Origin of the sequence: Rhizobium acaciae, assembly GCF_025941625.1 — a bacterium.
GTDB lineage: Bacteria > Pseudomonadota > Alphaproteobacteria > Rhizobiales > Rhizobiaceae > Rhizobium > Rhizobium acaciae.
Window position 1 is genome coordinate 1 of sequence record NZ_JAPCZO010000013.1, and the last position, 57671, is coordinate 57671.

A 57671-nucleotide genomic window follows, 5' to 3' on the forward strand; every position below is an offset into this window, starting at 1 on the left:
CGGCGCTCGTTGCAGGATGTGGCTGATGCTATCGGAGCATCGAAAACCCACGTCTATGACCTGGAGACCGGTCGCAGCACCAACCCGTCTATCGAACTTCTCACCAAGCTCGCCACGCATTTTCGGGTGTCGATCGCTGATCTTGTCGGGGATCGAACGCGCGACCGGCCAGCTGCTGGACCAGGCGGTGCGCAATCTCGTCACCCAGCCGCTCGGTCTTCTCCATACCGGGTTCACACCTATGGGCATTCGTGGTCTGTCAACCGGACCAACAGGCTTACGGTCGTCGCCTTCACCAACGCGGGCCTAGAGGGGCAGTCGCCCGGCGGACGGTTTCCGGCAGAACTCACCGAAGCAATCTATGCAGCGCTGTGAGGAGCCGAACCCGCGCGACCGTCGGGCGCTCTCGTTCCGATCGAGGTAGACCTGTCAGTCGAGCGGTTACGGCGGCAAGAACATGCGGCTCGCCAACTTTTACCCCGCGCTGCCGAGATAGCCCGACAAGACTGCCGCGACTGGCTGTCACGCACGCGATGCATTCGTCGATGCCGGCCGCTTCCTGCCATCGTAAACGTGGCCGCTCGTGGAGAGTTGGATGAGTGTACACAAATCAAGCATAGTCGGAAATAGCTGAGGACTTGCACCATCTCCAGGTCTTGAGCGGACTTGAATTCTCGACACCATATTTGTCTTCGCCACTTCGAATCAAATCAACTGCTTGGCTTTCGAAACGGAAGACGGCCTACTCTCCAAACGGAAGTTCAATTTCCTCTCGGTTTTTCTTTGCCCCCTCGATCAGGACCGTGTTGAGCCGCTCGGCATCTTGTGCCGGCAGCATTCCCGCCCCGGTTCGAATACCTTCTTGCCACGCAGGCCCGCGCTCCCATGCTTCGTTGTAGACGAGCGCCAAGTCGGCAGATCGCCTTGTCTGCTGCAGGGCTTCAAAGAGCAGCGCAGCTTGACGAACGTCCTTCTCGCGCTTCGCCGGCCCCTGCCCGTCAGTGTGTCGGCGGCTGGCGACTATGAGCTTGTGGACCGCATACCGGGACGGATCAGGGACGACGACTGGGACACCGCTTCGGTGGAGCAGCATTGTCCTGACGGGTTCCCTTATGAGGAAGTCGAGAAAGCGTAGTGGATCTGCGCTGGCGCCACCAAGGGCGGGCATCTTCGCCGGCTGGTCGATATAGTCATCCGAACCACGGTTCGACGTGAGGAATTCAACCCTGTACCCGTCGGCATTCTGAAACGCCGACGAGGCCGCGGATCCCGATCGATGTGGAACTGGCCGGAAGCTGGCGTCGACGCCCTGCAGCAACTCTACGATCGGAGGCAGACTGTCTTCAACCTCCCGACTGATGGCATAGTCCTGGGCGATGTCCGCATCGCCGGTCAGGATCGCAGCCATGGGAAGGCGGACGCCCAGCAGTCCTGAATAACATTGAAAGGCCACCGTGCCGATGAGAACACCCCGGAGCCGAAAGAGACCGCCATCGGCAAGAGCCTCGACGATGTCGCCGGACATGGCGTCAGGGGCGATCATCCCGCCTTCGCGGGTCAGAGTATTTACCAAGCGCCTGCGAGCGCGTAGATCGTCCTTGTCCCGCTTATGATCAGCTACGCGCTGCGCGATATCCGGATCATCAGCAGAACCGACGTAACGACGTTTGGTACCACCATGTCCATCTGGGATGTCGAAGTACCAGTACTTGCGCCCTTTGATGTTCGCCGGGGTGAACCGACCCTCCCGAGGGAAATCGGCCCTCCAAGCGGCGTCGAGCGAGCGCTGACCCAGTTCGGCGAGCATCGTCTGATACATGAGGTCGATGGACTTCATAAGCTCGACTCCGGTGTTATACTGTTTTTCAAAAACAGTATAACGGTCGAGAAGATAGGTCGCAAGATAGGATGCTGGCTCTATCGCCTTGAACCAACTCGAACCGATGACCCCCTTGGAAAATCTGCGATTATGCAGCAAAATTGGGATGTTAGTGTCCATGCCCGGCAACCCTCGTGAACAGGGGCGTTGACGAGGTTGAAACGTTGATGTGAAGCTCCAACCGAACCGGTCACAAGTTGAGTCAGCGCCGTAACCCTGGCCCGGAATGGTCGAACGCGACACATAAGTCTCCCAGTTCGTTTGGGGACTAGGGCGGACAAGTGAGATTACGGGCCTAGTATCTCGCTTAGGGCCCGCGTTCCGCTCTTAATGACCAGTAACTCTAGGTCGGCATAAAATGGTGCTTTGAAATTGACGTTGGGTCGCGCGTTCCCATTTATAAATTCGACGAAAACTCCATTCCGCTTCCGAGAGGAACGCTCAAACAGTTCGCGGTACCTCCGCGGAGTAACGCCGTGAAAGTGTTTAAAGCGCACTGCATCGTATTCGTCGAAAATTCCTCGATTGGCGCCCTCTATCTGAATAGAATCGGAGTGCAGATCAAACGCCAAACTCTTGGGGTAAGGCTCAAGAAAGATCACTTCCGAGATCCCGGTCGCGACAATGTGCTTCGCACACATATGGCACGGAAATGTTGTGCAATATAGTACTGCGCCCTTCAACTGAATCCCAAGCCGAGCCGCATCAGTAATGGCTGACATCTCTGCATGGACGATCCGGCCATATTCTAATGCGTCCATAAATTGACTGTCGCGGATCGGCTTCGACTCAAAATATGCTTCGAAATCGCCGCTAGGGTTGCTAATCTCGAATAACTCCCGGAGCAACTCTTTCTTCCGTCGATCATTGGAATCTTCTCCGTAGGTATACTCTCGAGCATCGAAGGGAGGTTCATCACACCAATATGTCCCTCCTGTCGCTTTTGGAACTTCATTCGAACCCATGCTTAGTATTTCGCCTGTAGGCCGAAATATGGCGGCTCCAACTTGCCTTGAAAGATCCAAAGTTCTAAGCGCCGCAGCTTTCGCCGCGAACATCGAGTATTCCATCTTTGTTGGAGAAATATAATTCGCCGAAAATAGGAGAAAGCAAAATCTTTCTATTTGCTTTTTTACGGAGTCCTTTCCCAGTTCATCCTGATTTATGATAAAATCGGCGTCATGGAAGATTTTTCCAACGCGTTGACCATGTGAATTACTGGTCTCATTTTGATCTCTTACCACCAGATTGTTGGCTGTTGACCTGAATGAATCTACATCGGGGCTGTTTTGCTCGTGAGCAAGTTTGCGGGAGAGATACTCGATCCGAGAAAGCTTCTTCGAGTAAACCGAAATTTGAAAAAAACCGCGTCCATAAACCGACCTCATCAGATCGACTTCTTCTTTGCGCTTGAATTGATGAATAATGAAAACTCGACGTGAATAACTAATTTTGTCTTCGCGTTTAAACGATCTTTGCCTCAATCTTGTTATCCGAAATATCGTATATGCCGCCAAAATTGCGTTGTCATTAAATAATGATCTTACGTGATTCCCAAAATTAATGTAGTCATCAATTCTAATATCTGTAGGTCCACTGGATAGTGGCTTATCTATATTTAGTGATCTTTTTATATTTGAAAAATAGTCTGTAACTTTAACCGGAATGACTTGATAACTCTGAGAAACGAAGAAATCTGATAGCGATCGAATTGTAGAAGAGATATCGACGCCCACTGGAGCAACGATTCCAATAAACAATTCGGGGAACTCAATGCTGGACAGCGGGTTTTCCAAGTTAACTCAACCTTAAAATTTTGATAGCATGATCAAGCCAACGGGAGAACAAACCATGCACAAGCCACGTTCATCTGATATTAAAGCGGGTAAGCTCGGGCACTATGTCGATGATTTGGTTTCCGAAAACAGCTCGTATTACCAGCGATGGTTGATCGCTGAGGGCGATGTTTCTAACGCTAATCTGATTCGTAGCAAAGATACCGATGCACAAATTTCAGCGAGGAATTCCGAAACTGCTGCATAAATAACCTGTTTCGGCGGCTCGAATTCCGCCGCCACACTTTTATGGGAACCAACTCTACAGGTGTCCTATCAAAAATGTTGAGACGAACGCGCATTCGTCTCAACCGATCTGCTTATCGGTAACTCTGATCAAACTGATATCTCACGAATGTGAGTGCTCCTCCTTTCGGTTATCCCGACCTCACTGTTGATTATGGGTTGGCTCTTTTCCTTCAATGACGGATCATCATTCTTCATGTTCTCTGAAGGGCGTGCCATTTCAAAATCACAGGTCGAGCCATGCCAATGCCGAAAGCGAAACGTACTGAATCATGAAGCGGAATTCACGATGGCTTCGCTTCGTATCCAGTCGCGCTGATCAGCAATCCTGCTGCCGCTCTAAATTGAAATCCGTCAGCGGATTATAAAGAAGCGTGGAATAGATCGGGTGGGGGTGAGCTCCGCCCTAAGGATCAAGTCCAAAAAACTCGGCCTCGCCTGAACCAGAAATGGACCCCGCAGTCTTTCTTCCGCCAAACTGACGGATGCAGTGATGCGGTTCCGTCATCATGGCAAATAATTGTCCAGCAGGGTCGCTCGTCCGGTAGAAGGTTCATGTGGAGAATGTGATCACGGCAGCGCGGGCAGAGCATGGCTGCCTGTTCTTCGAAGCCGTCCTCTTCCACTATGTATATGGCCTTATTTTTCAGCTTTTCCGGCAAAAGGGCTTGGACCACGATGGTTTTGTAGGGGGGGTCAATCCAGCCGGCAAACAGCAGGCGCAGCCACGTCAAGAATTGAACAATCCAGTTCATCAGCTACGCTTTCCGAGTTCCGGCATCCCGAGAAGCGGCCTGGTATCCCCCAAGCCTGTTTTGGGCAAAAGTATTGGGCAGATTCCTGCTTCACTTTCGTAGATGAGCTCCATGCTCGCGAGGCTAAAGGTAACGCTCGCGTAATTCTGATTCGGCAATTCCCGAAACGGATGAAGCCGGGCAAGAAACTCATCAACCGCAAGCGCTGCTGCGAGCATGTTGACGCTGATCACCGCTGGCCGTCGGTTGACAGCGCCACGAATGTATCCCTCTTCTAATTGCCGCCTGTGGGCATCTGGATCGGTACGGCGAAGACCTGCCGCCGCGACATCCTCCATCGAAAAAAGATCTCGGCTCATCAGCGATGATCGGCCGGGCTGCAGATAATGAATGGTGCCGCAGACCTCGCGAATCTGGCCGTGATTATATCCGTCGCGGATCGCGTCGAGACGGATCCCGATATCGAAGTACGGTATGAGATATTGACTGGCGATACAGTTGAGAAGATAGCGGCCGTCGACCGTATCCATGCACCCGAAAAGCACATCACATTGGGCGATGGTGCGAACGACGTCGGGGTCCCAGAGATTGCGGGGCATTCGAACAACCCTGGTGCCCAGGCCCATCCGGTCGATTGCATCCCCGAGGACATCGACTTTCTTCCGGCCGGCCCTTGCGTCGTCCATGGTCGAGTTGATGATCCGGTTCACGTTGCGGTCTTCGATCGGATCATCGTCAACGATGATGATTTCGCCCACACCAAGACGTACCAGTTGCTCGACCACAGGGCTACCGGTGCCGGAGCATCCTACAATACCGACAGAAAGCTTGCGGAGTCGTTCGATCGTGCCCTCATCAAAGGCTTGCGCATGCGAGGCGACAAAGCTCGGCATCTCGACATCTCCCGTGTTCGGATACCAGAACAACAGATCGTCGCCCGCAACACTGATGCTTCCGATGGATCGCATTTCATTCTCATCGACCAACACGCGGCCGAACATCTCCCCGGTAGGCAGCATGACGACACTGCCATGCGGAATATCGGCTTCCACCCAACCCCGAATCATGGGCAACAGTTTGTGATCGCCGGCATCATCGACATCTGAAAACTGCGCATAGCCGCCTGGGTGGCTGTGGATCTTGATAACCGACAGTCCAGTCTCAGCAGCTCGATCCAGAATGCCGGCAATGTAGTCAGGGCTCCAAACGACGCCGACAGAGGACCGCTCGAGGCATTCGTCATAGGGGATGTCGTGTATCTCTCGGACCGTCAGCCGATGGTTGCGATCGCCATCTCGGCGACCGCAGAGAAGGATAGCCACAGCCTCGTAACCGTCACCAGGAAACAGGAAGCTTTTCAGATGAGCATGCTGATCACCCGACAGTGCGAGCGTTACTTTGCTGGGCATTTCTCGAACTCCCGTTCCAGCCATTCTTCGATCAGGAAAACATGGGTTCCGAGGTTATCGAAACCGATCTTCCACGGATTGGCAGCGGTGCGGTGCCGCGACCAGCGCTGGTAAGTCTGGCCATCCAGCGGCTGCTGCGCGTCGGTGCAACCGATCGGCTGTCCATCGACACGGCTGAGCGGAGGATAGAAATAGACCATGTCAAGCTGAGCATTCGGATAGCCTGCCTCGATCCGGATCGCTGCCGTAACCTTTTCGTGGTTGTAGCCCTTAGGTACCGCAAAATCGTGGATAAGGACCCAAGGCGAGCCATCGATGATGGCTTCCCAGGGGCGTTCATAGGTAGCGAGGAACTCCTCATCCTCCGCGCCGAGATCAAAAGCACGCCGCATTTCCATTGCTTTAGCCCTCCGTCTGATCGCGCGGCAGCGCCTTGAACTTCTCGATCCCTTTGCGGCGCAGATCGACCTCCTTGTCGAGGGCGATCTTCTCCGGACGTTCGCCAACCATCTTCAGCCGGAGGGTATAATCCTTTGCAGGCAAAAGACCTGCAAGCGTCAGGATTTCCGAGCCGGTCGGATTCGGCTTCTGAATGACGAACGGTTTTCCGTTGACCTGAAGACGATAGCCCTTGGCGAGCGGAGGCTGCTTGCCGAGTTTGGCATATTCTTCAAGATCAATGATGTCGTCGAGGATCTGTTCCTCGCCCGGGTCGTTACCCTTTTCAACTGTGCTCATATCTTCGTCCTTTGTGTAATGCAGCCGACGGTATCGGCCGATGAATGCATCGTGGCACAAGCCTGCTTGATGTGTCAAGCAATACTTAGCACGCTTGACAGAATGAGCAGACGAGAGTATTATTTCCGATAAATCAATATCTTATCAGATGGTCATGAATCAGGACACCGAACAAAGGCCGGCGCCCCTTCCGAATCTCGGGCATTATCTCGCCTCGATCCGCGAGGATCGGGGGATGAAGCTGAGAGAGGTGGAGGCAGCAACAAAGCGCGAAGTTTCAAACGCTTATCTCAGTCAAATCGAGAACGGAAAGATTAAGAAGCCCTCCCCGAACGTCCTCCATTCGCTCGCAATCGTCTACAGAATCAATTACGAGCAACTGATGGTAATGGCGGGCTATGCCGTCACGTCGAAGGCGCAAAAACCCCATCCTCCAGTGCACAACAGCTTCACCGAGCTTAACCTGACGCCCGAGGAAGACGCAAAACTTCTCGAATATCTTCGTTTCCTGCGAAGTACCAAGTAAGGATCAGGTTCGCACCGGGATATCGATGACAGGCCGGATCGGTTCAAGCACTGTGGCGTACTTGCGAACGATCTGGTCGTAAAGATCGGCCACTTTCCTTGCGCGAACGGTGATGACCAACGCATAAGCCAGTTGCTCGTCAGGCGAGAAGTTTCGCCCTTCCAGCCGGGCATTGTAGTGAATGTCAAAGCAAGGGCGGCTCAGGCTCTTGCCCTGGAATCGCCTGGAAGCGTGTAGGCAGTTTTCCCATTTCCACGCGTCCCGCCGCAATTCGTCCTCGCCTGCATCCAGACCAGGGTCGCCAAAGAACGATCTCGAGTTTGCATGGACCTGTTCGTCAGCCTTGAACTTCCCGTCGTGCGGACGGAAAGTGGCGGTCAGGCCTGCGCGTGTGTAGTTGCCGGGATGATGAGGGTCTGTCTGGCATTTATAGCAAAGTGTTGCCGTGATCTCGATCATGCCGGCGAGTTCTGTGTCGGGCATGGGTACAGCGGCGCGAATATATTTGGCTGGCGATATCGCACCCTGATAAATCACCCGGATCGTGTTGTCGTCGCACAGAACCATCTCGTCGATCGTGCGCGCCACCCTTCCCCAACCGACTTCTGCATGCGGAAGGTCACTCGGTTCGGCCGAATGAATCAAAAGTGAGCGCACGGCAAGGAGATTTACTGCATCGCCAAAATGGGCTCGCAAACCAGCCCCGAGGCGCAGGGAACTGGGGGCGGCGAAAGACGTCCCGCCGGTCGGCTCTAGCTTGCCGACCGGGCCTTCGGCAACAACGAGAAACGGCCTCGGAAGGGACCCTCCGAACTCGACGATGTCGGGTTTAATGAGGCCGGGGCTTCGCCCAGGCCCGACAGCACTATAAGGTGCCCTCTGCCAAGTCGCGCCGGGAGAATCTGCTGCGCCAACCGCCAACGCGTTGATGCAGTCGGCTGGAACCTGGATACGATTGAAGCCCATGATGGCGTCACCTTCACCATTGTTACCCACGGCGATGGTGGCCAGAGTGTCGTTAAGCGCGAAGCGCTCATCGAGAACCGCAGTCCAGGCGTGCACGTCGTCATCCTCTATGGAGAGACTCGGACCGATGCTAATATTGACGAAATCGTATGGCTGATTATTCAAGACGTAGTCAATGCGCTCTAGCGCCTCATAGAGCTCGCGTGGATCCTGCCCCGGCTCGGCGTCAAGCACCCGGTAGTGATCAACATTGCAATACGGAGCATCGATCGGCCCGGTTGGATCGAGCGATCCGAATAGAAATGCAGACGTGACCTGCAGGCCATGGCTTACCAGCACAGGATGAGATCCACCGACATGTCGGCCTGCAATCGAAGTCGCCCATGGGTCAAGGACATGGTCTTCGGGAAGGCCACCGTCGAATATTGCAGCTCTGATCGAGGGATCCACCGCGGGTTCGCTGGGCAACCGGATCGATTGTGATGGCAGTCCCGACGTTCGAAAGGCCGGTCTCAAGATCCGAAGCCGCGGCATCTGCCTAATTGCGCGAACAATCGTGAACGTTGCAATTTCATCGGCAAGATCGACGGGCGCCTCGATTTCAACGAAGCATAGCCCACCTGCGTAAAAACGCTTGGAAAGATCCTGCTCGATGCCGAGGGTTGCGAGATAGACGTCAAAAGCCGGCAAAATCTGGGTTTCGCCGAGGAGTGGATCTGTGTGCAGAACGACTTCGAAGACAGCCTCCCTACCCCTGGGCAGCGGCCCCTTGATCTTGTCGCGAACGGTTGGGGCCGCGATCTCCTCGATCGTGATCATGTCGTCGGCAAGGCTGGAGCCGTCGTTCCATCGTGGCAAGGCGCCCTGCCACTGACGGAAAGCGGATCGAGGACCGAGCAAGAAGAGCTCGGTCGTCAGCGTTTCGGTAGGTTCGCGCCCGATCGACTTTTTGGTCGGTGTGATCCGGCGCGGCCGGCTTCCGACAGCAAGCAAGCCCGTCTGCTTCAACAATGCACCTGGATAGAAGGACTTGGCAATATATTCCGGGTTCAGCGTGACAGACGCAACTGCATGATCTTGCGGACATGCCACCGCAGGCAACTGATCGAGCGTCTCGACAGTGGTTGAAAGCATTGGCGACAGGCGCGCACGCGCTTCGGAAAAGCTATAGGGCGCCACTTTGTTGGGTGGGCCGCTTCGCACGATTACGTTGCTGGTGAGCCGCTCACCTTTGCCCAGAAGAAAGTTGCGCTTCGCCATCCTGTTTCCGCTTTCGTCCCGGCTTCGCCTTGGGTTTGGAAGGTTCGCCTCTAATCGTCTCGCGTGCAACACCGGTGAATTCGTGCGCCGCACGTTGCGACATCAGCCTCTCCCCAGCCAGCGTCCGCGCCAGCGCAATTCGTTCCGGTTTCGCCAACTGGTCCGGACGGATGAGATCCTTCAAATAGCTGGCCAGATCGCCACCGCGAATAGCGGCAAGCCGGCGCGCAGACTTGAGGTCCCGATCAATATCGCTGAAGGACTTACCGGCCATCGTTCCAGCCATGATTCCTGCCCATTCGTCCGACTTTTCCATATAGGGGCTGAGAGCGGCCTTCACGAAGGCCCTGATCGCATGCGGATCCGGCATCGGAAACTCGATCGCGTGATCGAAGCGTCGCCAGATAGCTGGATCGAGAAGCTCTGCGTGATTGGTCGCCGCCAACAGCAGTCCGGTTGCCGGCCAGTCATCAATTTCTTGAATGAGGACAGTGACAAGCCGCTTCAATTCCCCGATCTCGCCGCGATCATCTCGCCGCTTTGCGATAGCGTCCAGTTCATCGAGCAGCAAGACGCACCGCATCGACTTTGCATAATCTAGCACATGCCGAAGATTGGTCCCGGTCCGACCGAGATAGCTACTCATGACGGCTGCCAGGTCAAGGATCAGCAGTGGTCGATTGAGCGATCGCGCAACCCAGCGCGCCGCCATGGTTTTACCAACACCAGGGGGTCCAGTAAAGATTGCCGAACGCGTCGGCTCCAATCCCACCTTTAGAAGAGCGTCCAGATGTGTCCGCTCGTCGACAATCCGATCCAAAGACCGGCCGACCTCCACGGAAAAAACCGGCTCGTGATCGAGAGTGGGCGGCTCTTCAATCCGCAGCAGCGAGAAGCGGGTGTCTGCGTCGGTTGGGAGAACAGCTTCCGTTTGACGGCGCAGCGGAGATGCCTGGGTCGGAGCTTCCCGCATGAGCTCCACCAGCCCCGTCGCAAGCTCCGGCGCATTCTCGCGATGTGCCTTCGCCATGCGATGTACCATCTGCAAGACATCCTGCGGCCTGCCCGAGAGCGCTATGCGAGCCAGGTTTAAAATGTCTTTCTCAAGTTTTGATGCCACAGCTGCCACAAGCGCTTCCGATCTCATTTGCCAGTGAGTTATAACTCGATGCGGAAGATTTTCTACGCCTCTCGGTTAATTTTTCTTCCGCCTAAAGACATCTTATTGTTTTAGATCACATTTTTTTGGAAGACATGCATAGCTGGCTCGAAAGAGTCCCGCAGCTTTGGAGAGATTCGTCGTCCACCACTCCATCCGTATCGGTCGCAGCAGTCGCGTTAACGTCGTGGCTTCTGGCCCTGAACGCCTTGCTGAAGAAGGCGGCGGCGCCGAGCTGATCGCCGTCACCTAGATCGGCGGGGTGAGTGAGTAGAATACGTCATCCGCCATTCAGTGCATCAAGGTAGAACGCCGCTTGGCTTCTCCGGTTAGCCAGAAATCTGGTTGTCGGATGTTCCAACCAGTGCCTGCAAAGCAATCTCGATCAATGACTCATCGCTGAGGACGATCGTTTCGGGATTACCCAACTGCGTGTAGCGGATTGTGTCTGACTTAGCGACTGCAGCCAAGACCGATGGGCGGATCGCGCTTGGCGCGAGGCCACGCACACTGGCCAGACGATCAATAAGCTTGTCAAACCAATGAGAATCAAGGCCGTTTATTTCGATATTGGCATGCCCCTGCAAATCGTCGAAAATGGCGGAACCTGGCGGCCCGGCAAGTTCGCTGATTATCTCGGTCGCCAACGACATGCGCAACATGCCGCTTACAATCTCCGTCCAGGTGATCGCACGCCCATATGCCCGCACGGCAACAGGCGTGAACTCGGCCAGTCGATGCATCAGCCGTCCTATGAGCATCGCAGATCTCCGGCAATCAACAGGAAGGAATGTGGCTAGGACGGTCCGTGCCCCAAGAGCAATGAAGCCGTTGGCGACAGTCGCATGGCTCGATGCGTCTATACCATGCGTGTCGCAGGCACTCAGGATTATAATTGGCGGGCAGCGTACCTTTCCGCGAAGGCTCCAGACATCGAGCGACTGGCTTCCGATCTCCAGCTTGCCCACGGGCTTTTTATCATTTGGGAAACCGTGACCATCGAAGATCAGGATTGCACCACCAAATTGGTTCAACGCCGCCTCCAGCTCCTGGATGCTCGATACTTTGACGTGAACGAGCTCGAGCTCTGGCCAGGCATCGCGAATGATATTGATCGAGCCTGAAAGGAGATCTCGGAGCGGGTCAGTTGGCGCAAAAGACGACACGACCAACACCTTGCGGAAATCTGAGGGTGCCACAAAGATTGGCTCGAATGACAGGAGCTGTCCCATCAACACGTTACCCGGCGTGACTGGTATCCGCGAGCAGTCCCTGCGGAACGACAGGGGAAGGTCATCGATCGGCAGCCACTCCAAGGGGGCGTCCGATATAATCTTCAGCGGCCCGCTGGTGCGTTTAATAAAATCCACTCTTTCTTGACCTACTGCGACACTCAACTGTCGCTGAATCTCGGCGAAGAGCCGCGGCGCCTTACGTCGAGCCTCTGGGCGTTCGGCCCTTACATTACGAGCATAGTCGGAGAGCGCTGTGAACACGTGGTTCACGCCGGGAGTTAGCCTGACTACAGGTGTCGTCGTCTGTGCTGCCAGCAGTCCAACAGCAAGTGTTTGGGTGCGTAACTCGTCGGCACGGATTCCCGAGATAACTCTGGCCATTTTCGACGTTACGAAAAACTTTTTGTCATCTTCTCCATGCGTGGGGCTTAGTCCCCTTTGCTTCTGAAAATATCTAAGAGCGCGGCGAAATGCCTTGCCCTCCGCGCCCGGCACATGGACCCTGTCGTAAAGGCCACGGAAGAAGGCGGGCTCGAAAAGGATCGCTCCGCTTGTTGCAGCGTTCAATGCGAAGATATCGTGATTTCCGACAGCTCGCCGAAACTTGAGGACTGCCCCAGCGCTTTCTATGATCGCGTCAGTATAATCCTTCTCATCTTCAGAAGCGAAATGAACAGATGGCTGAAGTGTATAACCCACCCTGGCCATCGCCATATGGTTCGGGATTGCGATATTGTGACCTTTGACGTCGTAACTTTCCAACGTGGTTTCGGGCCAATCCCAAGAAACATCGGACCGAGTAACGACCTGCGACTGCTTCCCAGTGAGATTCTTTGCTGCAACTCGCAGCTTCCTGATGCAATAATCGCGCAAGAGCCCGAGTTGGAAATTCCAGCCTGAGATGCCAATCCCTTCGTACTGGCTGATGTGCAACGCTGCAAAGTTGACCTTCGCCCGCCAAGCCTCAATTCGCCGAGCGACAGCTTCATCACCCGCTCCAGAAAATAGGACACAGCAAATGGGCAGCTGATCAACAGTCAATTCTTCTAGTGCCGCGATATCGAGTGGATACCACGAGAGGCGCCGACCTCCTGCGATCCGTTGAACCGCAATATCTGCGGCATCATGTGTTCGCTCGTCGATGTCTGCGGGCATGCTCGTTAGCGCACGCATGGCCCAATGCAGACTAACCCAATTTCGACCGAAGCCTTGAAAGGGCGACATGTGAGCTGGCAACTCGTCGTCGCCAAGGATCAAAAAATAATAGATGCGAAGCGGGTCAGGCCACTTAATCACAGCCACTCGTCCAGCGTTTTCCCGTAATTCCATCGCTAGTAATCCTCAAAGTGTAGATATCTCAGAAAAAGGAAAAGAAGCCGCCCGAAATCAGCTTCAACAAGCCCTCACTCAACCAAGTTGACGAGTTGGTCGCGGTTACCACGAAGATGGATACCCTATCCGAGATCACGAAGATCAAAGCGCCCGCGCCGGCCACAAGCGCGTTTGCTGAGAGACACCTATCGTGTCTCTATAGATCGGAGAAGATGTGCGCTTTGGTGAATTCGCCGCGTTGCGGAGATCCAATTCCTTCTCCCCGACCAGAAGCGCCGTAACCTTATTGATATCGCTCAGGCGAGCAGGCGTCTCGTTGGCGATCGATGTTACGAAGTCACCATAAGAGACCGGTGCGTCACCATGCGTATCGCGGATCCGGCGCATGAAGTCGTCGGCGAGCCGATCCTTCATGACTTCCTCGTCCTTGAGTCCAAACCAAAAATCCGGAGCATTGCCGGTATCGAGATTCGGATTGAAGCCAAGCATCTCCAACCCACCGTGCCCCTGGTGCAAGGATTGGTTATTGATCAGCCAATGGCTGTCGACCATCACGTTCCTGGCCTTCAGGTGGTTCGAGAGATGCACCAGCCATAGATCCTTCCGAGCCTCTTTTGATCTAAGGAAAAATGGGCTTTGGAATTTCGCGCCTGTCATGCCTGAGATATGCCGCAACAGGAGGCGTTGGATGACATAACGTCCACCATGCTCGCCCTTGTAGCGAAGGAATTCGCGGAGCTGATCTTCCGATATTTCAATCGGGGCAAGGCGGTTGACGGTTTGAGGTTTGTCTGTGAGGTAATCGATAAGCCAGCCGACGGCGAAGGTGAGAATGCACTCGCCCGCTGAGAACTGCAGTATCTTTCGAACAGTTTCAAAGGCACGCCAAAGATCTGCCCGGTGTCGACTACGCCGCCATCGATGCGCTCTCGCCCGGTCCGAGGCGGCGATCGAGAACGCAACCCGGCCCGGCCGCGGCAGCGTTCATGACAAAGATCCGATGATTTACGATCTCGACTGGGACGAGGATGCTCGGCTCGACGAATGGCGCGGCGTGCTGCGTCATCGAGAGCAACTATCGACTGCAGCACCGCCGGCAAGTCTTGAGCCTGGCGTCGTCATCACCATCATCATCCCCCTCTCCTTCCGGATCCTTTGGGACTACGCGTCGGATGGTGCCGGCCATCGACGCATCGTCAGGGACGACCGATGTGATTTCCGACGTCTGCCGGAGCGTCCGCAAACCGTCGGGCGATAGTGCCCATTCGGGCGACTGACCAACAATGCGCCGGCGGGTGCGAAGAACGTCGCGGGCGATGGTGAGTTCGTGGGTAGGTGTGCGGGTATCGCGAAAGGCGTCGTGGAGGACGAGGTCTTCGAGATGGACGAGTTCGCCGTCGATCCACAGCGAGGCGCAGGCGTCGGTGAACTGAGCGCGCTCGAGGAAGCCGGCTCCGACCGGCGAGCGGGCGATGCGCTCGTCGAGACGGGTGAGAGCGATACCGGCGCGAAACGCCGGTTCCAAAAAGCTCGAAATTGCCAATCTGTCGAAATCGTAAGCCATTGGTTTTATGGTAAACGATCTCTTATACGAACTCTATAAAAAAGTTTGGGTTCCTCACATGGTATGGTGCCGAGTTGGGGTTATAACCATCGATAAGTAATGCTTATCGGAAGCCATCGCATCATGACGATGCGCACGCGAACATCGCTTGCGCCGAGGCGCCATAGACCCGGCAGGGTTCTCTTTTCGCCGCGCTTGAGCCCTTGCGCATAGCGCTCAAGCGGCCATGTGGCGTAGCCGTCGCGGCCGACATATTGGTTTTCGCGTAGGCGCAGCGTGAAGGGGATTTTCTCGCGCGCCAGATGGGCCATCCACGCGTTGCCGATGAATTCGCGATCTCCCGTCAGTTGGGCGATCTTCATGTCCGGGAAGAGGCGCTTCAGACGGCCGAGCAGATCGATGCGCTCTGCGGTCGATGAATTGCCTGCCTTCGACAACAGCGCCCAGATGAGTGGAATACCCACGCCGCGCCATTCCACCGACACCATCAGAATATTGATCGTCGTCTTGCCGAAGTCCCAGTTGGTGCGGTCGATCGCCAGCACCCAAGGCTTGCCACGAAACCCGAGTAGAGAGACGACCATGCGCGCCGCACAGCCCGCATCGAGCCGGACTGGAAGAAGCGGTAGAAGGGCCGCCGGACCGAATCCACTTGCGCGTCCGTCGCCGCCGCCAGCCGCCACAGCGAGATCGTGCTGAAGCGCAGCATCAACAGCACCAGCCAGCACAGCGTTTCCTGTCTTGTGCGCGAAAGCGATAAGTGCTTGGCTGCCATCTCGGATAGGGCGTTGGAGAAAACCGATTGCATCAGGCGATCCTTTCTTGCCGGAAAGATTCGCCTTTTTGAATCAATTCAATGCCCTATCCAACCCCTTCCCCAATGCGTCCAGTACTGTGCTGTTTCACAGACATGAATAGAATGCTCAGCCACAGAATAGAACTTCTTACATTGACCGGCGTAGCGGCAAATATTCGAAAGTCCTTGTGCGATATCGAAAATTGTGAACGCGCTGCCCCAGGGATCCAACAGATCGAACCAATTACCACTCGCGAGCATGAAGCTGGGGCCGGATTTTAGTTTGATAGCGATGCGGATCCGGCGCGTGGTATAGTCCTTCAAGGTGTGGCAATCCGGGTCGGCGATGAGGGAATAGTTCTCTTCTTCGTGATTCACGACCGCGCTCTGCGGCACCGCCATGACGTTCTTGCCCTACCCCGGATCGCAATCGACCATTCTACCGCCACCGTCGCCTATTGAACATTGGTCACGGACCATTTCGGGTTTGATATTCCGTGCTCATCCCACGATGAATTACCGGTCTCACAGAAGAAACAATGGCCTCAGCGAAAGTGCCCGACAACGAACTGCGACCGGAGTCATCCGCAGATGTCAAGACGCTGAATCCACAGCTCAGCGGATGCGCGAATGGGGCGGGGAAACGCATCACTGCCTCATCGACAACCATGACCCACCAGATTCGTGGCTGTCGGCACAAGCATCAATGAACAGCATCCCTTTAAGCCCATCTTCAACTCCGGAAAGCTCGACACTGCCTTCCGGGAGAGCGTATCCCCCGCGGCGTGCGGCGATCGCGAGACCAGCCTCGGCATAGAGATTTGCCCATGCATCCACTAGAGTTTCGCCGTGCCCCCGTGGGAGATGTGCTAGGCGTTCCGCCTCGGGTAAGATTCCATTGCCATGACCTCGCACGAAGATCTGCTCCTGCTCCCCCAGGGGTACATAACGCAGCACCTCCGGTTTTTCCTGATCCCAGTCGAGCCCACCCTTGTCGCCCCACACGCGAATGCGGAGACCACAATATTGGCCCGGGGCAGCTTGCGTCACCCAAAGAATCCCAGGGGCACCATTCTTGAGACGGAAATTAATATAGGCCGTGTCTTCCATCGGTTTCGGAGCTCCACAGTTGTGAAACTCAGCCCTGAGGCTGGCAATATCCTGTCCGGTAATTGTATGGAGGAGATGGTACGCATGCGTCCCTATATCACCGGTCGCTGATGTGCGGCCAACCTTCTCGGGATCCTGCCGCCAAATGGCGCCCTTGTCACGATCGGAAAATGGACTTGTCGCCCACTCCTGAGCAAACTCCACGTATGCTTGTCGCACGGTCCCGATGACGCCATTTCTGATCATGTGCTTGGCCTGACGAACCATCGCGTGATGTGCGTATGGGTAAGTCATCACGACCAAACGACCCGTAGCACTTTGTAGCTCCACGAGGTCTTGGGCATCGGAAACCGTCGTCGTCATGGGCTTGTCCATTACTACGTCGATACCGGCCTTGAGAAAGGCGGTCGCGATACGATGGTGTGTCCAGTTTGGCGTGACGATTGCGACTGCTTCTATACCATCGTCGCGCGCAGCTTCTGATTCTGCCATGGCGTTCCAGTCACCATACGAGCGATCGGGCGCAATCATCCATTCTGCGGCCGATGCGCGTGCGTTATCCGGATCTGAGGATAGCGCACCCGCAACGACCTCCCAGTGGTTCGACAATCTCGCCCCGGCGAAGTGCCATTGTCCAACAAGGCCACCCTTTCCGCCACCGACGAATCCCAGTCGCAACCGGCGACCGAGGAGCGGGCTTCGCAAGTTGCCTTTTCCGTCATAGGTCATTGAGACCTCCCTTGTGAACGATTCTTCCGCGACGTCAGCGGTGGAAAGCTCTTCGTGTGGTGCCGCCCGACTTCTGCTCAAGTCCGAATGCGTTTCTGGATTGCAAAGGCACGTACCGTGCCAATGGAGAAGGTCATTTCCAAACAAAACGCTAGCACTAGTACGGCTATGTCGCATCAACTGTCGGAGATCGGACAACGCACAATCAGTTGGAGCGAAGAAGACGGGCCACCTCCTCGACACTCAGCACCAGCGGCAAGCGTGCGCGGCTGATGGATGAGGGCCAGGTGGCGAGAGAGATCGGGCCGGTCGATCGTCACAGTGAAGAAGAAACGTAGCCGTCGCCATTATCGGGGGATCGGCCGATGAAGGCGGCAAGCGCCTTCACGCAACGGATCTAGTCACGGCGCGTGGCCTCGGTGAAGCCGCGCATGGACATGTCTTCGATCATGCGTCCACGAAGCGCTCTGCCGGATGGATTCGAAGGGACGGCGGTCATCGGATGCTCCTCTCAAGCTGAAGTTGACCCCTTCGGCCCATCGAACGAACCCGCTCGCGCGGGAGGGCGCGGGCTTTGAGGCGTGTGCCTCGTTGACGGCATCGGAGAGGCTTTGATCGATCAGAGGTGACGGGCGGGCGGAGAGATCCGAGCATGAAACAGCTGCTTATATGGCGCTCCTGTCCATCATCAACGTGGATCCATGACAACTTATTTTCGTTGTGAGCATGAAGCCCTGGGAGGCCGGGTGGCCTTGGTTGAGTAGGTCTACGGCAGTGTAAATCGTTTTCGCATTGCGACATCGAGATATTGAGCATCACCCGCGAAGCGGTGATGATGTGATGTGAAAAACATCGAGCAATATCGCCGTCGCGACTCCACCCGCGGCCAATAGGAGCCCCGTCATGAAAATACGGTTGGCGCGTTCAAATATACGTCGCTGCAGACATTTGGGGTCAAGGAGGTCGGAAATAGCCTTAATCTGCAGGCCGATGCCAAGAAGAAGCGGGATCACCGCAACGAGGTCGGGCAGCCGCCAAGGTACCGGATTCGCCGCCCACTGGGTGACAAAGCCCAGCGAAAAGGCGAGAACAATACTGACAGCCGTGACCGTACCGTTGCGAAAAGCGGTTTCGATCTGGTCGGGGTCTGTCTGTTCGGGCTCTTTCATAATTTTCTATGCATAGCCGACGAGATACGGCTTTTCAAATGCGATCTGCATCCCGGCCCCAGTACAGGATGCTGAAACGATGCTGGCAACGCTTTCCAACATTCTGACAGTCGAAGACATGATCGTGGCGTTCGAGGATGAGCAGCATTGCCGATGGCTTAGGATGTTGCTGTCTTTTGTTGATAAAGGCCGCGTACAATTTCGAGCAGTTCTTGTTCCGGCCCCATAATTCGTAGCCCTTCCAGCAATCCAGCTCGGGAAAGGTCGCGGTCGTAAATTACCGGCCAGTTGTCCGGTATTTTCTCAGCTTCCGCTTCGGCGATGGTGAGATCTCGCACAATTGCGTGCCGTCGACGTGACCGATTTCGTGCAAAAGTGGGTTTCGCGTCTCAACATGCGCCGCGCCAAAATCATGACCACCGCACTGCGGTCGTTTCTCTCCTATGCGCGTTATCGCGGTGACATCACCTCAGCTTTGATCGTAGCAGTCCCGATCGTGGCCAACTCGTCGCTCTCGTCTATTCTTCGTGCGATCGGTCGCGACGAGGTAACTCGTTTACTCGCCAGCATTGATCGCGATACACCAGTCGGATGCCGTGACTATGCGATGATCCTCGCGTTGGCGCGATTGGGATTACGATCGAGTGAGGTGGTTTCGCTCGAACTCGACGATATCGATTAGGTAGCCGGACAGATCCATGTGCGAGGCAGGCCGGTCAACGCAACGACATTTCGTTGCCCGCGGATGTTGGCGAGGCGATTGCCGACTACCTGCGAAAGTCGCGCCCAGGCAATGCCAGTCGTCTCGTCTTTTTGCACGACAAGGCCCCGATCCGAGGTTTCAAGGGGCCGAGTGGACTCGAGCCGGTCATCCGACGCTCACTCAAGAGGGCCGGCATCGATTCTCCCACAAAGGGAACGCACCATTTCCGACATGGGCTTGCCTCAGCGATGCTACGTGGCGGCGCGTCGCTTGGTGAGATCGGCGAAGTTCTGGGACACCGTCATGTGCAGACAACGGCGGTTTACGCCAAGGTCGACCTCGACGCGTTGCGAACATTGGCTTTGCCATGGCCGGGAGAAGCCCAATGAGCACACTCCAACAGGCTGTTCAGACTAGATCGAGATGCGGCGAGGGCTGGGGTTCAAGCTGCGAGAGACTGAACGGGGATTGATCAATTTCGCCGCGTTCCTGGAGGCCAACGACACGCCGCACATCACGACGGAACTGGCCCTTGCCTGAGCTCAGCGACCGTCGCGCGCAGCCTTCGCATTGGGCAAGACGGCTGGCGAAATCGGCGGTGCGATGGAAGGGGGATGTCGTTTTGCATTTAACCGTAAGACTCCGCCCACAACAATTTCAACAAGATAGCCTGGCACTTAATTTGAGACTTGGCACTTAATTTGAGATTTGGTGTTGGACTTTGGCACTTAATGTGAGATTCAATCGTCGACGAAATCGACGGTGTTTCTGCTGTGAACGATCGTTTTCCCAACGAGGTTGACGAAGCGCTTTGGGATGAGGCGTGCCTACGAGGCTTTACATGCTGCGTGGGCATATGATGGGTGAAACCAAAGCCCGATTCGGCAACGCTATAGAAGAGATAATGGACTGCGCCTGTCAGTCGCGGACGTCTTCACAGTTGCACTTAATCAATTCTCGGCCCACGGAATCTCAAATAAACTGCCAATCTAGAGAGAAACGGCCGCATTCTCACGTTTAAGTGCCAAACGACATGAACCCCATTGACTCGGGCTTATCGCTCGGTTCGGTAAGCCGGCAGGCAACAGAGGGCAACAAGAATCAAGAAAAGCCAGATTGGCTGTTGCTGAAATTGGACAGGTCCGGATGAATTAATCGTCTTCGCGACTGCCGCGACTGTGGTTGACATTTTCTCGACCACCTGCGCCAGACCGACGAAATCCGAGGCCCCGACCCCGAGAAGACCGCCAATCACTGTGATCAGAAGCTTTGCTGGCAGAAAGAGCAGAAGCGCGCCCCCGACAGTGAGACCCCAAAGCCCGGCAAGAATGTATTGCACAATGGCGCCCGGGACCCATACCAAGAGTGCGATCGAACCAAGAACGACGAGCACCAATATAATCAAGAAGAAAATATCTCCCTGCTTGGCAAGTTTATTCCCACTCGCAAGCCCCGTGTCGCCGGAGCCGCCCCTGATATTCTGAAACAATCTTCCTAGTCTTGCCCTAAACGGTGCCATACCTACCTCCCGCCTGCATTCAAAGATGGGTCAATGTCAGCTGATGATTGTGGCTCGCCCAATTTGTTATCGAGTCTGCAAAACACGCCACTCCGGTTGCGCCCCTTGTCGCAATCAACATGCCGAAGAGCGCCAGATCTCCCGAGGACAATGAATCACAAACAAAAGCGCCGGAATCACCACTCAGTGGCCGAGCAGCAATCACTTGGCTGACCCTTCCGCCTTTGAGGGATCGTGGGGCGGCAAAATCAAACAAGTGCGAAAAACAATAAGAATTGCCGGTCCCCTTGTCCTTCAATCGACTGGTGACGCCGTATCCGCCGATGATGTAGTCGTTCCTGCCTGACACTGTGCCGCGCATGCTGATCTGGGAACCAGAGCCCAGGACCGTACGATCGTACATGTCGACGACCGTCCCGTGTTTGGCAATTTGCGCGGTACCAACATGCGCCGGGTCCAGCTTCAACAGAGCCAAGTCTACCTCTGGATGGGCGGGCGCCGTGTACTGATTGCAGACACTGCCCTTCGGACTAAGTTGGAAGGTTGAGAAGTTGCTGTGAAGAACTGAGCCGGCATTCGAAATACTCACACCTGAAACGTCAGGAAGTGCGAAGGCCGCCCCAGCGGCAGTTGCGACATGCCCGCAAGTAACTCCGTAAATGTCGCCGTGCTGATCCTGGAGAAAACCGCCAAGCGTGCCTGTGTTCGGAGCATTCACCTCCAGCCCGCCGTCGACTGAGGCTGCGAGCCATCCAACTTCCTCCTCTTCAACATTTGCGAAAAACGGCTGTTGCGCTGCATAATTCTGGATTTGTCTGCGCAAACCGATTGTCCTATTGGTCGTTGGCTCGATGTAGATACGCACAAGGAACGGATCTTTTTTCTTACCGACGTCCATGCAGTAATGTTCCCAGAGCGAGAACTTCTGCGACATGTCGAACAGACCCTCCCAGTCGTCGCTGTTCCACCACCACCACCCAAAGACTAATTGAGGGTCGGGGATACCAGCTTGGGCAGCGTGCCCGGCTAAACGAACCCAAAAAGGATGCGGGTAAATATAGATGCCATGGATAAGCTCTTGAGCGGACTCAAGTCCGGGAAGGCCGGCCATAAAGTCGGCAAACTCCGGCGTGTTGGAAAAGTCTATCTGCGCCCGCATGAATGCCCTCACAACGTGTTGCGCTCAACCGCTCTAGTGTCTCCGAAGGAAAGCTCGATGATAGGGAGTATTACCAGCCGCTAATACTTACCATGAGTCTACACAGATCGCAAAGCTATTCCCGTTCTGCGAGTATCTAAATGAAAGCCGCTTGGCGGCAGAAGTGGCTGGAAATATCACGCGAGAGCGCGATCCAGGTTGAGTGCCGTCGGGGGCCGAACTTGCCGCACAGTTTCCAAGGGCTCAGCAAGCAAGTGCCCCTTTCTTGAGCCTTTTACTTGTTTGGGCGTGCTTCCCGCTGCCTGTTACGTGGATCGCCGGTCTACCCGTCCGTTTGCAAGCCTCCGCGCGAGATTGGCTTCTCGCCGGCGATCGCGCGGTGGTCGAAGTCAGCGAGAATTGTAAGCGTTCATGGCCCGAATGCTCAACGTCGCGGATGCTGAATATCCGCCACGGTTCGCAACGTTCGACCAGTTGACGGCCCAGAATACACATCAGCATTTCGCACGACGTCGGCAAACACGATACCTGTATCTTCGATGATCTTGGCCACAGGCACCTGGAAATTCTGACCAGGCTTCGTGCTGTTTGGACCGACGGGAAGGCGTTCGAACGGAATGTTGAGCGCATAGTCCTGCTGGCTGACCATGTAGGCGCTGGTATAGAGTTTGTTGTTCTTGTCGGTGACGGCAATGACTTTCCAGAAAAACTGAGGAATCAGAATCCCCCGGTGCTCTTCATCGTCCGAGCGGAAAAACGGACCGGAGAAGACGGACGCCTGAACGTCCTCCTCGTCCGTGTTGTAGAGCAAGAAATTCTCGAGGCCCTGCCATAGATCAGCACCTTGATTGAAACCCCAGTATTGCGGCGAGCAATTGGTCCATTGAAAGGTGTCGTCATTTGCCCGCTTAGCGACACGGATGTCGCCCCAAACGGGATCGAGACGCCGAACGAGGTGGCCACGGTCGAAATAGTTCTTCGAGGGAACGGGTTCGTCGCCATAGAGCTCGTCGCCGTTCTGCAGCTCCTCGGGCACACGCGGATCGTAATACCACACATCATTTCCCCGCTCGAGATTGGTCCAGCGCGCACCGTCAATATTTACGGCAGTGTAAAACGCCAACTTGCGTTTGGGGTTGGCGTTCAAGACCACCGAAAAATGCTGATAGCGCAGAACGTCATCAGTCGCGCCGGTGACCTTCGCCGGCGAACCATGCCGCAGGGCGTCCGCTCCAAGTGTCGGCAGCGGAATTTCGACCGACAGGAATTTTGGCAGATATCCATCACGTCCATCGAAATATGTGGCCGGATGCGTGTGTCGCGTCGGGCGGCGTCGGGCTTCTGTGGCCACAAGCCGCAGCGCCGGCGCGGCAACGAGCGGCGGACCAATGATGCTCTCTCCCGGCGTCGTTCCGGCAAAAGGTTTCACGCCGGTAGCGTCAGCGACGAGATCGTCGACAAGAGCTGAGCGCGCGAAGCCTGGGGCTGCAATGCGCTGTTCGACATCGGCGACAAGCTTGGAAATCCGCACGCCCTCATTGGCGAGCCAATGCACCTTTTCGGGGGGTAGATTGATGGCAATACGGGCCGGCACGGTTGTCTTGTCGGTCAGCGCCCAATGTTCCTCGCCGCCGATAATCTGGCGGTCAGGAACGCCGGCGTGATGCAGGCACACGACCTGCCAGGCATCCGTGAACACCGCCGCGCCGGAAGAACCGTTTGCGGTATCGGATGAATACCAAAGAAAATTGTCCCGCTCCGGATCCGCATCATCCCCGTATTTGACGAACTTGTTCTCGCGGAGCGAAATCCGTTTGGTCTTCGCATCCGGGTGTTGAATGATCGTTGCGTATTGACCGACCTCCGTCTTGCCGGTCCGGGCGTCAAGACGGAGAAATCCAAAGTCCGAGATCGGCGTGACACCGTCTTCGCTGCTTTCGGCAATCGCGACGATTGTGTAGTCGAGCGCTTCCTTGGGACTGGTCACAAACCCGTCTTGCGGGGACAGCCGAAAGCGCGTAGTGCGCTTGAGGCGTCCTTCGGCATCAAGCTCATAGCCGAACTCTACTGTCGCCTTGAGCGCATCCTCGGCGGAGCCGATGACATGATTGTTGGTCAGCAGCAGCCGCGGCCCGATCAGAAACCCTGAGCCCCAGTCGCTGCCCTCACCGACCGGCGCCGGAACGTTGATCCTGCAGACTACTCTGGCAGCCAACAGACCGCGTTCGAGATAGTTGATTTCGACGAGGTCGTTTTCGCCGATGAGGGATTCGAACACATCGAAATCCACCCCTGCCCCGGCCCTCGCTCGGTGGACGACCTGTTCGATCAGCCGCATGGGATCGACCTGTGGCGTGGCCTCACGGCCCGCTGCGATCTGGTCGACAAGTTGCTCGTCTGCGAATTTAGAGATTTCCATTGGCAGTCCCTCCCCCAACTATGGCGAGAGATTATGCGCGAAAAACAACAATAGCGTGACAGGCGAAGTAGCAACGATTTCATCCCGTCATCTGCGTTGAACTGGCTGGGTGCAAACGAAATGCCTCCCGCAGGAGCGATATGGCGAGCACCTCGAATGCCCCCTTCGCGCGGGTTTCGGCAGCGTCAAACCTTGTGGTTGCTGCGCCAATTTCGCCGTGCCATAGAAGACGCCTCTCATTCCCTCCGCATGTGGTCTCCATGCCTCGCCTTCAAATCTACGCGCTGTTCGTCGGAACCGTTTGTGGCGCAATGATCGTGCCGTTCATGGGCTTTTTCATCGTCGATGGTCTGGGGCAGGCGCCATGGACGATCAGCATCTACGCCGTGGCGCTCTCGTGCCTCGCGATCCTTGTCAATCGTCGGTTTGCCCGACTTATTGATCGTGGAGAAAGCGCCTTTCCGCTGATCGGCATTGTTTTGGGTGGCTATCTGTTGGCTAGCTAAGCTAGTTTCGCGTTGTCGATCTTTCCGGCTTTCTGGACGCGCTCTTCGCCGCTGCTGTCCTATTGTTCAGTCCGCGCCAGTTCAAAGTGTCTACACAGTCCCCGCCATAAAAGCGGTTCCCTCTCTATTCAAGCCCAACGCGCAGTGTCGGCAGTCAAATTGAAGGGAGCGAAATGAAAATACTGGAGCTATCGGCAAGGGCCGTGTCGGAAGACACCATTTCACAGGGAATGTGTTTTGCGTGCGGTGGTCCGCCCAGCAGCGGAGCTGGAGAACACGTGATCCCAAAACACCGTTCCATGCTGTGAAACCTGCAACAATGGTTTTCTCTCCCAGATCGAAGGCGCTGTTCAACCTGTCTTCGAGAGGGGCACGGTAAGCACTCGGGATGAGCAATTACTCTTGGCAGCGGATGACAAAGGCTAAGCAGCATAACGAGGGGGCCAAGACGAAGGTGACGGGTGCGCTGCGCGACGCTCGATAAAAACAGATTCGGCGATGGGCCTCTCCCGTGCGGCGAACAATGGTGCTCTGCTAGGTGATAAGCATAAAAACCGAGCCGATCATAGGCTTCCGCCAGTTCGAGGCTGTCTGCGTATTGTCTTCCAATGGGGCTACCGTCGTCGTCCAAATGATCGAAAATGCCGGAAGCTAGCTTAGAAGGTAAGGCTTTTCTCATTCAATCATCTCCAGCTTTGATCCGGTATCCGGGTGTTACCGCAGCAAACTACGAGTTGAATATGCGGCTGCCGTTCCAATGGTCGCGCTCCAGCCCATAGACATCACCCTCGAGCGGCCTTGTTTCCGCCAGCACCCCGGCGATGAGGTCACGGTCTTGAGTGGTCAGGGCGAGCCCGGAGATGGCGACGTTCGAGATCAGATGCGAGCGGTTGCGCGCACCAATGATGACGGCTGCCACACCCGGCCATTCGAGTATCGCAGCGCTGGCTACAGTGGCGATGTCGGTCCCCTGCCGATCAGCGATCTGGCGCAGCATCGTCAAAAGGGCCTGAAACAGGTCCCAGCCGCCGATATCGTCGATGACCCGCTTGTATTTGATCAGCGAACGGTTCTCCAGCGGCTCCGTCGGCTCCGGCGCTCCGAGCCATCTATCGCCGAGGAAGCCGCCTGCCATGGTGCCATAGCACAGGAGGGAGACGCCATTCTTGACCGCCGCTCCAGCCATCCGCCTGGCGGGACGTCTATCGAGCAGCGAATACTGTACCTGCATGGAGGTGAGCGGCACGCCCGCGTTGGCGATCTCGAGCATATGGTCGGTGTCGAAATTGGTGCCGCCGATCTTGTCAATCTTGCCGGCGCGACGAAGCTCGTCGAGCCACAAGGCCGCGTCCAGCCAGCGAGGCACGCGGTATTCCCACCAGTGTAGTTGGACGAGATCGAGCCGCTCCTGGTTGAGGCGCTTCAGAGACTGGTCGATCATGGCCTCCACGTAAGGCTTGCTGATTCGCGGCAGCATGTCGTGTTCAGGCACAAACTTGGTGTGTACCTTGATCCGGTCCAGGGCCTGTTCGCCGCGCAGATCGCGATAGCGCTTTCTGAAGTTGCCGATCAGTTCTTCGACGCCAGTATAAATGTCGGCACAATCGAAGCTGGTGATGCCCGCATCGGCGGAGGCCACCATGTCGGCGATCGGGTCGTCACTTCGGGCCGTGCCGTGACCGCTCGCTAACTGCCAGCTGCCACGAATCACACGCGAAATCTCGTAGTTTGGGGCAAGCTGGAGTCTCTGCATTTTTTGCCTCATCTCAGTTGTCACTACGGCCCACTGTGCGTGTGGTGCGGCTGAACATTTCGAATAGTCGCCGACGGGTGATCATGACGATGTTGTAGCCTCTTCATCCGAATGACATACGAGGCCTGCAGCCGCTGTCTGATCCGCATCCATGGCCGCCCGTCCGATCTCAGCGTTCGGACACCACCCGTTCCAGCAGCAACCGGCCCGCTTCCACATAGTGCCGCTGTTGGACCATCGCGTGTTGCGCCGCTGCATGCAGATCGCGCAGTCGCCGTTGCAGAGGCGAGGTTTCATACACTGCGGCACCGCCCGCCAAGGTAAAGCAGGCATGTGCTGCGCGGGCACAGATTGTCGCAGTCCAGATTCCCGTCTGTATGCCCTCAGCGTACAGAGCTTGGCCGTTCAGCGTGTGGGCCAAGGCGTGCCGCCAGTGGCTGTCGGCCTGAACCTGCATGGCCGACCGCGCTGCCCGTACATCTGCCTCGATTCGACCCAACTCGCACTGAACCATCTCCGACTCGCCCATCGGTGCCGGGGCTCGAAGCTGCCGTCGGCCGGTACAGGCGAGTTCGGCAAGATCCCATAGCGCCCCCTCGGCGATGCCCACGCAGACAGCTCCAAGAAGTACCGACTGAAGATGCCGCCAGGATTGATACAACGGTCCCGGTTCGCACGTTGGGCCATCTGGAAAATCGAAGAAATTGGCCTCCGGCGCCATTACGTTCCCAAGGACTATGTGGTGACTGCCGGTACCCCTTAGGCCGGAGGCATGCCAAGTGTCTTCGATCAGCCAAGCCGACGCCGGCAATGCGACACACCGGACTAAGGGTGGCCCGGCATCCCCTGAGAGCCCACGAAGTGGCTTGCCGCCTTCCGACATGACACAAAGACCCACCATCCAGTCGGCGTTTTGGCAACCGCTGGCGAACGGCCAGCTGCCGTTGACGCGCCACCCGCCCGGCACTCTCTCGGCTGTGCCCGCCGGCGAGTAGACGCCAGCTATGATGACGTCCGATTTGTCACGGTACAGCAGATCGTAAGTCTGTCTCGGCAACCGAGGGCTCACAATGGCCGAGGCGCTGCCGATCATCGCGGTCCACCCGACTGAGCCGTCGAGCCGAGCCAAAGCGCTGATCACTTCCATTCCCGAGGGTAAATCTAGTTCAAAGCCGCCACGGCTGCGCGGCGCGAACATGCGGAACACTCCGATCGATCGTAACTTCTCGATAACGTCTGATGGCATCCGGCGTTTGGCTTCGATATCGGCCGCACGCGCCATTATGGCAGGAGCCAGATCGCGAATTGCATCGAGCATTCGGCCGGCCGTCACATGCGATGTCCCCGGTTCCGTTTCGCCAGAGCAACATTGGCCGCTTCGATCTCCGCTCTGGGACGCACTATCGCCGGCGGAAGCATCAACATGATCCGTCAGTTTCTGCATTGGCACTGCAATTTTTGGGATTCGGTGCGGCTTGCTTGTAAAGGTACAGTGCGGCGGTGGTTGGTTGCCACCTTTCGGCGCGTTGAAGCCTCGGTCCACGTGCTTCGCATGCAACTCATGCCCTTAGCAATCCTTGCATAGGCTGCGGTCGATACGCTGATGGGCCTGTACCGAGCAATGTGAATGTTCACTTTTGTCCTAACCCCTTCTGCCGTTGCCTGCGATCACGTCCGATGTGTGTGAGCGGACCTCCGACGCAAGCTTGGCGAATGCAAGTCCGCCCGCCGCTTCTACAGAATTGAAGAAGAGTTCAATTGCGCACGTTCGGTGAGCTGATCATGGAAATTCTCCTCGTCTTGCGCCGCAGTTGGTCGGCAATGCTGAGCAAGTGCCATGCCAACCGAAGAAATCATTGCGGATCAATATGATCACTCTGCAACGCATTGTTTCATGCCCTACATTGTCAAACAGCTGACAACGTTCAAACACCCAAGCGGTCACGGTGACACCATCACCTCATCCATTCAGCGTCCAACGCCACAGAACCCATGCTGATCCGAAATGATATTCAAATCTGAGCCGAATCAATGATAGGCTGCTTGCTTGGCGCATGATCGGCGGGAGATTGTCATTGAGTTCCTCAAGCCGTTTTGCTGAGTACGCTCTGGGACATTCAGAGCCCGAGATGCACAGGTTGATCCTACAGGCAGCGGCACTGCGGCCGATGACCGAGCGGTTGCTTCGCGCAGCCGGGTTGGCTCCAGGCATGCGGGTGCTCGATCTCGGCTGCGGCCCCGGCGATGTGTCCCTCCTGGCGGCGGAGTTGGTCGGTCCGTCCGGAGCGGTACTGGGCGTTGATTGCAGCGAGGAAGCGCTCGTCACTGCGCGGGCACGGGCAAAGGAAATGGGCCTGGCGCAGGTCCGCTTCCTCCATGCGGCGGCCGACGATGCCGTCGACACCGTCATGGCCGAGAATCAGTTCGACGCCCTCATCGGCCGCTTCGTCTTATGCTATCTACCGGATCCGATCGACACGATTCGCCGGGCGGCCGCGCGATTGGCGCCCCGCGGCATTGTGGCGATCCATGAGGTGGATTTCCTCGATGAGTTCCGCTCTCGTCCTTTGGTGCCGCTGTGGCAGCAGGCCGGACGATGGCAAAGGCGAGAGATTGAGGGGCTTCAGTCAACGGCCAGGATACTGTCCTAATCGCGGCGGCATTCCATATCCTTTCAAAAATTACTTGCCTTACGAGGCCATATTGAAACAGGATTGTGAAAGGATTTTCGGCTTGCTTCGCCAGTGTAGCCAGAGCGCTTGCACAAACGGTCGTTTATGAAAGGACCTCGATGCTGATCGGCTACGCCCGCGTGAGCAAGGGAGACGAGCAATCGAACAAGGCCCAGGCCCGTGCACTGTCCGAAGCCGGCTGCAAACGCATGTTTGAAGAAAAGGCGTCCGGCGGGCGCTGGGACCGGCCGGAGTTACACCGCATGCTCGATCAACTGCGCGATGGCGACACTGTCGTTGTCTGGAAGCTCGATCGCCTGTCACGTTCGCTGAAGGACGTCCTGCATCTGATGGATCGTATAACCAACGCGGGAGCAGGGTTCCGGTCTCTCACCGAGGCGATCGACACAACCACGGCGGCAGGGCGCATGATGATGCAGATGGTGGGATCCTTCGCGGAGTTCGAACGCGCCATGATCCGGGAGAGGACCACAACGGGCCTTGCTCAGGCACGTGCCGAAGGACGAATTGGGGGACGCCGTAAGAAGCTCGACCCGAAGAAACGTCGGGAAATCGCCGAGAGCGTCTTGCAAGGCCGCAAAAGCGGCGCCGAAATGGCGAGACTTTACGACATCAGCGAACCGACGGTTTCGCGCATCGTCGCTGAACATCGCCAGAATATGGAGACCTTCCATGCCAACCAGCCATGACCTCAAAGGTCTGATGAAATTCCTCGCCCGGGAAGAGTGGCGCGAATGCTTCGACGAGGTGTTTTACGACCATTTCGGGCCGGTCCTGGATGCCGGCGATATGGACTTCGACGACATTGGCGAAATCCTCGGCGAGGTTTGGGCCATGACACTCTGGGGTTGTGCCTTCGAAGATTTCCTGACCCAGGACTTCGAAGTCGAAGGCGGCAACATCGTTGACGAGTATCTCAAACGTCGCGGCTGGAAGGAAAATGCCCAGGCAAAATCCTACATGAAGGCGCTGCGCACTTCCGTCATGAGCCTCTACGAAGTCAGTGAGATCGAGCTAGGAAAGTCGCTCATCGCGCGCGACCTTCTTCGCGGTGGCGACCCGATCGCCGTCAGTGAGGGGACGGCAACCAAAACGCTTAAGCAATGGGACCGGATCGCCGCCCGCATTGTGCCTCTCATGGGGAAAAATGTGTTCGCCGGAGCCCTTTTACCGTTCACGCCGCAGGCCACCGATGCGCTGTTCGATGGCCTGCGACAGATGTTCGGCAAAAAGAACGCGAAGAAGCTGCCGGCCATCAAGGACGAGGAGCTTCAGCCTGCGGCCTCCATGTTCACACTTTCATGGCTGTTCGATGCGCTTGAGCGCGCCATGGGGCTGCCCTCGGTGCAGAACGCCGATGGTGATGAGCTCATATTCCACGACGTCAGGTTTCCGCTCGCCTCCGGAGTTACCCAGAAGGATCTTGCCGCACGGGTGAGTACCATTCCCGGCATGTCGCAGGAAAACGCAAAATTCTGGAACTGGCTTGAGCAAAAGCCAAAGCATGGCGCCCGCAAGCGTAGTCCACCGTCCTTTGACACCACGATGGAAAACGGCGCGCGCGTGCTGGGAAATATCGAATTAAAGGGAAAGTTCCTACATCTGTCGACCAACTCGGCCGAACGCGCGCAAAATGGAACAACGTTGATCCAACAGGCTCTCGGGGATCTCGTCCGCGCGCCACTCACAGAAATCCGCACGGTCGAACAGATGATGGCCGAGCGGCCGGCACGCGAAAAGGAAGAGCCCGGGTCTGAAATACCGCCCGAAATTGCCGAGCAGGTCGTTCACCAGTTCATGGACCGGCAATATCGTGAAACCCTTGATCAGCCGGTCGGCATGCTCGGCAACAAAACACCGCGCCAAGCCGCGAAATCAGCCACTGGCCGTGAGAAGGTCGCCGGATGGCTCAAATATCTCGAAAACCAGTCGTCCCGGCACCCACCCGCGGACCCCATGGCGACATACAGCTTCGAGTGGATGTGGCACGAACTTGGGGTCATTGATCTGCGCCAATAGCCGCTACCGTATATCCGTGTCCCAATAATGTACTGAGGCCTGCGTGTCTTGCCTCGCGCAATCGACTGGGCAAGTCGCCCGAGAAATTGCCGAAGCGCTTGCCGAGATGGGGGTCGCTTGAATGGATAAATCGGAACATGGCTACTCGAATGAATGGGCGGTTGAAATATGCTGCCGCGCTCTCAAAATCGCTTCGTCAAGCCGTGCACGGGAAACAGCGGCAAGGCGCTCGACACCAAGCAGCCGAGCTAGATCTCGCGCTGGATCTAATTGGTCCAGTAAGTCGGAATTGTCGAGTACCACAAAAGCGAGTTCCGCAAGCGGAATATCGGCGATCGATCTGCGTGCGTCCTCGCTGACTGGTTGCCGGTATGGAATAATTTCGGAAACGGTTCCCACCTTCCAGACGAACTCGCCGCTCGACTCCTTGGTCGTGTGGAGACCGCGGAGATGAAGGTCGATCCTCTCTCGGATTCGTCCACCGGTACGCAACCAACCGTGCGCTCGAGAAATCCGCTGGGCTAGTATGTCTGTGCGTACCGGACTTTCGGTCTCGATGACCACTTCGATCATGGCTCGCAGGGTATCTCTATAGGCGAATTCGAAGAACTGATCGGGATCGGCTCGGAAGCTGGACAGATCTGTGACACGATATCGCAGTCCATTCGATGCTTCGTCGCCGACCGAAGCGGCGGATGGCTGCATTTCCGCCGATTCAAACTTGCTTGAAGAGGGCGGTGTCTCCACAGAGACGAGTACAGTCTCGACGATTACTGGAGGCAAAATAGCAGCCTGCTCGACAGGAGGGGCGGCTTCGTCGTCATGAATTTCGTCAATCCCCTCCACCTCGTGCCCCATGTTCCAGCGGGTCGCGGTATCCTCCGTTTCCGTAGCGCGGCGCGCCCTGCTCTCCTCGAGGAGAGCTTCGAGGCTGGCATGAAGCCGCTCGGCGCAGCCTGCTGCATCGAACCACCAATCGGTCGACCAGACGCGCAATATGTTCCAGCCAAGGCCTCTCAATACCTGTTCACGCACCTTGTCGCGGTCTCTGGCGGTGGCCGATCCGTGATAGGTCGCGCCATCGCACTCCACGCCCGCCAGATAGGTACCCGCCAGATCCGGATGGCGAATCCCGAAATCGATCCGAAATCCGGAAATCCCAACCTGCGGCACGACTCGCCAGCCGCGACGCTCCAATTGTGCAGCGACCGCCTCCTCGAAGGGGGACTCGAAACCGCCGACAGAGCCAATATCCTGTGCCGGCAGAGCGACCGCGCCACGGTCGGCATAGTCGAGGAATGTCTTCAGATGTTGTACAGCGAGCGCCTTGGTGCGCGTCGGGTCGATCTGGTCAGCCGTAAAACCCGAGAAGACGATGAGTTCCTGACGCGCACGCGTCACAGCAACATTGAGGCGGCGCTCGCCGCCGTCCCGATTGAGCGCGCCGAAATCCATCGTCAGCTTGCCAGCGGCATCCTTCCAGAACGTGATCGAAAAAAGGATGACGTCTCGCTCGTCGCCCTGCACGTTCTCCAGGTTCTTGACGATCGTCGGCTCGACCCGTTCCTCGACAAAGAACCACTCGAGTTCCGGATCGTCTCGGCGCGCGGCATCGAGGAGATCGAGGATCAGCGACTGTTGCTGCGCGTTGAACGTAATCACCCCAAGCGTCGGGCGATCTTTTTCAGGCAGTTTCAGCCACGCCTTCATCCGGGAAACGGCTTCTTTCGCCACAGCCTCTGCTTCGATCCGGTTGGTTCGGCTTTTCCCACGATCGTAAATGCCGTTAGGCACCTTGCGCAGATGTACGGCGCGGTCTTCAACGGCAGGCGACGGAAACGTTACCAGACGGTTCTGGTAGTAGTGATGGTTTGAGAAAGCGATCAGAGACTCGCTTCGACTGCGGTAGTGCCATCGTAAATCGCGGACCGGAATACCAGCGGCCTTCGCCTCGTCAAGAATGCTCTCCAGATCCTTCTCGTGATCGGCGACTTCCTCCTCTTCCTCGTTGCGCCCGAAGAAGTTCGTCGGCGGCAACTGCTTCGGATCCCCGACAATAATAGTCTGGCGAGCCCGCGCGATGGCGCCAACAGCGTCCCAGGTTGTTATCTGCGACGCCTCATCGAAGATCACAACGTCAAACAACGCCTGGTTTGGCGGGAGATACTGAGCAATGGAGAGCGGCGACATGAGCATGCAGGGTGCGAGCTTTGAAAAGTTCTGCGGCATCTTGCCGATCATATCTCGTATCGACTGGCTCGGTCGCTGCAACTCCATCTGGTAGCGCAGCAGGCCGAGTTCCGAATTGCGTGGAACGCTCTGCACGGGCGGCAATCCGTGAGCGACCACACTGACGACACGCAAGGTAGCGTGTGATCGGACGAGATCGTCTATTTCACGAAATTCACGGATTGCATTTTCGTGCTGGAAACGCCGGAAATTCCGCAGAACAGGGTCGGCGTCGAGAACCCTCGGAAGCCACCACCTGGCATAGCCGAGGCGAAATGCAGCCCGCGCCTCATTGGGCCGGGTCACCCCATTCTCAATCTGTTCGACCAAAGAGGACAGGTTCGCATGCAGTGCGCGGCTTCTGACCCGGCACCAGGCTGACCAATCGCGAAGCAGATGTCGTGCGCCGATGAGAGCATCAAGTTTGTCCCTAAGCGTCGTAAGGTCGACCACGTCCTTCTCAACCGAGCCGTCCCATCCTGCAATCGTGCTGAAGCGCTGTCGCGCTTCTTTAAAGCCTTCGACTGCGGCGAGAAGCCTGTCTCCCGCCTGCCGGACGCCATCGTTTTCAACCGCGGCTTGGAGCGATGGCGCGATCATACGCAGCGCCGATCGTATCTCCTCCTGATCACGTCCCGGAAGCAGCATGGTGGCACGAAACTCTCGCGCCAATTCGAGAATTTCCGCAACGGCTCCGACATCAGTACCCAGGCCACGCACTGGCAAAGGTTTTCCGTTCAACAGACTCTGGTCGATTGCCGACAGGTAATCCTTCATGCGGCGCAACAGTGGGAGGTCCCCCTCGGGCTCGGCGGTACCTTTATCCGCATAGCGTTGCAGTAGCTTTTGAATCTTGCGCTTGCCAAGCATGGCGTTCGGCCAAAACGAAGCATTCGCCTCTCGCCATTGGCGATCCAGCACGTCCGGATCGAGGTCGCGGATGGCGGAGGCACCATAAGATGCTGCGAGTCCGCGCTCCGCTTCGCGATAGGCCCCGATAGAATTTCGAAGGTTTTCCAGCGCTTCGGCACATCGCGCGAAGTCCCGATCGAATACGATCGTGATGTCACGACCTCGGCATTTCTGCAGTGCTCGCGCAAGACCTTCCAATCCTTGGAGTTCGGCTTGCGAGGACCGTTCCCGCGGCTTCAGGCCGATGCTCGCGAGACACGCATCCATTGAGCTGGCCAACAGATCGATCGCATTCTGCAACGACTGTGCGGATGCTAACAACCCGTCCTGCCAGCCGGAACTCCATTCGCCAACCCTGACAAGGTCCAGTGCTGGCTGCCGCTGGACCGATGCGAAGACGAGGCCGAGTTCGCCCGCAAGGTCTTCAAGCTCGCGTAGCGTCTGCGCGTCATGAGCGTCCCGTTCTAACCATGACAAGGTTGGTGCCGGAGCTTCCACAGCCTTAAGAGCGATTCCCAATGCCAGATAAGGCGTCCATCCGTTGGGATAACGATTGTGCAAAGCCTCGACGTAAGCGTTGAGCTCGTCGCGGCGCAATCGAAGACGCTCGTTGATCGCGACCCACTCGGACGCATCGGTCCGACCGCCATGCTCCCAGGCTGCCTTGAGCTGTCCAAGGAAATGTCGGCGATCAGTCTTGTGCGAGTGCAATTCGATGCAGTGATCTCCGAGGCCATGCGTTCGTAACCGACGATAGACAACGTCGAGTGCAGCCGTCTTTTCAGCGACGAACAGAACCGTTTTCCCCACCGCAAGGCAGTTCGCGATCATGTTCGCGATGGTCTGGCTCTTGCCAGTACCGGGGGGACCGACAATGACGAAGTCCCTCCCTTCGGCAGCCGCGAGGCTTGCCGCTGTCTGTGAAGAATCTGAAGGAAGAAGGCAAATGATATCCGCCGGCGCATAAGCGTGATCGAGCTCACGTTCGTCGCGGAACGCCGATTGTCCTCCGCTTTCTTGGAAGGCTTCCTCCGGCGTATCGATCAGATGGCGAACCACCCGGTTCTCGCGAAGCGCCTCGGTACGTTCGACGAGATCCTTCCACATGAGGAATTTCGCAAAGGAGAAGGTCGACAACGCAGTCTCGTCCACAACCTCCATGCCGGGCACGTCACGGACCGCCTGCCGCATCATAGCGAGAAGACGTGGCACATCGACCCCATTGTCATCGAGCGGCAGATCGCCGCCGAACTGGGGAAGCGTCAGGTCGAAATCCTGTTCCAGGAATTGCAGAAGGGTCGCATTGAAGCGGGGCTCATCCTCATGAAAGCGGATCGTGAAGCGCGAACTGGCACTGCGGCGCTCAAGCTTTACCGGAACCAACAAAAGCGGCGCTCGATAGCTGCGCTCATCCTCCGGTTTCTTCTTCCACCGCAAGAAGCCGACGGCAAGAAAGAGGGTGTTCGCTCCGCCCTCAGCAAAATCATTACGGACCTGCCTGTACAGGTCGATCAACCGGGCCTCGAGCTGGTGAGTGTCCAGTGGCGACGGTAGCTCGTCCCTAAGTAGAGCTTCGGCAGCAAAATTGCGCTGAAGATCGCGGCCGTGCACGTCACGATAGAGCGCCGCGTCCCGTTCGCCGAGTGGGTTCTGTTCGGGCAATGAAATGATCCGTACTGCAGCCCCATTCGCGAGTCGGTCTTCGAGATAGGCGACGTCAGTGCAGAGAAACGGAATCGTCTTCTTCGATTCCGGGAAGTTGAGGAGCCGATTGCGAAGAGTAAGGTCCAACAGCTTCTTCTGCCATCGGTCGATGCGGCCGGCGGCGGTGGTCGGTTTGACCTCGATGGTCTCGGCCGGTAACTCGCCAAAACTGGGAGCTGAGGGAAGTGGCAGATCCGCAACGGGTATTATATCGTCATCGAGAACATTGCGCCGGACCGGCTCATGTGAGGCGAGTGGCATGACCCCGCCGCTTCGCGATCGCCTAATGTCGACCGCCGCAACGAACGCGTGAGCTTCCCCCTCCCCGAGACGGCTGTCCATGACGCGCTGTGCGCTTTCCAAGGTCATGGCGGGGCGATGCGTCACGCCAGTCGTTTCGAACACTATCAACTCGCGTGATGCCAGGGCCTTCCGGACCTCCATCTGATCCGCCTCGACCGCATGCGCGAAGGTTCTCTTGGCCAGCCATACACCCGCTGCCGCATGCCCATCGAACATCAAGACGACCGGGTGCAATCCGGCTGCTTCCAGCCCGGCGGCAAAAAGAAGGGTAGTATCGAGACAGGTCGCCAGCCGCTCCTCGGCAATTGTGCTGGGACGCCGAATCTTCTGACCGCGGCTCTCGAAACTTACCGGCGGTTCGGCGTAGTGCAATCCCATCCCGGCAACGGCTGAATAGATAGCTGCAGCCAGCATATAAGCGCGCTGGGGATCCTGTGACTGGTAACCGTCCAATCCGCCTGGATAGCCATGCGCAGCAAGCCTTTCTGCTGCCGTCCGCAGGATTTGAGCCACTCCGGGATCGTTCGGCATGACGAAGGCTGGCAGCAGTTGCACCATATCGGCAACGCCTCCCCATTCGTCCCGCGCAAGCAGTCTGACGGGAAGGCGCCGTTCGCCCAAAATCTCTCCACCCGTGGATAGGCGCAGCGTGATCTCACCGCGCTCTGCCTCATTTAGGCCCGAGAGATAGCCGGCGTCGAATTCGACCTTTCGGTCGATCAGCGGAAGCCGATCGCCCGGCATCAGACGATCAACTATCCATGATTTCGGCCTTAGAAACGAAGGCGAAGACGTCAGATCGAGGCGGCAGTTTTCAATGTGCCTATCAGTATTATTCTCAATCAGAATCGATCGGAGGACCGGGATGGCATTTTGGTAAGATGCGTAGGTGAAGCTGGCCGCAACATCGACAACAATGGCAGGATTGTCAGGTTTGTCGGCTTCTTGTTGCTCTGTACCACTTTCGAAAGTCTGCATTGCTGTCTCCCCCTAGCGGGAAGACTAGCGGCGTTTCTCAACTTTAAGAAGACCAGTCTTGGAGACAAAGTGAACTTTTAAGACATTTTCTTTGAAAGTCTGGGGGGAGTCATAGTCCGGCTCATCGACCACGAGAGTCGCCTTCAGGAGGCCTTGTCCATTTTAGGTCCGGCGCCCCGCTCGACATCAACTTAAAGATGTTGGATTCTCCAAATGTGATTCGAATCGAATTTTGACGCGGAGCCGACCAAATGAACCCGCGGACCATTCCGCCGCTCAGCAAATATACGAGAATGACCGAGGTCGAGGCCGAGCTTGCCGGACTTGAAACGCTTGGGTTCGACGAGCTTATTGCGCGTTGCGAAATTTCGGACCGCTCGAACCCCGGCTATATACGCTCAGAATCGCTGGTCCACAGGATGAGGGCGACGCGGTCAGACAATAATGACGCAAGGTTCAACCGGTTGTTTGTGCTTTTTCTCCGGCGCATCGCGCGCGCCTTGCCGCGCGCCGAACGCACGGTCGACAGCAAGGTTCTGGTCGATGCGGCCACGAAAGACATCAACGATGCGGCGCTCGACCGTATTCGTCTGCTCGTCACCCTTGATCGCAGTGGCGGCGACCGTCTCGATTTCTACGAGGTCCATTTCGACGAGGCGATCGCCAAGCTTCGGCTGAGCGCTCGCAGGCGTGTCTCCGTTCGCGCCGAACGCGAGACCCCGATCGAAGTCGATGACGACAGCGGGACCCTCGTCGTGTCGGCTCAGAGGACCGGCGCGCCTGCAAATGGTGCCGATGATGCAATTCTTTCAGATCCTATTTTCCGGCCTCGGCTACTGGCGGCGATTGACGCTTTGCCACAGGAACAAAAGGAGGTCATCACCATGACGCTTGCAAATATCCCGAGCCAGTCGAGCGATCCCGATATTGCGTCAATCAGCGGCCTCTTGCATTGCGATCCGCGCACCGTGCACAATCGCCGCAAGCGGGCTATTGCTGCATTGCGACAGGCGCTCGGCCTCGGAGATGACAAATGAGCAACGATCAGCCGACCCCTGAGACATTGCTGACGAGCTTCGCCGTCGATTTCCGCAAGGATCCCGTCGCGCTCGGCCTCTACTGTCAGCGCTATCCGCAGAATACGCACGATTTCGTCGCGCTCGCCCATGAACTGCTCTTGTTGCAGAGCGTTGAACAGGGCACTCCCATCGACGCGGCCACCGAACGATGGATTGCCAACATCACCCCTACCGGCTCGTCCCGGACCAGTCCCTTTGAGGGCCTTGATCGTTCGGCTTATGCCGCGCTCCGCGAGACTCTCGGCATTCCCGGCCCCGTCATCAACGCCTTTCGCGATCGATTGGTAACGCTCGGGAGCGTGCCGCTGTCCTTCCTGGAAAAGTTCGCCGCCGGGCTGAATGTCGGCATCCAGGAGCTTGCGGACCATCTTTCCGCTGCTCCGAGCCTGTCGCGCGGGGTCCAGTACAAGTCGGACGGCAAGCCTGGGGCGGCAAGCGACAAGCTGAGTTTCAAGGCGGTGCTGGAGGAGGCTAATGTCTCCCCAGAACGCATTGCAGAACTTCTTCTCGACGAGGAGTAGGATGGATACGGTCGAACTCGGCCGTCAGGAGGCCGCAAGGATCCACGCCCGTCTGGTTGAACAAGGCATCGATCCCTGGGATCCGCTGGCGCTGGTGGAAGCGGCCGCCGATCGCTGTGGCATCGTCGACATAACCGGTTTGAAACCGGGCAGCGCGCTTCTGGCCCAAGCACGTGCGAGCTACGATCCGCACAGCCATAGCATCCTGCATGAAGACACCGGCAATGCGTTCATGAACGCCTTCCTTATCGGCCACGAAATCGGCCATGCCACCCTCGGTGACGCGCGATTGCCCGACCAGGCGCGCGACCCAGATCCGGCCCGTTCGGTCGAGGCGGCGCCAGATGGCGAAGAGCGCGTCGCCGATTATAGCCGCAAGTCGCGTCGCGAGGTGCAGATGGACCTCTTTTCGCGCGAGCTGCTGATGCCGCGCGCTTTCCTGCGTGAGCAACACCTGGCGGGCATGAGCGCGAACGCCATAGCGGCGAAGCTGGGCGCACCCTATGGCGCGGTTGCCCAGCAATTGCTGGACGCGCTGCTCCTGCCGTCGGTCGAGCTCAGACAGGACGCCGGAGAGGGGTGCCTTTCTGCTCGAGGCGGGCCCGGGTACGGGCAAGACGAAGACGCTAGTCGGCCGCATCTGCGACCTCATCGACAAGGATGCGGTCGACCCGCGCACCATCGTCGTCCTGACCTATTCCAACAAAGCGGCCGGCGAATTGTCGGAGCGTATCGCAAAGCGTGCCCCGCAAGCGGCAGCGGCCATGTGGATCGGCACGTTCCATGCCTATGGCCTCAATCTGGTGCGCAGCTATCATAGGGAGCTCGGGTTTGCTCGCGAACCACGGCTACTCGATCGCACCGAAGCCATCGACCTTATGCTCGACAGGGTCGCCGGTCTCGATCTTGCCCACTACCGGGATCTCTCCGATCCGACCGACAAGCTGCGCGATCTCCTGTCTGCGATCTCCCGGGCGCAGGATGAGGTCGTGCTTGCACCAGATTATGCCGCTCTCGTCGATAAGTTGGCCGCTTCGGACGGCGCGTCTGGCTGACCGGGCCCGCGAAGTCGCGCGCGTGTATGAAAGCTACAACGACCTGAAGAGATCGCTCGACTGCGTCGATTTTGGCGATCTCGTCGCCCTGCCGACGCATCTGCTTGAGACGCGCCCCGAGATCGCGCGCGCCGTCGCCGCCGATATCGGCCATATCCTTGTCGACGAATATCAGGATGTGAACCGGGCAAGCGTGGGGCTCCTGCAGCAATTGAGCCCGGGTGGTCGCAACCTCTGGTGCGTCGGCGATGTCCGGCAATCGATCTATCGCTTCCGGGGCGCATCGTCCTTCAACCTTTCCCGTTTCGAGACGCAGGATTTCAAGGGCGGCAGCCGCGATCAGCTGGATGTGAACTATCGCTCGGTGGGCGAGATCGTCGACAGCTACCAGGCCTTCGCGGCCGGCATGCAGATCGAAGGGGCCACGCCCGTGGCGCTGAAATCGAACCGCGGGACCAGCGGCAATCCGGTCGAATTCCGCTCCGTCGACGGCGACACCGAAAGGGAAATTGACGCTCTCGCCGACGGCATCCTGGAAATGCGCAATGCCGGTCATGCCTTCCGCGACCAAGCGCTCTTGTGCAGCGGCAACGACCGGCTCGCCAAGATCGGCGCCGGCCTCGAGGCCAGGGGCATTCCCATCCTCTATCTTGGCAGCCTGTTTGAGCGGCCGGAGGTGAAGGATCTTTTGGCATGGATTTCGCTGTTGATCGACCGGCGCGCCATGGCGCTTGCGCGCGAGTTCGCCACACCGGGGCTGACGATACCGCTTGGCGATCTTGGTCGTTTCAATGAAGCGCTCAACAACGACACGGCCAGGCCACTCGATTGGATAAAACACCCGCCTGCCGGCCTCAGCGAGCCGGCAGCGGCGGCCGTTGCCGCCTATTCCTCCTTGCTTGCCGGCTTCGACGGTAATTCTCCGCCCTGGGATACCCTGGCGCAATTGTTGCTCGACCGCAGCCGTGTGGCGGCACAGATTGCCGGCGCTGGCAACATGCAGGCGCGCGCAAAAGGGATCGCCCTTTGGCAGTTGATAAATTTCGTGCGGGCCCAGCCCGCAGGCCGCAGCGGGGCCATTCCCGCCCTGCTCGAGAGGATCCGCCGGCTTGTGCGGCTCTCCGACGACCGGGACCTGAGACATATTCCGCAGGCGGCAGGCGCCATCGACGCGATGCGGTTGATGACCATGCATGCGAGCAAGGGCCTTGAGTTTCGCGTCGTACACATCCCCGGTATGGCGAAGGGTACCTTGCCGCGCAACGCCGCCGCGCCAGCCTGTCCGCCGCCGGACGGCATGATCGAAGGATCGGACCTTGACGGCGAAAGTTTCGCCGAACGCGAGCATATGCAGGAGCAGCAGTGCCTGTTTTATGTGGCCCTGTCGCGGGCGCGCGATCGGCTCCTCGTCTATGCGCCCGGCCGCACGAAAAAGTCCGAGCGACAGCCCTCCCCCTTCGTCGCCCGGCTCGGATTCGGCCTGTCTCGGCTCTACGTTACACCGTCCAGCTTCAATCTGCCGCCCGACAACCCGTCGATCGCGATGATCTATCGCGGACAGCCCCTCTTCCGGCAGAGCGAGCTTGCCCTCTACGAGCGCTGTGCGCGCCGTTTCTTTTATACCCATATCCTCAAACTCGGCGGCCGGCGCACCACGACTGCCTATGAGGACATGCACGAGATCGTCCGCCAGGCGGTCCGCGAGCTGATCGCCACCGGCACCATCGCCGCGGAGGCGGCCGGTCCGGATGAGATCGTCGAACGTCTCTGGTCGGCCTCGCCTCTTGCTGCATTGCCGGCCGCGCCGGCCTATCGCCGCCTTGCCGGCGAACTCGTCAGGCATTTCGTCGCCATGAACGACGGCAAGCCCATCGTCCCGGCGCACCGCCTGTCCTTTACGCTCGCCGGGGCAACGATCGAAATCGAAATCGACTATGCGCAGACGGATGCCGCCGGCGAGCTGAGGGAATTGCGGCAGGTCCAGACAGGCCACAGGCGCACGACGGCGATGGAAGGCGCTGCCGTCATGGCAACGCTCCTTGCCGTCAACGATCAGGCACCTGGCTGCGGCGCCGAAATCCTGTTTCTTTCCGACGCAGCCCGCGAGCGGCTCAGCCTGAAGGATGGGCCGCTCGACACGCGGCGGCGCAAGCTCGAGGCCAATATCGCCGCCATACTGTCCGGCCAATTTCCGACCAAGACATCGCCGCGCAGCTGTCCGAAATGCCCGGCGTTTTTTATGTGCGGAACCGTGCCAGGCGGAACATTCGAAAAAAATTTCGCCTGACCTTTCCGGTTATCGTTCCTCGCAGGGATTGATCCAGTGCACGTCACAGCAGACCGCGGTGACAATCATGAGGATCAATTCCGATGCAAGATAACGGTACCAACAAGGGCCATCCCGCCGAACTCGCCGTCGACGGTATCGTCTTCAAGCCGATCGCGCTTTCCGACCCCGTGCCACTGGGCCGCCAGATTCTGGGCGCCGGCAAGCTTGCGCCGCCCGAGGTCTATAGCCTCTATGCCATTCTTCAAACGGGTGACTTCGAAGATGTCCGTCTCGACGAAACCTTCGATCTGCGCGCCAAGGGCACGGAACGTTTCATCGCCTTTACCGGTGACCGTATCTTCCGCCTCTTTGCCAACAACCGGGAAATCAAATGGGGTCTCGAAACGATCAACGAGGCGGCGCTGCGGCTGTTCAGCGGCGCGTCAGACAATGAGGCGGTTTTTCTCGAGGTTCGCGGCGGCACCGACCGCCTGATCAAGGAAGGCGAAGCCGTCGACCTCACGCGCGATGACGTCGAGCGCTTCATCACCGCGCCGCGTCCGAAGACCTATCACTTCTTCGTCAATGGCCAGAAGTACGAAACCGACCAGCCACAGCTGACCGGTCTGCAGATCAAGGCACGCGTTTCGGGCTGGAACCCCGAACACGATCTTATGCTGGAAGGCCATGGCGACGATCCGGACCGCATCATCGCAGACGACGAGATCGTCGATCTCGATGTGACGCCTGCACGCCGCTTCTCCTCTGTCCCGAAGGCGAATTTTGGCTGATGAGCACGATCCTCGAACGTCAATTTGACGATCTCCGGGCGCGCTTTTCAGCCGCCGAAAAACGTCTTTTGCCGAGCGGAACGACGCTCGTGAGCGTACCGGTCATCCTGCTTCCCGAAGGTTGGTCGGCAGGGCAGACCACGATCCGTTTTCTGGTTCCGGTGGCCTATCCTTACGCCGCCCTGGACTGCTTCTGGGCGGACAATAATCTCAGGCTTTCCTCAGGCAACCTGCCGCAGAATGCGGCCTCAGACAATGCGATCCCGGAAACCACTGAAAGCGGGCTGTGGTTTTCATGGCATCTGACAACGCCATGGGACGCAAACCGCGACACGCTGTCGGGCTGGATGAACACCATCATCGATCGGCTACGGAGGATCCAATGAGCGGACTTCGCACGCTGCAAGGGACCTGCAGGAGCCTGGCCGACGATCTGCTGGCGGCAACCGCCGCCGAGGCCTGCGCAATTGGCTACGCCCATTTCGACCCGATTACCGAAAGCTGGGTGCTGGCCGAAGCCTCGCCGGTCGACCAGTCGGCCTATGTGAGCCGGACCTCGACCTCAGTCTGCCTTCACCCCGCCGTCCTGGTTGACATTGCGAATCGAGCGCGCGCCGAGCGCCTCAGCCCAGTCATGATCCATACACATCCGCACGCCGCCGGGAGGCCTGTCTTTTCGCCGATCGACGATGCCGGCGAAAAGGAGATGAAGGCCTTTTTCGACCGGCGTGCCCCGCAGGCAAGACCATTGGCAATGGTGATCGGACCGCAAGGGCTGAGCGCCCGCCGCCTCGGCCTGCAGACGCCCATCGACGTCTGGGAGGTCGGAACCGGGCTGACGTTGCTGAGCGACGCGGCGGGAGGCTTCCAGGACAGCGATCTGCGCCACGATCGGCAGATCCGCGCCTTTGGCCGGGACGGCCAGCAGATGATCGCAAGGCTGAAAATCCTGGTTGTCGGCGCCGGCGGCACGGGATCGGCGACGGTGCAGCAGCTCGCCTATCTCGGAGCCGAAAACGTGACGATCGTCGATCCCGACAGCGTCGAGGCGACCAACCTCAATCGGCTAATCGGGGCGACGGCAGCAGATATCGGCACGCCGAAGGTCGATGTCGCGCGCCGGGCCATACTTGCCGTCAATCCGAAGGCGGCTGTGCAGGGCATTGTCGGCGATATCGTCGACGGTCCAGTCGCAGGTCTGATCGGCGGCTTCGATTTCGTCTTCCTGTGTACGGATTCGCATGCCAGCCGCGCCGTCGTCGGTCAGGCCGCCTACCAGTATCTCGTGCCGGCCATCGATCTCGGCGTCAGTCTGACGGTTGCCGACGGTCTGGTCTCGCACATGACCGGCCGGGTACAAATGCTGGCGCCCGGTCTGCCGTGCCTCATCTGCACCGGTGCCTTGAACGGCGAACAGATCCGCCGTGAGATGCTCACCCCGGCGCAACGCGCAGCCGATCCCTATGTGCTCGGCGCACATATTCCCCAGCCCGCGGTCGTTTCCATCAATTCGACGGTCGCCTCGCTTGCGGTCACAATGTTCCTCGGAGCCGTCACGGCCATGCCCGCGCAAAGCCGCTTCCAATATTATGACGGCGTGCGCGGCACGGTGAGGCCAACGGCCGCCGCCCAGCGCTGCGGCTGCATCGTCTGTTCACCGTCCGGCGCGCTCGGCCATGGGCCAAGTTGGCCGCTGCCCGTCCCGCAGGAGCACACCATGTTTGACGAACGCCGCAACGTGCTGTGGATCGGTGAAGCGCCTGGCGCACTGATGATGCGCGAGTTTGGCAATCGCCGTTGCATCATAGAACGATGTGATCCGACATCGCTGCTCCTGAAGGCCGGCTTCGCACGTGCCGTCGTCGTCAACGTCAATGGGCGGCAGGAAGACGAACTCCTCAAGGCGATCGGACGCGACGCCCTGCAGCTTGTGGATCACGGTTTGCGCGTCGATGTGATTGCCCCCGACGATGCCGCGACGGGCCGTATCCAGGATCGTCTGGGAACGCTTGCCGGCCTGCCTTCCGTCGGCCTGCATACCGCGCCTCAAGCGCCCGCCATCGCCGAAGTGATCGCCCGCTACGATGCGGGCAAGATACCGCGCCTAGACCTGGACATCAGCACGGCTGATGACCGCGAGCCGTTGCGCGAAGCCGACAAGATCCTGTTCAAACGGGCCTTTCCTCAATGCAGCAGGATCACGCTTGTCGAGCTGGGTGGCGGGCGCTCGGCGGCGCGCGTCTTTGCCGTCCATATGATCGTCGACCGTTCCAACATCGGTGCCTGGCCGCAACCAGCATTCGCAAAGCTCGACCGACGCGATAAGATCGCGCAAGAACACGACAATTATCGGAATTTCGCGGAGCGCTTCATCCCCTTCGGACTGCGTCCCAATATCGATGAACTGATCCACGGCAGCCAGCGCAGTCTTCTCGTCGGCAGTTTCGTTGACCGCTCGGAATCGCTCTGGACGCTTGCCCGGCGCAATGTCGCAGGACCGGCCATCACCGCCCTCTTGGACGAAACCTTGGGCGGCTGGCGCGACCAAGGTTATGCAAGCGATCCGGTCAAAGTTGCCGTAGCGGTTGCCCTCAGGAATATTGGCTTATGGGACCCGGATCGGATTGATCCTTGTTACGTTGAGCGCGCCACCGAGGCCGGGGTCTTCGAGACACCGGAGATGTTATGGACCGCTCTTGCATCACTCGAGCAGACCTATCGTCAAGCCCCGATTCATGGCGATCTGCATGGCGATAATGTACGGGTGCGCGGATCGAGTGCCATCCTGATCGATCTGGCTTCGGTGACGCTTGGCCCCTTGACCGCAGATCTTGCAGCACTCGAAGCCTGGCTGGCATTCGAGGTTCCGCCCGACGTCGACCAACACCGCTATGATGATCCGGAATGGGCCACAGTGATCGAAAGGATCTATGCGCCGGCAGCCTTTCGCCATCCCCCGGGGCCTGCTCGCCCGGCAACGCGCTTTGCCTGGATTGAAGCGGTCGTCCGCCAAATACGCACGATGGGGATCGCCATTCAGACCTGCCCCGGCGAATATCAGACCGCCGTCGCCGTGCAGCTTCTGCGGCGCTGCCAATGGGCGGATGGCCCCGATGCCGACCGCGGTCGCCGCGCAAGGGGCTACCGGATCGCCGCCCATCTTGTTGCCGACCTTTGCGGAGGCACGCCATGACTTCGCCTGCGCGCAAAATCCGCTGGCGCGGAACGGGCGAATATCGTGATGATACCGAAGCCTTGCTCGAACACCCGGGCGATACCGCCGCCGTCATCCGCACCCGCCCCCGTTCGCTGTTGATAAGATGCCCAGACGGGTGCGGTGACACCCTGGTCGTCAACCTTGATCCTCGAGCGGGCAAGGCATGGTCTCTGACGGTCCGAGACGAGCGTTGCACGCTTTATCCGTCGATATGGCGCGAGGACGGCTGCCGCAGCCATTTCATCGTCTGGCGTGATCATATCGTGTGGTGCGGGCGCTTCGAATACGGCAATGAAGAACCGTCCTATGACGGTCGCCTCGAAGCCAAGGTCATCGCCGCACTGGATGAGGCGACCTATCGCAGCGGCTCGGATATCGCCATCGATATCGATGAGATCCCGTGGGATGTTCTGAGGGTCTTGCGGCGACTAGTCCGGGGCGGGACGGTCGAAGAAGGCGATAAGGGCCGGCGAGGGCATTTTCGGCTTGCGGGCGGCTGACAGCAAGGGCGTGGACTCGTTTGAAAATAACCCGGTTAAATTTAGGCCGCTGCCTTCATTCCAGCGCAGACGCTCGCTTTAGGTCGTCATGCTCGAATGCACTGGCCATACGATTGATTTCGCTATTCCGCGCGCCAACCGCCTTGGCAGTCTCACGCCAGGTCGCCGTGACGGTCGCCACCTCCTTGATGATGGTTCGTGCCTGGCCCAGCGAGAGCGCAAAATATTCCGATGCAGCCTCCAGGAGGTCGAGCGAGCAGGTGCCTTCGTCGAGATCGATATTGGTGGTCAGCACCCGAGCTTTGAGATCGGTCGGAACGGGGTTGAGATCGTAGGCCGGCGACAGCGACCAGCCGGCTCTGCCCAACCATAGAAATCCGTGGTTGCGCAGATGATCGTCGACGTTGGAGATCAGCACGTTGAAAACCACGCGCCGATAGAGAGCGTGCGCGTCGGTCTTCCCTTGCGCTCCGTGCTCCGCGAGTGCATCGACAATTTCGGGATAACTGCCGCGCTCGCCATCCCTGGCACCCATCATCGCCATCGCTGACAGAAACGGAATGCGGCTGGCGCCGTTGCGGTCGAAGCGTCTAGACAACATGACGGCTTTACCGGCCACTTCTATCAGCTCGTGTCTCGGGGTTGCGATACCGGCCTGGTCAGCAAGCCGGAGGGCGATCTCCTCCCAGGTCTCCATGCTGTATTCGTCGGTCTCTTTCGGAAACTTAGCGATGGAAAGATGGCCATGCTGATCGACGACCGAAGCTTTCGGTCGTGCGCCGCCCAATGACGAACCGGGAGCGAAAATGAGCTGCAGGTCTTCGTCTGTCTCTTCATCACGCAGAATGCGCTCGGTGATCTGCAGAAGCCGACCAAGCTCGATGACGGCCGGGACGCCAGTTTGGATGGGAGCCTGGAAGACCTCCTCCCCGACCCACCGGAATCGAAGCGCGCCGAGACGAGTTTCGTCGGCGACACCCAGCAGGTAATCGCTTTCGGCAAGTGTGCGGACAGCTCGCGCCTCGCGTTCCGCGCTGCGACGCTCCGCGCGTTGCATGAGCCGCCGCCCCCATGTGTCGGGAGCAGAGTCGCCGATCGACCCGAACGTTGCCAATCCTGCCGGCGGAGCGAATGCCCCGCGGGTCAATGCGAGCGCGGGCTCCAGCGAGAAGCGATCAGGGTCCTTCAGCCAGCCATCGTCATACTCGAACAGTATAGTCTCAGAGCCGCGGATGCGATTGCTCCGCGCCAGTCCAATTTTGCGGGTATCCCCAGCAAGGTAGATATGAACCTCGAAGTCAGCCATCGCGAGACGATCCTGACGCGAGCTTCAGGCGAACGCGCTTCGGCAGATCGGCACTGGCAAGCGCCTGGCCGACACTGTCGTTACGGATGTCAGCAACCTGGGTCAACCCGTCGAGGAGGCCTAATGCCTGGAGGACGCCCGCATAAATTCCGATGCTGACATTCGTGTCGCCCGCCTCGATCTTTTGCAGCGTCGAGCGAGAGGTAAACGCTCGCTCTGCCACGACAGCCATCGGCAGCTTACGTCGGCGACGAGCATCCTGGATATCCGCACCGAGCTTTCGCAGAGCTCGCCTGACGGCTGCCGATGGTTGATGGGGAGTAGGCATATGAAACCTTCGCGCTACAGAATTTGCCTTTATGTAGCACGAAGCTCACAACGCTTCTAGTGTTGTGACTCCAACGCCTGTCGCCCGCAGGCGACCTTTTCAAGAATGTGGGTAGCGGATTTTGTCCAAACGAAGGGCTTCGGATCGGTGTTGTGATGATCGAGTTAGTCTTGAATTGCACCTTCGAGCTCGGCGACACTCTTGAATACGCCACACTGGATGCGGTCGCTTGTGATCAAGCCGAATAAGCGTTTGACTTGATTGAGACACCAGGACGCCGAAGTGGGGGTGAAATGCATGTGGAACTGGGGATGCTTGGCCAGCCAAGCCTTGACCGTCGGGTGTTTATGGGTGGCATAGTTGTCTGCGATCAGGTGCAGGTCGAAGCCCTTGGGCGTGCTGCGGTCGATGAGCCGAAGGAATTTAAGATCCTATGAGGAGGTGAACAGCGGGCGGCGCTCTGCCAGAGTGTTCTCGCTGAAAAACCAACTCTGGAGACCGACATGCCTAATGCAGCACCATTCCGAAGCGCCATCCGCTGTTCGCGTCGACCTTAGCGCGATTTTCGTCTCGCTTGAACTCAGCCAGTCGAAGTGGCTGGTGACGTCGCTGTCGCCGGGAAATGGCGAGAAGCTTTCGAAGTTCACGGTGCCAGCAGGCGACGTTGCCGGAATGCTCGCTCGCTTTGCCGAGCTGCAACGGAAGGCTCAGGCACGGGCGGGTCAGCGCTTTCCGTTGGTCGTCATCCAGGAGGCCGGGCTGGATGGGTTTTGGATCCATCGTGTGCTCGAAGCCGAGGGGATCGAAAGCCACGTCGTCGATCCGGCCTCGATCGCGGTCTCGCGGCGCAAGCGTCGCGTCAAGACCGACAGAATCGATGGCGAGATGCTGGTGCGAACGCTGCTGGCCTACCGCCGACGACCTGCGCCGGTTCCAGATCGAGCAGCAGGAGAACGGCGTTCCCGTTCCGACCATGAACAGCATCGTGTCGGCGCTGCGCTTCTTCTTCACTCACACGCTCGACTGCCCGGACCTAGCGCGCAGGCTCGTCCGGCTGGCGCATCCGCGCAAGCTGCCCGTGGTGCTCAGCCGCGACGAGGTGGCCCGCTTGCTCAACGCCACAACCTGCCTCAAGCACCAGGCCGCATTGTCGGTCGCTTATGGCGCGGGCCTGCGCGTCGCGGAGGTAGCGATGCTGAAGGTCGCCGACGTCGACAGCGAGCGCATGCTGCTGCGTGTCGAGCGCGGCAAGGGTGGGCGCTATCGCAACGCCATGCTGTCGGAGGACCTGCTCGCACTTCTGCGGCAGTGGTGGAGGGTCGGGCGGCAGCAGGGTGTGATGCATCGCGACGGCTGGCTGTTCCCCGGACAGCACGCGATGAAGCCGATCAGCACGCGGCAGCTCCATCGCATCGTCGTCGAGGCGGCGCAGGCCGCCGACATCGCTAAGCGGGTCGGGCCGCACACGCTGCGCCACAGCTTCGCCACCCACCTTCTGGAGGACGGCACCGACATACGGATCATCCAGGTCCTGCTCGGGCACGCCAAGCTTAACAACACGGCTCTCTACGCCAAGGTCGCGACCCGCACGGTGCGGGCGGTGACGAGCCCGCTCGACAAGCTCGGGCTGTTCAAGCCGGGAGAGATCTCGCCCGACGGCTGAGCCGTGCACACCTCGGTCGAGGTCGCCGACATCCTCCGTGCAGCCGGGCCTGCCTATCGGGCCGCCCATGCCGGTCACCTGAGCCTCACCCAGCTCAAGGTCATGTCGGCCATCGAGCACTGCCGTACCGCGGCGCTTGGCGGGCATGTCGAGGCCTGCGAGGACTGCGGCCAGTGGCGCATCGCCTACAACTCCTGCCTTATGGGCAGATCCAGTAATGGGGAGCTGGCGGCCGCGGTGTCAGTATTTTCCTGTGAATCGTCGATCTCTCACTCTTCATAACATGGCGCCGGTGGTGCCCCGTCTGCTCGGCCACTGATGGCCGATCACAAGCGATGCGTGGGACGAACATGTTGGAGACCTACTTCTCTGCGTCGAAGATGCTGGGGCATCTGCGCAGCGGGCCGAGCAGGCCATATCTAGATGGCTTCGCCGCAGCGCTCGAACGGCAGGGCTATGGCTCCGAGACGGCCGTGCGCTATCTGCGGGCGGCAGCTCATGTCGGCCATGTCATGGCAGAGCGCGATGCAAGCGTGAGCGACATCGATTTGGCGGCGTTCGAACAGCATCTGCGAACGTGCCGATGTCCGCGCGCCAGGGGAGGCCGCCGCAACCATCACACCATCTACGGCGCAAGGCTCTTCCGTCGCACCTCGAAGAAATAGGCGTGTGCAAGCCCGCGGTCGCGGCGATGCGGCCTGCCGAACCGCAGTTGGTCGTCGGCTTTAAAGCATGGCTCAGCAAGCATTGCGGGGCATCCGATGCGACCATAAGACTCTACGCGCGCGATGCAGCCAGCATTATGGCAGCACTTGGAACGGACCCGACGCATTGGAGCCCCACCGATGTCCGCGGCCACTTCATGAAGCGCGCGAGCACATGCGGGCGCGGCACCATCGAGAAGATGACCACGAGCCTGCGGGCATTCTTGCGCTACCTCGCCGTTCAAGAGCACTGCCGGGCCGGTCTCGACAATGCCGTTCCGGCCTACGCCCATTGGCAGCTTGCCGAGATGCCGCGATATCTGTCGGGCGAACAGGTCAGCCGGTTGATTGCTGCCTGCGATGGTGACGCCGGCGGGCGCCGGCGGGATCGCGCCATCGTACTGCTGTTGGCTCGCCTCGGCCTGCGGGCCGGCGACGTGGCACAGCTCCGTCTCATCGATATCGAGTGGCAGGCGGGTTCGCTGCGGGTCACGGGCAAGTCGCGCTATGAGGTTCGCTTGCCGCTGCCCCAGGACGTCGGGGATGCGATCGCTGCCTATCTCGAATGTCGAGCGTCGTGCTGTCGAAGCGATCGCGTGTTCCTGAGCACGATCGCGCCCAGCCGCCCGTTCCGGAACGGCGACGGCGTCTCTTCGGTGGTCAGGCGCATTATGAAGCGGGCTGGCGTCGTGACGCCCGTCAAGGGTGCGCACGCACTGCGGCACACCGCGGCGACCGAGATGCTGCGCCACGGCGTACACGGAGTCGAACGAAGCCGAGATCCGCCAGAAGTTCTTCGAGTTGGTCGGTCATGTGCCGGCGAACGTGGTGATCATGACATGGTTTAGCTTTCTGATCACCCACGCCGTTAAGCCGTTTCAGGGCGCACTGTTCGACTTCCGGGTCGCCGGCATGGTGCTGGTCTCGGCCTAGTCGGGGATACGCTTCTATAATAGCAAGGGGATTGGAGTTCCGTGGCCAGAAGAGGTCATCGACAAGCACTATTTCGACCCGATCCGCCGAGTCTATTCCGACAAACGCCCCAAGCTTGCGGTCCGGTGCAACGAAAGGAGCGGTGGCGCCGTAATCGACCGGATCAGCCGCGTCTTCCCGAACGTCTTTGTCGACGAGGTCCAGGACCTAGACGTTATGACTCTAACGCCTGTCGCCTACGGGCGACCTTTTCAAGAATGTCGGTAGCGGATTTGGTCCAAACGAAGGGCTTTGGATCGACGTTGTGATGATCGAGATAGCTTGAATTGCACCTTCGAGCTCGGCGACACTCTTGAATACGCCACACCGGATACGATCGCCTTCGGAATTCAGGCCCTATGCAAATCTGAATTGGTGTCCCCGCCGGTACGCCGCATTCTCACCGATCATTTCCTGCACGAACGAAAAATCACCATTCGACGAGACGATATATTGCTCCGACTCCGCTATTTGCAGCGAGTTGACATACCTCATGTTGTCGATACTGAGCTGAAGAGGCACGCCGGCAGCGATCGCATCGAGATCAGCCTGAGCCCGTGCGAACTTGGCTCGAACCTGCGGCAAATTTCGTCGTGCTTCGTCAGCTTCTCTACCCAGTCCCAGAAGTGAGACGGCGGAGAGCTTTCGTATCAGATCCCGAGCTCCGTTGCGAGTTCTCCTAACCATATCAACAATGCTTGGGCACCCGAGTCCAAGGTTTCCGTAGGGGCTATGATCTCGCTTGTTTGCCCACACGACGGCGGCATCTCCAAGAACGAACTCCTGGCCCGCCGGAGCGGCGTGCAGCACAAGCGCTTTGTCGAGATAGTGTTGTGTGAACTCGGCTAGATCTCACTGCTGACATACGAGCCCTGCTTCGACCTCGACCGGGAAGAGTGGTTTGTTGATGTCGATTTGAAGCCGATCCGTGCCTCGGAACCCTTCGTGAGGTTCGGATTGGTCCGGTTCCAGAAGCTGTCAATCACCCAAGATATCATGGTGTCGGAGCCGGTAACCGTGATAATGCAGCTCTTGCCGCAACGGAACGTCGACCTGATCGACCACGGCGTTTCGGAGAATGGGGCACGCATGCTGGAGCTTGTCGTGCGTGGCATGGGTTCGCTCGATATCAAAGATCTTGACCCTGGGACACTGCCGGGCAACGAAACTAGCCAATGGGTTAAGGATTTCGACCTGCTCAGGATGCCCAAGATACGGCTTGCCGTGTTCCATGAGGTCGGCATCGGGCCTAGCCTCGTTCGGACTCCATGCGATCCAGAGGGCCTCCAGGTGGACGAACTCGGGCAGACCGTTCTCGCGGAAGCCGAAGTCGAGAACGACGAACTTGTGTGGAAGATCGATTTCACCCTTCCGTCAGGGTTGCTGCGTGACCTCGGTCCGGGACGATTTGTCAGCTATGTGGAAGAAGTGGATCGTCGCATGCCCGCAACCTACCGCCCCGAACCGATTAGCCTCAACACTATGTTCTCCCCCGACAAGTTTGAGACATCCGGGCCACGATTCAGCGCGCGCATCGCCTTTCTAGAAACAACGAAAGAGCTTCTGGAAACAGTGCCGTGACCTGGCGAAGAGAGGAGGGCTGAGGTCGGACAAAAGCCAGTGAGAAGCCAGCCCGGTCATTGCGAGATTGACTGTGCGCCGCTTGTGTCAAATGCAGTTGAAAGGATTCGAACCGTTGACGACCCACTCGTGATAGCTATGTGCTTGGCGAGCAACACGTTCTTCTGTTCGCCGGCCGGAGAAGTTCCCTTCGATACACTATGCGATCTTCGTGGCCCAAAGGGTGAACATCGCAACAACGCTTGACGGGCTCGTGGAAGCGCAATTCTGTCCGGCCCTTGAGGCGCATCCACGCCGGCCATCGGAGCAACGCCTGGAGTTCATCGAGTTCAAGTGCTTCTGGGAAGGTGGCATCCGCCGCGCAGACATTACAAACCGCTTTAACGTGTCCGTTCCGCAGGCTTCAAACGATCTTTCCCTCTATCAGGGTCTAGAACCGGAGAACATCCGATACGACACCCGGGAAAAACGATACGTTCCAACCGCCAGCTTCACACCCCGCTTTTTCAAGCCGAGTGCGGAACGCTACCTTGCGCAATTGAAGATGATCGCCGATCGTGTAATCGGTATCGATGACACGTGGATTGGCCATCCACCGCCGATCGATGCGCTGCCCATCCCTTTCAGATCAGTCCAGCCCGACGTCTTTAAATCGCTGCTTGGAGCTATCCGCGCAAAGCTGTCGATCGAGATATTTTACCAGTCGATGAGCAAGAGCCGGCCTGACGCAGTTTGGCGGCGTGTAACACCCCGTGCCTTTGGGAATGACGGCTTGCGCTGGCATGTTCGCGCATTCTGCCATCTGGACCTCGCATACAAAGATTTAATCCTATCACGCTGCGAAAACGTGCGGAATTATGAGGTAAGCGATGGTTTCGACGTTCCGGACCGCGAATGGGAAACCTTCTTCGAGGTAGTCCTACGGCCAAACCCCGATCTCTCGGCATCGCAACAGCGCACGGTTGCACTCGATTACGCAATGGACAATGGCCGCGCTCACATCTCCGTTCGGCGCGCCTTACTTTATTACTTTCAGAAACGACTGAGGCTCGATATCGACACCGATCGGCCAGCCGAGCGGCCAGTCGTCGTGGAAAACTGGGATGACTTCCGTGCAGCGATGTTGGAAGACAAGAACCGATCTAGCATTGCATCCTAGAATTGATATACCGTAAGCGGTGTTTTCAGGCCACGGCTTTGAGTTCGAGCTTTGCGGTATAGGCCCATGGCAACAGGTCATCGATTTGGCTGTTTGGATGACCGTTGACGATGCGGGTGAGGATATCTGAGAGATAGGCCAGAGGCTCGACTTGGTTGAGCTTGGCGGTCTCGATGAGCGATGCGATGGTTGCCCAATGTTCGGCCCCAGCGTCGGAGCCTGCGAAGAGTGCATTCTTGCGATTGAGCGCAATTGGCCTGATGGATCGTTCGACGGTGTTGGAGTCGATCTCGATCCGGCCATCGTCGATGAAGCGGGTTAAGCCATCCCAGCGTGACAGGGCATAGCGGATCGCTTCGGCGAGCTTCGTCTTCTGGCTGATGTAGTCGAGCTGTTCGCGTAGCCAGGGAGCGAGGCTGTCGGTGATCGGTCGGCTCTTCTCTTGGCGCGTGGCGCTACGCTCCTCGTGTGTGCGGCCACGTATCTCGTCTTCGATTCTGTAAAGTTCGGCGATGCGTCGAAGCGCCTCGCTGGCGATGGGTGCCGGACCGGCGGCGGCCAGTTCATAGAAGCGGCGTCGAACGTGAGACCAGCAGAATGCCAGCGACACGGTGTTCCTTGCCGCGAGCGGGCGATATCCACTGTAGCCGTCGACCTGCAGGATGCCGACGAAGCCCTCGAGATGGACCATCGGACGTTCACCTTTGCGGTCCGGCGCATAGACATAGGCGACGCCGGGCGGGTCATCGCCCTGCCATGGCCTGTCATCACGCGCATAGGCCCAAAGCTGCCCCGTCTTGGTCTTGCCACGTCCCGGATCGAGCACCGGGGCTGTCGTCTCGTCGGCGAAGAGCTTGGACGACGACTTCAAATGATCAAGCAGCCGCTGATGGACCGGGCGCAGATGCCAGGCGGCACGACCGACCCAGTCGGCGAGCGTCGAGCGATCGAGATCGATGCCCTGGCGCTTGTAGATTTGCGCCTGGCGGTACAGCGGCAGGTGATCGGCATATTTGGAGACCAGAACCTGGGCGACGGTTGCCTCGGTCGGAATGCCGCCCTCGATCAGGCGAGCAGGAGCGGCGGCCTGGACCACGACCTCTTCGCAAGCCCGGCAAGCATACTTTGGGCGACGCACCACCAGAACGCGGAATTGGGCGGGCACAATGTCCAGCTTCTCGCTGACATCCTCGCCGATCCGATGCAGATCATGGCGGCAGCAAGGACAGGCATGGTCATCGATATCGACTGTGATCTCGATGCGCGGCAGGTGTGCTGGTAGCGAACCCCGGTTCGTACGCCGCTTGGCGACCTGCGCCTGGCGAAGAGCATTCGACGTCTGCTCCTTCTCTTCCAGCCCGGCAGCCTCGACCTGTTCGGCCTCTTCAAGCCCCAACAGAAGCTGGTCCTCGGGAAGGGTCTCGGCCCGGCGGCCGAAGCGATGGCGCTGCAATTCCTTGATGATCTGACGCAGGCGGGCATTCTCCGCCTCGCGCGAAAGCACCATGGCTTTCAGCGCGTTCAGGTCATCGGGAAGCTCGTCTGCCGTCATCGTCATGGATCGAGAACAGCATATTTTGCCGCTCAGAACGAGAGGTTAGATAGTGCTGATTCAATTGGTCGCGGCCGCTATCCAGCCTTTATCGGCGCTCGCGTTTCGCTCGGCGCATGAACGCGTTTCCAGTCCAATCCCTCGAACAAAGCCGAGAACTGAGCGGCCGTCAGATGCATCGCACCATCTTGCATCCGAGGCCAATGGAACTCGCCATCCTCAAGCCGCTTGGCGACCAAGCACACGCCGCTACCGTCCCAGAAGATCAGCTTGATCCGGTCCGTTCGCTTGGCCCGGAACACGTAGATCGTGCCAGAGAACGGGTCGGCACCCATCTGGGCCTTCACCAGCGCTGCCAATCCTTCCGCGCCTTTGCGGAAGTCGACGGGCTTGGTGGCGATCATCACCTTTACCGCACCGGACGGACCAATCACGATTGAGCCTTCAACGCCTGGATAACGGCGACGATCGTTGCGGCATCGGTGCCAGAGGCGATACGCAGCGTGGCTCCATCAATTTGCAATTCGATAGCCGCCTCCGGACAAGCTTTTCGTGGCAAACGTGCCTGCCGCGCCTTCTTCGGCCCCGATTTCTCCGGCGACACGACGACCGCTGGCGCAAACATCGGTTCTTCCTCCGCCACAGCAAGAGCCTCAAGCGGCTTTCGGGCGAGCCGTCGCCATGTGAACAATTGCTGTGGCGTCAACCCATGCCGCCGCGCCACAGAGCACACCGTCACGCCAGGCTCGCAACTCTCTGCAATGATCTGCGTCTTCTGATCGTCGCTCCATTCGCGACGACGGCCACGGCCGGTGAATATCTCAAACCGGCGGACCGGCTCATCCTTGGAGTTAAGCGTAAGCTCTGAAATCGACATATGTCCAAGCCCTCTTTCGAGGCTGAACATCAATGATCAAGTGATGATCCGGAAGGTGGGATCAGGACAGCGCTTACGATATACCGTGCCGCCACAAGAAGAAGGGCGGGCATGGGTATGAGCGCGAGAATTGATACCGTCGTCGACATCGAGACCTTGCGTAGCCCGATACTAACTTTGCCCGAAGATATCGATGCGGCTTGGTTCCGAGACTGGGTGCCAATTTCGAACCGGCAGATCCGGCTTTTTCATGCCAAATGGGGCGAGACCATCCGGCGAATCACCGGATTTACCTGGCCGCCGGAACGCCCAGGCGTCGATGCAGTCTATGATCTCCTTCCGGAAGCTGCTCGTTACCCTTATTTCCTGCGGCTGTTCCTAGAGGAACTCGAACCCGGCCCGTTCGAGAAGCGAACCTACTTCAAACGTCTTGTATCGCGTTACGTAGACGCGCTTCGCGCCAGTGGTATCAACACTCACGCCCCAAAGGAC

The 57671-nt window shown here is 58.2% G+C and carries 50 protein-coding genes and 8 pseudogenes; 28 read left to right on the plus strand and 30 right to left on the minus strand.

Features of this window, described 5'->3' with window-relative positions; genetic code table 11:
* A partial coding sequence (locus OLZ32_RS20625) for a helix-turn-helix domain-containing protein (protein WP_264422388.1) occupies positions 1–375 on the plus strand: 375 nt, incomplete at its 5' end.
* A 367-nt stretch (positions 376–742) separates the two neighbouring features.
* Here OLZ32_RS20625 and OLZ32_RS20630 read toward each other — a convergent pair.
* Together OLZ32_RS20630 and OLZ32_RS20635 are read right to left on the minus strand one after the other, a co-directional pair.
* Entirely contained in the window at positions 743–1837 is a 1095-nt protein-coding gene (locus OLZ32_RS20630) for a nucleotidyltransferase family protein (protein WP_264396756.1), read from the minus strand.
* A gap of 329 nt (positions 1838–2166) precedes the next feature.
* The gene (locus OLZ32_RS20635) at positions 2167–3675 is read right to left on the minus strand and encodes an anti-phage dCTP deaminase (RefSeq protein ID WP_264396488.1); all 1509 of its coding nucleotides are present in this window, start codon (positions 3673–3675) and stop codon (positions 2167–2169) included.
* 55 nt (positions 3676–3730) lie between these two features.
* Between OLZ32_RS20635 and OLZ32_RS20640 the strand changes: the two genes are divergently transcribed.
* On the plus strand, positions 3731–3922 hold the full coding sequence (locus OLZ32_RS20640; protein WP_264396489.1) for a hypothetical protein: 192 nt from the start codon (positions 3731–3733) through the stop codon (positions 3920–3922).
* A 451-nt stretch (positions 3923–4373) separates the two neighbouring features.
* On the opposite strand, the gene OLZ32_RS20645 is transcribed toward OLZ32_RS20640, so the two are convergent.
* Genes OLZ32_RS20645 through OLZ32_RS20660 form a run of 4 tightly spaced genes read right to left on the minus strand, consistent with a single transcriptional unit; the run spans position 4374 to position 6862 of the window.
* A complete protein-coding gene (locus tag OLZ32_RS20645) occupies positions 4374–4715 on the minus strand; it encodes a DUF6527 family protein (protein ID WP_264396490.1) in 342 nt (113 codons plus the stop codon).
* Positions 4715–6124 carry a ThiF family adenylyltransferase gene (locus OLZ32_RS20650; protein WP_264396491.1) on the minus strand — a complete coding sequence of 470 codons (1410 nt, stop codon included), beginning with the start codon at positions 6122–6124 and terminating at the stop codon, positions 4715–4717. Before OLZ32_RS20650 ends, OLZ32_RS20645 begins: the two co-directional genes overlap by 1 nt.
* A complete protein-coding gene (locus OLZ32_RS20655) occupies positions 6109–6522 on the minus strand; it encodes an E2/UBC family protein (protein ID WP_264396492.1) in 414 nt (137 codons plus the stop codon). Before OLZ32_RS20655 ends, OLZ32_RS20650 begins: the two co-directional genes overlap by 16 nt.
* 4 nt (positions 6523–6526) lie before the next feature.
* Positions 6527–6862 carry a multiubiquitin domain-containing protein gene (locus OLZ32_RS20660; protein ID WP_264396493.1) on the minus strand — a complete coding sequence of 112 codons (336 nt, stop codon included), beginning with the start codon at positions 6860–6862 and terminating at the stop codon, positions 6527–6529.
* 154 nt (positions 6863–7016) lie between these two features.
* Here OLZ32_RS20660 and OLZ32_RS20665 point away from each other — a divergent pair, with 154 nt between their 5' ends.
* Complete coding sequence (locus OLZ32_RS20665; protein WP_264396494.1) at positions 7017–7388, plus strand: helix-turn-helix domain-containing protein; 372 nt, start codon at positions 7017–7019, stop codon at positions 7386–7388.
* Between the two features lie 3 nt (positions 7389–7391).
* Here OLZ32_RS20665 and OLZ32_RS20670 read toward each other — a convergent pair whose 3' ends face one another.
* The 4 genes and pseudogenes from OLZ32_RS20670 to tcmP form a co-directional block, all read right to left on the minus strand.
* The gene (locus tag OLZ32_RS20670) at positions 7392–9614 is read right to left on the minus strand and encodes a S8 family peptidase (RefSeq protein ID WP_264396495.1); all 2223 of its coding nucleotides are present in this window, start codon (positions 9612–9614) and stop codon (positions 7392–7394) included.
* Entirely contained in the window at positions 9580–10743 is a 1164-nt protein-coding gene (locus tag OLZ32_RS20675) for an AAA family ATPase (RefSeq protein ID WP_264396496.1), read from the minus strand. Before OLZ32_RS20675 ends, OLZ32_RS20670 begins: the two co-directional genes overlap by 35 nt.
* Before the next feature lie 359 nt (positions 10744–11102).
* On the minus strand, positions 11103–13337 hold the full coding sequence (locus tag OLZ32_RS20680) for a CHAT domain-containing protein (protein ID WP_264396497.1): 2235 nt from the start codon (positions 13335–13337) through the stop codon (positions 11103–11105).
* Between the two features lie 144 nt (positions 13338–13481).
* Positions 13482–14207, minus strand: a pseudogene (gene tcmP, locus OLZ32_RS20685) (three-Cys-motif partner protein TcmP); the annotation flags it as partial.
* Positions 14208–14227: 20 nt separating this feature from the next.
* Here tcmP and OLZ32_RS39405 point away from each other — a divergent pair.
* Positions 14228–14418: pseudogene (locus tag OLZ32_RS39405) on the plus strand (RHE_PE00001 family protein); the annotation flags it as partial.
* Positions 14419–14460: 42 nt separating this feature from the next.
* On the opposite strand, the pseudogene OLZ32_RS20695 reads toward OLZ32_RS39405, so the two are convergent.
* The 6 genes and pseudogenes from OLZ32_RS20695 to OLZ32_RS20720 form a co-directional block, all read right to left on the minus strand.
* Positions 14461–14913, minus strand: a pseudogene (locus OLZ32_RS20695) (RHE_PE00001 family protein); the annotation flags it as partial.
* 71 nt (positions 14914–14984) lie between these two features.
* Positions 14985–15449: a hypothetical protein gene (locus tag OLZ32_RS20700; RefSeq protein ID WP_264422391.1), complete on the minus strand. Its 465-nt coding sequence runs from the start codon at positions 15447–15449 to the stop codon at positions 14985–14987.
* The gene (locus OLZ32_RS20705) at positions 15392–15712 is read right to left on the minus strand and encodes a hypothetical protein (protein ID WP_264422393.1); all 321 of its coding nucleotides are present in this window, start codon (positions 15710–15712) and stop codon (positions 15392–15394) included. The genes OLZ32_RS20700 and OLZ32_RS20705 overlap by 58 nt, the downstream gene beginning before the upstream one ends.
* Positions 15713–15757: 45 nt before the next feature.
* A complete protein-coding gene (locus OLZ32_RS20710; protein WP_264396499.1) occupies positions 15758–16102 on the minus strand; it encodes a hypothetical protein in 345 nt (114 codons plus the stop codon).
* A gap of 246 nt (positions 16103–16348) precedes the next feature.
* Positions 16349–17539, minus strand: coding sequence for a Gfo/Idh/MocA family protein (locus OLZ32_RS20715; RefSeq protein WP_264396500.1), 1191 nt, complete (start codon positions 17537–17539; stop codon positions 16349–16351).
* Positions 17540–18354: 815 nt separating this feature from the next.
* Positions 18355–18708, minus strand: coding sequence for a hypothetical protein (locus OLZ32_RS20720; protein WP_264396501.1), 354 nt, complete (start codon positions 18706–18708; stop codon positions 18355–18357).
* A 79-nt stretch (positions 18709–18787) separates the two neighbouring features.
* Here OLZ32_RS20720 and OLZ32_RS20725 point away from each other — a divergent pair.
* Positions 18788–18904: pseudogene (locus tag OLZ32_RS20725) on the plus strand (IS1595 family transposase); the annotation flags it as partial.
* Here OLZ32_RS20725 and OLZ32_RS20730 read toward each other — a convergent pair.
* Positions 18867–19046 carry a hypothetical protein gene (locus OLZ32_RS20730; RefSeq protein WP_264396772.1) on the minus strand — a complete coding sequence of 60 codons (180 nt, stop codon included), beginning with the start codon at positions 19044–19046 and terminating at the stop codon, positions 18867–18869. The pseudogene OLZ32_RS20725 and the gene OLZ32_RS20730 overlap by 38 nt on opposite strands.
* A gap of 2 nt (positions 19047–19048) precedes the next feature.
* On the opposite strand from OLZ32_RS20730, the gene OLZ32_RS20735 reads away from it, so the two are divergent.
* On the plus strand, positions 19049–19390 hold the full coding sequence (locus OLZ32_RS20735) for a site-specific integrase (protein WP_264396502.1): 342 nt from the start codon (positions 19049–19051) through the stop codon (positions 19388–19390).
* 53 nt (positions 19391–19443) lie between these two features.
* Positions 19444–19800: a tyrosine-type recombinase/integrase gene (locus OLZ32_RS20740; RefSeq protein ID WP_264396503.1), complete on the plus strand. Its 357-nt coding sequence runs from the start codon at positions 19444–19446 to the stop codon at positions 19798–19800.
* 665 nt (positions 19801–20465) lie between these two features.
* On the opposite strand, the gene OLZ32_RS20745 is transcribed toward OLZ32_RS20740, so the two are convergent.
* The 3 genes from OLZ32_RS20745 to OLZ32_RS20755 all read right to left on the minus strand — a co-directional run bounded on the left by OLZ32_RS20745 (position 20466) and on the right by OLZ32_RS20755 (position 24508).
* Positions 20466–20930 (minus strand): hypothetical protein, encoded by a 465-nt coding sequence (locus tag OLZ32_RS20745; protein WP_264396504.1) that lies wholly within the window; start codon positions 20928–20930, stop codon positions 20466–20468.
* A gap of 19 nt (positions 20931–20949) precedes the next feature.
* Positions 20950–22089, minus strand: coding sequence for a hypothetical protein (locus OLZ32_RS20750; protein WP_264396505.1), 1140 nt, complete (start codon positions 22087–22089; stop codon positions 20950–20952).
* A gap of 424 nt (positions 22090–22513) precedes the next feature.
* Entirely contained in the window at positions 22514–24508 is a 1995-nt protein-coding gene (locus OLZ32_RS20755) for a DNA/RNA non-specific endonuclease (RefSeq protein ID WP_264396506.1), read from the minus strand.
* 260 nt (positions 24509–24768) lie between these two features.
* Between OLZ32_RS20755 and OLZ32_RS20760 the strand changes: the two genes are divergently transcribed.
* On the plus strand, positions 24769–25014 hold the full coding sequence (locus OLZ32_RS20760; protein WP_264396507.1) for a hypothetical protein: 246 nt from the start codon (positions 24769–24771) through the stop codon (positions 25012–25014).
* A 406-nt stretch (positions 25015–25420) separates the two neighbouring features.
* On the opposite strand, the pseudogene OLZ32_RS20765 reads toward OLZ32_RS20760, so the two are convergent.
* The 3 genes and pseudogenes from OLZ32_RS20765 to OLZ32_RS20775 form a co-directional block, all read right to left on the minus strand.
* Positions 25421–25693, minus strand: a pseudogene (locus OLZ32_RS20765) (LLM class flavin-dependent oxidoreductase); the annotation flags it as partial.
* 48 nt (positions 25694–25741) lie between these two features.
* A complete protein-coding gene (locus OLZ32_RS20770; RefSeq protein WP_264396508.1) occupies positions 25742–26767 on the minus strand; it encodes an aldo/keto reductase in 1026 nt (341 codons plus the stop codon).
* 169 nt (positions 26768–26936) lie between these two features.
* Complete coding sequence (locus tag OLZ32_RS20775; protein WP_264396509.1) at positions 26937–28085, minus strand: acyl-CoA dehydrogenase family protein; 1149 nt, start codon at positions 28083–28085, stop codon at positions 26937–26939.
* A gap of 850 nt (positions 28086–28935) precedes the next feature.
* On the opposite strand from OLZ32_RS20775, the gene OLZ32_RS20780 reads away from it, so the two are divergent.
* The 3 genes from OLZ32_RS20780 (at position 28936) to OLZ32_RS20790 (ending at position 31479) form a co-directional block, all read left to right on the plus strand.
* The gene (locus OLZ32_RS20780; protein WP_264396510.1) at positions 28936–29418 is read left to right on the plus strand and encodes a class I SAM-dependent methyltransferase; all 483 of its coding nucleotides are present in this window, start codon (positions 28936–28938) and stop codon (positions 29416–29418) included.
* A gap of 140 nt (positions 29419–29558) precedes the next feature.
* Complete coding sequence (locus tag OLZ32_RS20785; protein ID WP_264396511.1) at positions 29559–30149, plus strand: recombinase family protein; 591 nt, start codon at positions 29559–29561, stop codon at positions 30147–30149.
* A complete protein-coding gene (locus tag OLZ32_RS20790) occupies positions 30133–31479 on the plus strand; it encodes a hypothetical protein (protein ID WP_264396512.1) in 1347 nt (448 codons plus the stop codon). Before OLZ32_RS20785 ends, OLZ32_RS20790 begins: the two co-directional genes overlap by 17 nt.
* A gap of 141 nt (positions 31480–31620) precedes the next feature.
* On the opposite strand, the gene OLZ32_RS20800 is transcribed toward OLZ32_RS20790, so the two are convergent.
* Positions 31621–37605 carry a DUF3320 domain-containing protein gene (locus OLZ32_RS20800; RefSeq protein WP_264396513.1) on the minus strand — a complete coding sequence of 1995 codons (5985 nt, stop codon included), beginning with the start codon at positions 37603–37605 and terminating at the stop codon, positions 31621–31623.
* Between the two features lie 251 nt (positions 37606–37856).
* On the opposite strand from OLZ32_RS20800, the gene OLZ32_RS20805 reads away from it, so the two are divergent.
* The 9 genes and pseudogenes from OLZ32_RS20805 to OLZ32_RS20845 all read left to right on the plus strand — a co-directional run bounded on the left by OLZ32_RS20805 (position 37857) and on the right by OLZ32_RS20845 (position 47037).
* On the plus strand, positions 37857–38642 hold the full coding sequence (locus OLZ32_RS20805) for a hypothetical protein (protein WP_264396514.1): 786 nt from the start codon (positions 37857–37859) through the stop codon (positions 38640–38642).
* On the plus strand, positions 38639–39205 hold the full coding sequence (locus tag OLZ32_RS20810) for a hypothetical protein (protein WP_264396515.1): 567 nt from the start codon (positions 38639–38641) through the stop codon (positions 39203–39205). The genes OLZ32_RS20805 and OLZ32_RS20810 overlap by 4 nt, the downstream gene beginning before the upstream one ends.
* Before the next feature lie 232 nt (positions 39206–39437).
* A pseudogene (locus OLZ32_RS39410) lies at positions 39438–39671 on the plus strand (ImmA/IrrE family metallo-endopeptidase); the annotation flags it as partial.
* A 37-nt stretch (positions 39672–39708) separates the two neighbouring features.
* Positions 39709–40260, plus strand: a complete 552-nt coding sequence (locus OLZ32_RS20820) for a UvrD-helicase domain-containing protein (protein WP_264396516.1) — start codon at positions 39709–39711, stop codon at positions 40258–40260.
* Between the two features lie 22 nt (positions 40261–40282).
* A complete protein-coding gene (locus tag OLZ32_RS20825) occupies positions 40283–42547 on the plus strand; it encodes a 3'-5' exonuclease (RefSeq protein WP_406648735.1) in 2265 nt (754 codons plus the stop codon).
* A gap of 83 nt (positions 42548–42630) precedes the next feature.
* Positions 42631–43320 carry a multiubiquitin domain-containing protein gene (locus OLZ32_RS20830; RefSeq protein WP_264396517.1) on the plus strand — a complete coding sequence of 230 codons (690 nt, stop codon included), beginning with the start codon at positions 42631–42633 and terminating at the stop codon, positions 43318–43320.
* On the plus strand, positions 43320–43706 hold the full coding sequence (locus tag OLZ32_RS20835; RefSeq protein WP_264396518.1) for an E2/UBC family protein: 387 nt from the start codon (positions 43320–43322) through the stop codon (positions 43704–43706). The genes OLZ32_RS20830 and OLZ32_RS20835 overlap by 1 nt, the downstream gene beginning before the upstream one ends.
* Positions 43703–46513: a ThiF family adenylyltransferase gene (locus OLZ32_RS20840; RefSeq protein WP_264396519.1), complete on the plus strand. Its 2811-nt coding sequence runs from the start codon at positions 43703–43705 to the stop codon at positions 46511–46513. The genes OLZ32_RS20835 and OLZ32_RS20840 overlap by 4 nt, the downstream gene beginning before the upstream one ends.
* Positions 46510–47037, plus strand: coding sequence for a DUF6527 family protein (locus tag OLZ32_RS20845; protein WP_264396520.1), 528 nt, complete (start codon positions 46510–46512; stop codon positions 47035–47037). The genes OLZ32_RS20840 and OLZ32_RS20845 overlap by 4 nt, the downstream gene beginning before the upstream one ends.
* A gap of 55 nt (positions 47038–47092) precedes the next feature.
* Here the strand turns inward: OLZ32_RS20845 and OLZ32_RS20850 are convergent, their stop codons facing one another.
* From OLZ32_RS20850 to OLZ32_RS39415, 3 genes are all read right to left on the minus strand, one after another.
* On the minus strand, positions 47093–48343 hold the full coding sequence (locus OLZ32_RS20850) for a type II toxin-antitoxin system HipA family toxin (RefSeq protein ID WP_264396521.1): 1251 nt from the start codon (positions 48341–48343) through the stop codon (positions 47093–47095).
* Positions 48336–48671, minus strand: a complete 336-nt coding sequence (locus tag OLZ32_RS20855; protein WP_264396522.1) for a helix-turn-helix domain-containing protein — start codon at positions 48669–48671, stop codon at positions 48336–48338. Before OLZ32_RS20855 ends, OLZ32_RS20850 begins: the two co-directional genes overlap by 8 nt.
* A gap of 164 nt (positions 48672–48835) precedes the next feature.
* On the minus strand, positions 48836–49081 hold the full coding sequence (locus OLZ32_RS39415) for a transposase (RefSeq protein ID WP_373694594.1): 246 nt from the start codon (positions 49079–49081) through the stop codon (positions 48836–48838).
* A 100-nt stretch (positions 49082–49181) separates the two neighbouring features.
* On the opposite strand from OLZ32_RS39415, the pseudogene OLZ32_RS20860 reads away from it, so the two are divergent.
* The 8 genes and pseudogenes from OLZ32_RS20860 to OLZ32_RS20895 all read left to right on the plus strand — a co-directional run.
* A pseudogene (locus OLZ32_RS20860) lies at positions 49182–49589 on the plus strand (IS110 family transposase); the annotation flags it as partial.
* Positions 49549–50334 (plus strand): tyrosine-type recombinase/integrase, encoded by a 786-nt coding sequence (locus OLZ32_RS20865; protein WP_373694590.1) that lies wholly within the window; start codon positions 49549–49551, stop codon positions 50332–50334. The pseudogene OLZ32_RS20860 and the gene OLZ32_RS20865, both read left to right, overlap by 41 nt.
* A 3-nt stretch (positions 50335–50337) precedes the next feature.
* A pseudogene (locus OLZ32_RS20870) lies at positions 50338–50532 on the plus strand (transposase zinc-binding domain-containing protein); the annotation flags it as partial.
* A 152-nt stretch (positions 50533–50684) separates the two neighbouring features.
* Complete coding sequence (locus tag OLZ32_RS20875; RefSeq protein WP_264396523.1) at positions 50685–50999, plus strand: hypothetical protein; 315 nt, start codon at positions 50685–50687, stop codon at positions 50997–50999.
* 2 nt (positions 51000–51001) lie between these two features.
* Entirely contained in the window at positions 51002–51886 is an 885-nt protein-coding gene (locus OLZ32_RS20880; RefSeq protein WP_264396524.1) for a tyrosine-type recombinase/integrase, read from the plus strand.
* A gap of 406 nt (positions 51887–52292) precedes the next feature.
* Positions 52293–52640, plus strand: coding sequence for a hypothetical protein (locus OLZ32_RS20885; RefSeq protein ID WP_264396525.1), 348 nt, complete (start codon positions 52293–52295; stop codon positions 52638–52640).
* 327 nt (positions 52641–52967) lie between these two features.
* A complete protein-coding gene (locus OLZ32_RS20890) occupies positions 52968–53591 on the plus strand; it encodes a hypothetical protein (RefSeq protein ID WP_264396526.1) in 624 nt (207 codons plus the stop codon).
* Positions 53592–53814: 223 nt separating this feature from the next.
* Entirely contained in the window at positions 53815–54750 is a 936-nt protein-coding gene (locus tag OLZ32_RS20895; protein ID WP_264396527.1) for a WYL domain-containing protein, read from the plus strand.
* A gap of 25 nt (positions 54751–54775) precedes the next feature.
* Here OLZ32_RS20895 and tnpC read toward each other — a convergent pair whose 3' ends face one another.
* The 3 genes from tnpC to tnpA all read right to left on the minus strand — a co-directional run bounded on the left by tnpC (position 54776) and on the right by tnpA (position 57209).
* A complete protein-coding gene (tnpC, locus tag OLZ32_RS20900) occupies positions 54776–56308 on the minus strand; it encodes an IS66 family transposase (RefSeq protein ID WP_264396528.1) in 1533 nt (510 codons plus the stop codon).
* A gap of 71 nt (positions 56309–56379) precedes the next feature.
* On the minus strand, positions 56380–56736 hold the full coding sequence (gene tnpB, locus OLZ32_RS20905; RefSeq protein WP_094086125.1) for an IS66 family insertion sequence element accessory protein TnpB: 357 nt from the start codon (positions 56734–56736) through the stop codon (positions 56380–56382).
* Positions 56733–57209, minus strand: coding sequence for an IS66-like element accessory protein TnpA (gene tnpA, locus OLZ32_RS20910; protein ID WP_264396529.1), 477 nt, complete (start codon positions 57207–57209; stop codon positions 56733–56735). Before tnpA ends, tnpB begins: the two co-directional genes overlap by 4 nt.
* Positions 57210–57671: the final 462 nt, after the last annotated feature.

Excerpts from the sequence above, each read along its gene's own strand:
- OLZ32_RS20810 (WP_264396515.1), top strand. The coding sequence starts at position 38,639 with ATGAGCAACGATCAGCCGACCCCTGAGACATTGCTGACGAGCTTCGCC.
- OLZ32_RS20680 (WP_264396497.1), bottom strand. The coding sequence starts at position 13,337 with ATGGAATTACGGGAAAACGCTGGACGAGTGGCTGTGATTAAGTGGCCT.
- OLZ32_RS20800 (WP_264396513.1), bottom strand. The coding sequence starts at position 37,605 with ATGCAGACTTTCGAAAGTGGTACAGAGCAACAAGAAGCCGACAAACCT.
- OLZ32_RS20710 (WP_264396499.1), bottom strand. The coding sequence starts at position 16,102 with ATGGCGGTGCCGCAGAGCGCGGTCGTGAATCACGAAGAAGAGAACTAT.
- OLZ32_RS20835 (WP_264396518.1), top strand. The coding sequence starts at position 43,320 with ATGAGCACGATCCTCGAACGTCAATTTGACGATCTCCGGGCGCGCTTT.
- OLZ32_RS20645 (WP_264396490.1), bottom strand. The coding sequence starts at position 4,715 with ATGAACTGGATTGTTCAATTCTTGACGTGGCTGCGCCTGCTGTTTGCC.
- OLZ32_RS20760 (WP_264396507.1), top strand. The coding sequence starts at position 24,769 with ATGCCTCGCCTTCAAATCTACGCGCTGTTCGTCGGAACCGTTTGTGGC.
- OLZ32_RS20850 (WP_264396521.1), bottom strand. The coding sequence starts at position 48,343 with ATGGCTGACTTCGAGGTTCATATCTACCTTGCTGGGGATACCCGCAAA.
- OLZ32_RS20630 (WP_264396756.1), bottom strand. The coding sequence starts at position 1,837 with ATGAAGTCCATCGACCTCATGTATCAGACGATGCTCGCCGAACTGGGT.
- OLZ32_RS20855 (WP_264396522.1), bottom strand. The coding sequence starts at position 48,671 with ATGCCTACTCCCCATCAACCATCGGCAGCCGTCAGGCGAGCTCTGCGA.
- OLZ32_RS20745 (WP_264396504.1), bottom strand. The coding sequence starts at position 20,930 with ATGGCACCGTTTAGGGCAAGACTAGGAAGATTGTTTCAGAATATCAGG.
- OLZ32_RS20780 (WP_264396510.1), top strand. The coding sequence starts at position 28,936 with ATGACCGAGCGGTTGCTTCGCGCAGCCGGGTTGGCTCCAGGCATGCGG.
- OLZ32_RS20715 (WP_264396500.1), bottom strand. The coding sequence starts at position 17,539 with ATGACCTATGACGGAAAAGGCAACTTGCGAAGCCCGCTCCTCGGTCGC.
- OLZ32_RS20750 (WP_264396505.1), bottom strand. The coding sequence starts at position 22,089 with ATGCGGGCGCAGATAGACTTTTCCAACACGCCGGAGTTTGCCGACTTT.
- OLZ32_RS20785 (WP_264396511.1), top strand. The coding sequence starts at position 29,559 with ATGCTGATCGGCTACGCCCGCGTGAGCAAGGGAGACGAGCAATCGAAC.
- OLZ32_RS20665 (WP_264396494.1), top strand. The coding sequence starts at position 7,017 with ATGAATCAGGACACCGAACAAAGGCCGGCGCCCCTTCCGAATCTCGGG.
- OLZ32_RS20845 (WP_264396520.1), top strand. The coding sequence starts at position 46,510 with ATGACTTCGCCTGCGCGCAAAATCCGCTGGCGCGGAACGGGCGAATAT.
- OLZ32_RS20655 (WP_264396492.1), bottom strand. The coding sequence starts at position 6,522 with ATGGAAATGCGGCGTGCTTTTGATCTCGGCGCGGAGGATGAGGAGTTC.
- OLZ32_RS20875 (WP_264396523.1), top strand. The coding sequence starts at position 50,685 with ATGTTGGAGACCTACTTCTCTGCGTCGAAGATGCTGGGGCATCTGCGC.
- OLZ32_RS20775 (WP_264396509.1), bottom strand. The coding sequence starts at position 28,085 with ATGCTCGATGCAATTCGCGATCTGGCTCCTGCCATAATGGCGCGTGCG.
- OLZ32_RS20755 (WP_264396506.1), bottom strand. The coding sequence starts at position 24,508 with ATGGAAATCTCTAAATTCGCAGACGAGCAACTTGTCGACCAGATCGCA.
- tnpA (WP_264396529.1), bottom strand. The coding sequence starts at position 57,209 with ATGTTCAGCCTCGAAAGAGGGCTTGGACATATGTCGATTTCAGAGCTT.
- OLZ32_RS20650 (WP_264396491.1), bottom strand. The coding sequence starts at position 6,124 with ATGCCCAGCAAAGTAACGCTCGCACTGTCGGGTGATCAGCATGCTCAT.
- OLZ32_RS20720 (WP_264396501.1), bottom strand. The coding sequence starts at position 18,708 with ATGAAAGAGCCCGAACAGACAGACCCCGACCAGATCGAAACCGCTTTT.
- tnpC (WP_264396528.1), bottom strand. The coding sequence starts at position 56,308 with ATGACGATGACGGCAGACGAGCTTCCCGATGACCTGAACGCGCTGAAA.
- OLZ32_RS20830 (WP_264396517.1), top strand. The coding sequence starts at position 42,631 with ATGCAAGATAACGGTACCAACAAGGGCCATCCCGCCGAACTCGCCGTC.
- OLZ32_RS20840 (WP_264396519.1), top strand. The coding sequence starts at position 43,703 with ATGAGCGGACTTCGCACGCTGCAAGGGACCTGCAGGAGCCTGGCCGAC.
- OLZ32_RS20805 (WP_264396514.1), top strand. The coding sequence starts at position 37,857 with ATGAACCCGCGGACCATTCCGCCGCTCAGCAAATATACGAGAATGACC.
- OLZ32_RS20865 (WP_373694590.1), top strand. The coding sequence starts at position 49,549 with ATGGCGAGATGCTGGTGCGAACGCTGCTGGCCTACCGCCGACGACCTG.
- OLZ32_RS20705 (WP_264422393.1), bottom strand. The coding sequence starts at position 15,712 with ATGCAATCGGTTTTCTCCAACGCCCTATCCGAGATGGCAGCCAAGCAC.
- OLZ32_RS20820 (WP_264396516.1), top strand. The coding sequence starts at position 39,709 with ATGGCGCGGTTGCCCAGCAATTGCTGGACGCGCTGCTCCTGCCGTCGG.
- OLZ32_RS20790 (WP_264396512.1), top strand. The coding sequence starts at position 30,133 with ATGCCAACCAGCCATGACCTCAAAGGTCTGATGAAATTCCTCGCCCGG.
- OLZ32_RS20640 (WP_264396489.1), top strand. The coding sequence starts at position 3,731 with ATGCACAAGCCACGTTCATCTGATATTAAAGCGGGTAAGCTCGGGCAC.
- OLZ32_RS20660 (WP_264396493.1), bottom strand. The coding sequence starts at position 6,862 with ATGAGCACAGTTGAAAAGGGTAACGACCCGGGCGAGGAACAGATCCTC.
- OLZ32_RS20770 (WP_264396508.1), bottom strand. The coding sequence starts at position 26,767 with ATGCAGAGACTCCAGCTTGCCCCAAACTACGAGATTTCGCGTGTGATT.
- OLZ32_RS20670 (WP_264396495.1), bottom strand. The coding sequence starts at position 9,614 with ATGGCGAAGCGCAACTTTCTTCTGGGCAAAGGTGAGCGGCTCACCAGC.